Source organism: Paraburkholderia sprentiae WSM5005, assembly GCF_001865575.2.
GTDB classification, from domain to species: Bacteria; Pseudomonadota; Gammaproteobacteria; order Burkholderiales; family Burkholderiaceae; genus Paraburkholderia; species Paraburkholderia sprentiae.
Map to the genome: position 1 here is coordinate 3453525 of NZ_CP017561.2, position 57199 is coordinate 3510723.

General features: G+C 65.2%; 55 protein-coding genes (2 of these 55 only partly in view). 16 read left to right on the top strand and 39 right to left on the bottom strand.

Translation table 11 applies throughout. The annotated features are described in order from the left end of the window. The 11 genes from flgK to BJG93_RS15905 form a co-directional block, all read right to left on the bottom strand. Positions 1 to 1459, bottom strand: the 5' portion of a protein-coding gene (flgK, locus tag BJG93_RS15855) for a flagellar hook-associated protein FlgK (protein WP_027199179.1). The gene continues 536 nt to the left of window position 1, outside the view; the window shows 1459 of its 1995 coding nt (coding positions 1-1459); the start codon lies at positions 1457 to 1459; the stop codon falls past the left edge of the window. Positions 1460 to 1588: 129 nt separating this feature from the next. Beyond that, the gene (locus tag BJG93_RS15860) at positions 1589 to 2362 is read right to left on the bottom strand and encodes a flagellar brake protein (protein WP_174566112.1); all 774 of its coding nucleotides are present in this window, start codon (positions 2360 to 2362) and stop codon (positions 1589 to 1591) included. Between the two features lie 252 nt (positions 2363 to 2614). Beyond that, on the bottom strand, positions 2615 to 3619 hold the full coding sequence (gene flgJ / locus BJG93_RS15865; protein ID WP_027199181.1) for a flagellar assembly peptidoglycan hydrolase FlgJ: 1005 nt from the start codon (positions 3617 to 3619) through the stop codon (positions 2615 to 2617). A gap of 12 nt (positions 3620 to 3631) precedes the next feature. Further along, positions 3632 to 4801 carry a flagellar basal body P-ring protein FlgI gene (locus BJG93_RS15870; protein WP_034479732.1) on the bottom strand — a complete coding sequence of 390 codons (1170 nt, stop codon included), beginning with the start codon at positions 4799 to 4801 and terminating at the stop codon, positions 3632 to 3634. Between the two features lie 2 nt (positions 4802 to 4803). Then, positions 4804 to 5502, bottom strand: a complete 699-nt coding sequence (flgH, locus tag BJG93_RS15875) for a flagellar basal body L-ring protein FlgH (RefSeq protein ID WP_027199183.1) — start codon at positions 5500 to 5502, stop codon at positions 4804 to 4806. A gap of 29 nt (positions 5503 to 5531) precedes the next feature. Then, entirely contained in the window at positions 5532 to 6320 is a 789-nt protein-coding gene (gene flgG / locus BJG93_RS15880; protein ID WP_027199184.1) for a flagellar basal-body rod protein FlgG, read from the bottom strand. A gap of 53 nt (positions 6321 to 6373) precedes the next feature. Then, complete coding sequence (gene flgF / locus BJG93_RS15885; RefSeq protein WP_027199185.1) at positions 6374 to 7132, bottom strand: flagellar basal-body rod protein FlgF; 759 nt, start codon at positions 7130 to 7132, stop codon at positions 6374 to 6376. 17 nt (positions 7133 to 7149) lie between these two features. After that, positions 7150 to 8664: a flagellar hook protein FlgE gene (locus tag BJG93_RS15890; RefSeq protein ID WP_027199186.1), complete on the bottom strand. Its 1515-nt coding sequence runs from the start codon at positions 8662 to 8664 to the stop codon at positions 7150 to 7152. Positions 8665 to 8707: 43 nt separating this feature from the next. Then, positions 8708 to 9430 carry a flagellar hook assembly protein FlgD gene (locus tag BJG93_RS15895; RefSeq protein WP_027199187.1) on the bottom strand — a complete coding sequence of 241 codons (723 nt, stop codon included), beginning with the start codon at positions 9428 to 9430 and terminating at the stop codon, positions 8708 to 8710. Positions 9431 to 9440: 10 nt separating this feature from the next. Next, positions 9441 to 9866, bottom strand: a complete 426-nt coding sequence (gene flgC / locus BJG93_RS15900; protein ID WP_027199188.1) for a flagellar basal body rod protein FlgC — start codon at positions 9864 to 9866, stop codon at positions 9441 to 9443. 128 nt (positions 9867 to 9994) lie between these two features. Beyond that, positions 9995 to 10492: a flagellar basal body rod protein FlgB gene (locus BJG93_RS15905; protein ID WP_027199189.1), complete on the bottom strand. Its 498-nt coding sequence runs from the start codon at positions 10490 to 10492 to the stop codon at positions 9995 to 9997. 216 nt (positions 10493 to 10708) lie between these two features. On the opposite strand from BJG93_RS15905, the gene flgA reads away from it, so the two are divergent. The 5 genes from flgA to BJG93_RS15930 all read left to right on the top strand — a co-directional run bounded on the left by flgA (position 10709) and on the right by BJG93_RS15930 (position 14067). Continuing rightward, positions 10709 to 12121, top strand: a complete 1413-nt coding sequence (flgA, locus tag BJG93_RS15910) for a flagellar basal body P-ring formation chaperone FlgA (protein ID WP_027199190.1) — start codon at positions 10709 to 10711, stop codon at positions 12119 to 12121. Between the two features lie 177 nt (positions 12122 to 12298). Next, complete coding sequence (flgM, locus tag BJG93_RS15915) at positions 12299 to 12658, top strand: flagellar biosynthesis anti-sigma factor FlgM (RefSeq protein WP_027199191.1); 360 nt, start codon at positions 12299 to 12301, stop codon at positions 12656 to 12658. A 94-nt stretch (positions 12659 to 12752) separates the two neighbouring features. Further along, positions 12753 to 13199 carry a flagella synthesis protein FlgN gene (locus tag BJG93_RS15920; protein WP_027199192.1) on the top strand — a complete coding sequence of 149 codons (447 nt, stop codon included), beginning with the start codon at positions 12753 to 12755 and terminating at the stop codon, positions 13197 to 13199. 278 nt (positions 13200 to 13477) lie between these two features. After that, complete coding sequence (locus tag BJG93_RS15925) at positions 13478 to 13660, top strand: type II toxin-antitoxin system HicA family toxin (protein WP_027199193.1); 183 nt, start codon at positions 13478 to 13480, stop codon at positions 13658 to 13660. Further along, on the top strand, positions 13657 to 14067 hold the full coding sequence (locus BJG93_RS15930; protein ID WP_027199194.1) for a type II toxin-antitoxin system HicB family antitoxin: 411 nt from the start codon (positions 13657 to 13659) through the stop codon (positions 14065 to 14067). The genes BJG93_RS15925 and BJG93_RS15930 overlap by 4 nt, the downstream gene beginning before the upstream one ends. 91 nt (positions 14068 to 14158) lie before the next feature. Here BJG93_RS15930 and BJG93_RS15935 read toward each other — a convergent pair whose 3' ends face one another. From BJG93_RS15935 to flhD, 22 genes are all read right to left on the bottom strand, one after another. Further along, complete coding sequence (locus BJG93_RS15935; RefSeq protein WP_027199195.1) at positions 14159 to 14893, bottom strand: RNA polymerase sigma factor FliA; 735 nt, start codon at positions 14891 to 14893, stop codon at positions 14159 to 14161. A gap of 30 nt (positions 14894 to 14923) precedes the next feature. Beyond that, positions 14924 to 15793 (bottom strand): MinD/ParA family ATP-binding protein, encoded by an 870-nt coding sequence (locus tag BJG93_RS15940; RefSeq protein WP_027199196.1) that lies wholly within the window; start codon positions 15791 to 15793, stop codon positions 14924 to 14926. Next, entirely contained in the window at positions 15786 to 17807 is a 2022-nt protein-coding gene (gene flhF, locus BJG93_RS15945) for a flagellar biosynthesis protein FlhF (RefSeq protein WP_027199197.1), read from the bottom strand. Before flhF ends, BJG93_RS15940 begins: the two co-directional genes overlap by 8 nt. Before the next feature lie 281 nt (positions 17808 to 18088). Then, a complete protein-coding gene (gene flhA / locus BJG93_RS15950) occupies positions 18089 to 20191 on the bottom strand; it encodes a flagellar biosynthesis protein FlhA (protein WP_027199198.1) in 2103 nt (700 codons plus the stop codon). Continuing rightward, positions 20188 to 21423, bottom strand: coding sequence for a flagellar biosynthesis protein FlhB (gene flhB, locus BJG93_RS15955; protein ID WP_027199199.1), 1236 nt, complete (start codon positions 21421 to 21423; stop codon positions 20188 to 20190). Before flhB ends, flhA begins: the two co-directional genes overlap by 4 nt. A gap of 175 nt (positions 21424 to 21598) precedes the next feature. Further along, entirely contained in the window at positions 21599 to 22918 is a 1320-nt protein-coding gene (locus BJG93_RS15960) for a DUF3443 domain-containing protein (protein ID WP_027199200.1), read from the bottom strand. Positions 22919 to 22932: 14 nt separating this feature from the next. Next, positions 22933 to 23481 carry a DUF2844 domain-containing protein gene (locus BJG93_RS15965; RefSeq protein ID WP_027199201.1) on the bottom strand — a complete coding sequence of 183 codons (549 nt, stop codon included), beginning with the start codon at positions 23479 to 23481 and terminating at the stop codon, positions 22933 to 22935. A 339-nt stretch (positions 23482 to 23820) separates the two neighbouring features. Next, on the bottom strand, positions 23821 to 25203 hold the full coding sequence (locus BJG93_RS15970) for a DUF3443 family protein (RefSeq protein WP_034479737.1): 1383 nt from the start codon (positions 25201 to 25203) through the stop codon (positions 23821 to 23823). A gap of 14 nt (positions 25204 to 25217) precedes the next feature. Then, positions 25218 to 25691 (bottom strand): DUF2844 domain-containing protein, encoded by a 474-nt coding sequence (locus tag BJG93_RS15975; RefSeq protein ID WP_027199203.1) that lies wholly within the window; start codon positions 25689 to 25691, stop codon positions 25218 to 25220. Positions 25692 to 25989: 298 nt separating this feature from the next. Next, positions 25990 to 26700 carry a protein phosphatase CheZ gene (cheZ, locus tag BJG93_RS15980; RefSeq protein WP_027199204.1) on the bottom strand — a complete coding sequence of 237 codons (711 nt, stop codon included), beginning with the start codon at positions 26698 to 26700 and terminating at the stop codon, positions 25990 to 25992. A gap of 1 nt (position 26701) precedes the next feature. After that, positions 26702 to 27097 (bottom strand): chemotaxis response regulator CheY, encoded by a 396-nt coding sequence (gene cheY, locus BJG93_RS15985; protein ID WP_027199205.1) that lies wholly within the window; start codon positions 27095 to 27097, stop codon positions 26702 to 26704. 61 nt (positions 27098 to 27158) lie between these two features. Beyond that, entirely contained in the window at positions 27159 to 28247 is a 1089-nt protein-coding gene (locus tag BJG93_RS15990) for a protein-glutamate methylesterase/protein-glutamine glutaminase (RefSeq protein WP_027199206.1), read from the bottom strand. Positions 28248 to 28252: 5 nt separating this feature from the next. Continuing rightward, positions 28253 to 28966, bottom strand: coding sequence for a chemoreceptor glutamine deamidase CheD (cheD, locus tag BJG93_RS15995; protein WP_027199207.1), 714 nt, complete (start codon positions 28964 to 28966; stop codon positions 28253 to 28255). Continuing rightward, on the bottom strand, positions 28963 to 29925 hold the full coding sequence (locus BJG93_RS16000; protein WP_027199208.1) for a CheR family methyltransferase: 963 nt from the start codon (positions 29923 to 29925) through the stop codon (positions 28963 to 28965). The genes cheD and BJG93_RS16000 overlap by 4 nt, the downstream gene beginning before the upstream one ends. 204 nt (positions 29926 to 30129) lie before the next feature. Continuing rightward, entirely contained in the window at positions 30130 to 31989 is a 1860-nt protein-coding gene (locus BJG93_RS16005; protein ID WP_027199209.1) for a methyl-accepting chemotaxis protein, read from the bottom strand. Between the two features lie 34 nt (positions 31990 to 32023). Then, complete coding sequence (locus BJG93_RS16010; RefSeq protein ID WP_027199210.1) at positions 32024 to 32557, bottom strand: chemotaxis protein CheW; 534 nt, start codon at positions 32555 to 32557, stop codon at positions 32024 to 32026. Between the two features lie 78 nt (positions 32558 to 32635). Further along, the gene (cheA, locus tag BJG93_RS16015; RefSeq protein ID WP_071336573.1) at positions 32636 to 34981 is read right to left on the bottom strand and encodes a chemotaxis protein CheA; all 2346 of its coding nucleotides are present in this window, start codon (positions 34979 to 34981) and stop codon (positions 32636 to 32638) included. Positions 34982 to 35075: 94 nt separating this feature from the next. Then, positions 35076 to 35453, bottom strand: coding sequence for a response regulator (locus BJG93_RS16020; RefSeq protein ID WP_027199211.1), 378 nt, complete (start codon positions 35451 to 35453; stop codon positions 35076 to 35078). 83 nt (positions 35454 to 35536) lie between these two features. Continuing rightward, positions 35537 to 36544: a flagellar motor protein MotB gene (gene motB, locus BJG93_RS16025; RefSeq protein ID WP_027199212.1), complete on the bottom strand. Its 1008-nt coding sequence runs from the start codon at positions 36542 to 36544 to the stop codon at positions 35537 to 35539. A gap of 21 nt (positions 36545 to 36565) precedes the next feature. Further along, complete coding sequence (motA, locus tag BJG93_RS16030; RefSeq protein WP_027199213.1) at positions 36566 to 37426, bottom strand: flagellar motor stator protein MotA; 861 nt, start codon at positions 37424 to 37426, stop codon at positions 36566 to 36568. Between the two features lie 136 nt (positions 37427 to 37562). Then, positions 37563 to 38213, bottom strand: coding sequence for a flagellar transcriptional regulator FlhC (gene flhC / locus BJG93_RS16035; RefSeq protein WP_027199214.1), 651 nt, complete (start codon positions 38211 to 38213; stop codon positions 37563 to 37565). Then, positions 38213 to 38533 (bottom strand): flagellar transcriptional regulator FlhD, encoded by a 321-nt coding sequence (gene flhD / locus BJG93_RS16040; protein ID WP_027199215.1) that lies wholly within the window; start codon positions 38531 to 38533, stop codon positions 38213 to 38215. Before flhD ends, flhC begins: the two co-directional genes overlap by 1 nt. Before the next feature lie 720 nt (positions 38534 to 39253). Here flhD and BJG93_RS16045 point away from each other — a divergent pair. Then, positions 39254 to 40318, top strand: a complete 1065-nt coding sequence (locus BJG93_RS16045) for a glycosyltransferase family 4 protein (RefSeq protein WP_027199216.1) — start codon at positions 39254 to 39256, stop codon at positions 40316 to 40318. 297 nt (positions 40319 to 40615) lie between these two features. Here BJG93_RS16045 and BJG93_RS16050 read toward each other — a convergent pair whose 3' ends face one another. Continuing rightward, complete coding sequence (locus tag BJG93_RS16050) at positions 40616 to 40918, bottom strand: H-NS histone family protein (RefSeq protein ID WP_027199217.1); 303 nt, start codon at positions 40916 to 40918, stop codon at positions 40616 to 40618. Positions 40919 to 41202: 284 nt separating this feature from the next. On the opposite strand from BJG93_RS16050, the gene aqpZ reads away from it, so the two are divergent. The 3 genes from aqpZ (at position 41203) to BJG93_RS16065 (ending at position 43465) form a co-directional block, all read left to right on the top strand. Further along, on the top strand, positions 41203 to 41943 hold the full coding sequence (gene aqpZ / locus BJG93_RS16055) for an aquaporin Z (protein WP_027199218.1): 741 nt from the start codon (positions 41203 to 41205) through the stop codon (positions 41941 to 41943). 172 nt (positions 41944 to 42115) lie between these two features. After that, positions 42116 to 42883 (top strand): hypothetical protein, encoded by a 768-nt coding sequence (locus BJG93_RS16060; protein ID WP_027199219.1) that lies wholly within the window; start codon positions 42116 to 42118, stop codon positions 42881 to 42883. A gap of 288 nt (positions 42884 to 43171) precedes the next feature. Continuing rightward, a complete protein-coding gene (locus BJG93_RS16065) occupies positions 43172 to 43465 on the top strand; it encodes a PXPV repeat protein (protein ID WP_027199220.1) in 294 nt (97 codons plus the stop codon). A gap of 101 nt (positions 43466 to 43566) precedes the next feature. Here BJG93_RS16065 and BJG93_RS16070 read toward each other — a convergent pair whose 3' ends face one another. Together BJG93_RS16070 and BJG93_RS16075 are read right to left on the bottom strand one after the other, a co-directional pair. Then, positions 43567 to 44388, bottom strand: a complete 822-nt coding sequence (locus BJG93_RS16070) for a Cof-type HAD-IIB family hydrolase (protein ID WP_027199221.1) — start codon at positions 44386 to 44388, stop codon at positions 43567 to 43569. Between the two features lie 56 nt (positions 44389 to 44444). Then, positions 44445 to 45326 (bottom strand): BadF/BadG/BcrA/BcrD ATPase family protein, encoded by an 882-nt coding sequence (locus BJG93_RS16075; RefSeq protein WP_027199222.1) that lies wholly within the window; start codon positions 45324 to 45326, stop codon positions 44445 to 44447. Between the two features lie 140 nt (positions 45327 to 45466). Here BJG93_RS16075 and BJG93_RS16080 point away from each other — a divergent pair, with 140 nt between their 5' ends. Both BJG93_RS16080 and BJG93_RS16085 read left to right on the top strand, forming a co-directional pair. Then, the gene (locus BJG93_RS16080) at positions 45467 to 46063 is read left to right on the top strand and encodes a DNA-3-methyladenine glycosylase I (RefSeq protein ID WP_027199223.1); all 597 of its coding nucleotides are present in this window, start codon (positions 45467 to 45469) and stop codon (positions 46061 to 46063) included. A 158-nt stretch (positions 46064 to 46221) separates the two neighbouring features. After that, positions 46222 to 46647, top strand: coding sequence for a hypothetical protein (locus BJG93_RS16085; protein WP_027199224.1), 426 nt, complete (start codon positions 46222 to 46224; stop codon positions 46645 to 46647). Positions 46648 to 46747: 100 nt separating this feature from the next. On the opposite strand, the gene rpsU is transcribed toward BJG93_RS16085, so the two are convergent. Then, on the bottom strand, positions 46748 to 46960 hold the full coding sequence (gene rpsU / locus BJG93_RS16090; RefSeq protein ID WP_006050883.1) for a 30S ribosomal protein S21: 213 nt from the start codon (positions 46958 to 46960) through the stop codon (positions 46748 to 46750). Between the two features lie 421 nt (positions 46961 to 47381). After that, positions 47382 to 48323: an aldo/keto reductase gene (locus tag BJG93_RS16095; protein ID WP_027199225.1), complete on the bottom strand. Its 942-nt coding sequence runs from the start codon at positions 48321 to 48323 to the stop codon at positions 47382 to 47384. 269 nt (positions 48324 to 48592) lie between these two features. On the opposite strand from BJG93_RS16095, the gene BJG93_RS16100 reads away from it, so the two are divergent. From BJG93_RS16100 to BJG93_RS16120, 5 genes are all read left to right on the top strand, one after another. Further along, positions 48593 to 50044, top strand: coding sequence for a flagellin N-terminal helical domain-containing protein (locus BJG93_RS16100; protein WP_027199226.1), 1452 nt, complete (start codon positions 48593 to 48595; stop codon positions 50042 to 50044). A 188-nt stretch (positions 50045 to 50232) separates the two neighbouring features. After that, positions 50233 to 51777 (top strand): flagellar filament capping protein FliD, encoded by a 1545-nt coding sequence (gene fliD, locus BJG93_RS16105; RefSeq protein ID WP_027199227.1) that lies wholly within the window; start codon positions 50233 to 50235, stop codon positions 51775 to 51777. 17 nt (positions 51778 to 51794) lie between these two features. Next, positions 51795 to 52115 carry a flagellar protein FliT gene (locus BJG93_RS16110; protein WP_034479744.1) on the top strand — a complete coding sequence of 107 codons (321 nt, stop codon included), beginning with the start codon at positions 51795 to 51797 and terminating at the stop codon, positions 52113 to 52115. Positions 52116 to 52430: 315 nt separating this feature from the next. Then, positions 52431 to 55361 carry an O-linked N-acetylglucosamine transferase family protein gene (locus BJG93_RS16115; RefSeq protein WP_051374446.1) on the top strand — a complete coding sequence of 977 codons (2931 nt, stop codon included), beginning with the start codon at positions 52431 to 52433 and terminating at the stop codon, positions 55359 to 55361. Positions 55362 to 55401: 40 nt separating this feature from the next. After that, a complete protein-coding gene (locus tag BJG93_RS16120; protein ID WP_027199229.1) occupies positions 55402 to 56088 on the top strand; it encodes a glycosyltransferase family 2 protein in 687 nt (228 codons plus the stop codon). A 99-nt stretch (positions 56089 to 56187) separates the two neighbouring features. Here BJG93_RS16120 and BJG93_RS16125 read toward each other — a convergent pair whose 3' ends face one another. Beyond that, positions 56188 to 57199 carry the end of a class I SAM-dependent methyltransferase gene (locus tag BJG93_RS16125; protein WP_027199230.1) on the bottom strand. 1016 nt of this gene lie beyond the right edge of the window, so the window shows 1012 of its 2028 coding nt (coding positions 1017-2028); the start codon falls outside the window, past its right edge; its stop codon occupies positions 56188 to 56190.

A 57199-nucleotide genomic window follows, 5' to 3' on the forward strand; every position in this document is an offset into this window, starting at 1 on the left:
CGATCGGGAAGCCGGTGAGGCCGGTGCCCGCGGTGTAGGTGATCGTCGATGCACTGGTCGGCGCGCTGTAGCCGGCCGATACCGTGCCCTGCGTGATCGTCGCGCTGCCGGTGTTCGACGTCGAGGCCGACGCGAGCACCGGTGCCGCCGCCGCGATCGCCGAGGGCGACGTGGTGGTCAGCGCGAAGCCGTCCAGCGCGCCCCGGGTCGGCTCGACCGAGAACGAGTCGCCCGCCTTCATCGTGCCGCTCGCGACCGAGAACTGCAGGCCGCCGATCGGGTTGTTCAGGTTCGCCGCCGAACCGACGATGCTGCCGGTCTCGTTGTCGGTCAGCGTGTAGGCGCTGCCGTTGTACGACAGCGTGTAATCGCTCGTGGTCGGCTGGGCCGCGTTGGCGAACGACGCGCCGAGCGTCGCATTGCCGCTGTTCTGCGGGTTCGCGTACACGGTCGGCGAGCCGACGGTGAACAACGCGCCGCCCGCGGTGCCGTTCAGCGTGAGGCCGAGCTCGTTCTGCGCGTTGACCTGCGCGGCGAAGCTGGTCGCGATCGCGCCAAGTTGCGCCTCGGCAGGATCGAGCGTTTGCGAGCGGAATTGCAGCAGGCCGCCAAGCGTGCCGCCGGATACGCTCGTGTCCGATAGTGTCTGCGGGGTCGGCGCGGGCTTCGCACCAGCCTGGCCGAGATACTGGACCGACAGCTCGCTCGGATCGCTCGTCGACGTCGCCGTGCCGAGGTTGAAGCTGTTGCCGGCCAGCACGAGCGGCTGTCCGTTCGACATGAACAGGCTGTAGTTGCCGTTGTCCTGCACGACCGACACGCCGACCAGCTGCGACAGGTTCGACACCGCCTGGTCGCGCTCGTCGAGCAACTGGTTCGGCGGCTGGCCCTGGCTGCTCGCCTGCTTGATCTGCGTGTTGAGCGACGCGATCTGCGCGGTATAGGTGTTGATCTGCGTGGCCGTGTCGCTCAGCTGCGTGTTGACGCTCGAGCGCAACTGGTCGTACTGCTGGCCCGCCGCGTTGATCTGGTTCGCGAGCGTCTGCGCGTCGCTGATCGCGGTCTGCCGCGTCGACACGCTCGATGCGCTGTTGGCGACGTTCTGCAGGCCCGTGAAATAGCCGCTGATCGCGCTCGCAATGCCCGAGGTCGGACTGCCGACCAGGTTATTGAGCTCGGTGATCATCGTGTTGTACGCGGTGAGCGCGCTGCTCGACGACTGCGCGTTGTTCAGCTCGGTCGTCAGGTACTGGCTGTACGAGCGCTGCACGGTGTCGGTGGAGACGCCCATCGGCAGGTAGCCGGAGCCGGTGTAGCTGCCGCTCGTCTCCGAGTACACCGGGGTTTCCACCGTATAGCCGGGTGTCGACGCGTTGCTGATGTTCTCACCAGTGGTCGTCAAACCCCATTGGGCCGCGTTGAGTCCGCTAAGGCCGATAGTCAACAGATTGCTGGACATGCGTCATCCTGAAGGGCGGCGTCGCAGACATGCCACCGCGTTAGTGGAACATCCTCTTTAACGGCCCGCCGCGCGAAAAATTGAGGGCCATTCCACTTCGTTTGCGGCCCGCCCGTGGTGCCTTGCCGCTCAGCGCGCCAGCGAGCGGCGCTTCATTTCGAGCTGCGTGATCAGCCGCTGCAGCGTGTTTTCCGCGCTGCCCGGGAGCGTCAGGAAACGGAAGCCGAGCTGATAGCGTTGCGTGCCGTTCGGCAGCGCGAGCGAGCGATGCGACACGAGTTGCAGATCGAGCGACAAACGGCCCAGCGCGCCGAGCGTGAGCTCGCAGTCCGTCAGGCGCGCGCCCATCGGCAATTCGCCGACGCGCTGGTCGGTCGTGTGCATGCCGACACCGCCGAGCGACAGGTCGTGCACCTCGAAGCGGAACGTGTCGCCCTCGGGCAGGCGGCCGCTACACATGAATGGATCGAGAATCGGCGCGGGGACGCGGAAATACTCGCGCCGCTGCACGTAGAACAACACCTCGGGGAACTCGGCCTCGAACGCCGGCAGTCCCTCGAAGCGCGTCTCGCGCGGCGTCGGGGTCGTGAACTCGACGCGCACGCCGTCGGGCGACGCGTGGAACTGGCAGCGCGGCGCGTTGAGCAGCCCCGCGTTCAGATCGGAGAGCGCGCCCCAATCGAAGGTGAAAGTTCGTTCGCGCACGTCGACGTCGAGCAGCCGCGTGACGAGTTGCCCACCCGCATATTCGACGGTGAGGAAGTCGCCGCGATTGACGAGATTGCGCAACTGCACGCCGATTTCCAGCGGATTGCGGCGGCCGAAGTCGGGAACGCTCTCGTTTTGCGGGACGTGCGGCTGACCGTTCGTGTCAGTCTGGCCGTTCGACTGGTTCATATCCATGGGCTTGCCGGTAAGCATGTTCTTGCGGGCGCGTGCCAAGGTCTCGCCATCGACTCTGAGGGTCGTCGTGCAAAGCCGCAACACACGCGTTCGACCGGAACATACAGCGCTATTCCGGTATCGGGTCTAACTCGTTAGCGGCAGCATCCAGCAAAAATTTAGGGGCTTGAATTAAATATTCGCCGGAAATCGCCCGCAAACGTTAAAACCGGGTCCGCTCGAACGCCGCGTCGTCGCGGGCAAAATTCTCGATCAGCCCATTTTCTGCATGATCGACATCAGCTTTTTTGCGTAATGCGGATCGGTCGCATAACCGGCGCGCTGCATGCCGGTCGCAAAACCGTTTACGTCGTGCGACGAATTGATCACCTGCGCATAACGCGGATTGTTCTTCAACAGGCTCGCGTAATCAGTCATCGCTTCCTCGTACGAGCCGTACGAGCGGAATTTCTCGACCGTGCGATGGGGCTTGCCGTTCACGTATTCGGTCGTGACCGTCGACACGGTCTTGCCGGTCCAGTCGTTGCCCGCCTTGATGCCGAACACGTTGTGGCTGGTCGAGCCGTCGGCCTTCTTGATCTCGCTCTTGCCCCAACCCGATTCGAGCGCGGCCTGACCGATGATGAAGCGCGCCGGAATGCCGGTCGCCGCGCTCGCGGCCTGCGCCGGCGCCGCGAGCTTGTCGACGAACGCGTCGACTTTCGGCGAACTGCCGTCGCCGCGCACCGGCGGCGTCAGCGCGCTATTGGCCGAGTAGGCCCGGCCGAGCGCGAGCTGGCCGTTTGCCTGGGCGTTGCCGTAGGCGCGCGCGAGCGCGTTGAGCGCTGCGCTCTGGCCTGCGTCGCCGCCGCTACCGCCGCCGAGCGCGTTGGCCATGCCGGCGAGACCACCGGCCGCGCCCGCGCCGTTCGCACCGCCCACCTGCATGCCCTGGTTACGCATCAGCTGCTTGAGCATCGCGTCGGCCACGCCGATGCCCTTCTTCGATAGCTGCTGCGCCATCTGCTGATCCATCATCGATGTGAAGGTCGCGGTGTCGTGCGAATCGAACGGACCGTCCTGCGGCGTCGCGTCGCGCATGCTCTTGAGCATCATCTGCGTGAACACCGCGTCGAACTGCTGCGCGGCCATCTTCATGCCGGCTTGCGGCGAGGCCTTCGCCTGTGCGCTCAGCGCGCCGAAGCCCTGCACGTCGAGCGCGAACCGGCTGGTCAGATCGTTGGCGGAGTTGACGCTATTGGTCGTATCCGAATTCATCGGGCGTGCTCCTTAGATAATTTCCAGGTCGGCGCGCAACGCACCGGCTGCTTTCATGGCCTGCAGGATCGACATCAGATCCGCGGGCGTCGCGCCGAGCGCGTTGAGCCCCTTCACCACATCGGCGAGATTGGCACCGGCGTTCACGAGTTTCAGCGCGCCGTTGTCCTGCTTCATCTGGATCTGCGACTGCTGCGCGGCCACGGTGCGGCCGTTCGAGAACGCGCCCGGCTGGCTCACCACCGGCTGGGTATTGATCACGACCGACAGATTGCCGTGTGCGACCGCGCAGTTCTGCAGCGTGACCATCTGGTTCATCACGATCGAGCCGGTGCGGGCGTTCAGGATCACCTTCGCGGCGGCCTGCGCGGGCCGCACTTCGAGGTTCTGCAATTGCGCCATGAACGAGACCTGCTGCTGCGGATCGGCCGGCGCGCGCAGTTGGACCGTGCGGCCGTCGAGCGCCGTCGCGGTGCCGCTGCCGAACGCATTGTCGATGGCCGCGACGACGCGCTGCGTGGTGTCGTAGTCCATGTCGTTCAGGTCGAGCTGCATCGTGCCCGCCTGCGACACCGCGGTCGGCACCGAGCGCTCGACGATCGCGCCGCTGGTGATGCGCCCGGCGGCCAGCTGGTTGACCTGCACCCTGCTGCCGTTCGCGCTCGCTCCCGCGCCGCCGACTGCGACGTTGCCCTGGCCGAGCGCATACACCTGGCCGTCGGCGCCCTTCAGCGGCGTGAGCAGCAGCGTGCCGCCGCGCAGGCTCTTCGCATTGCCGAGCGACGATACCGTGACGTCGATCGCTTCGCCCGGCCGCGCGAACGGCGGCAGCACCGCGGTCACCATCACGGCGGCGACGTTCTTCAGCTGGATGTTCGACAGCGACGACTGCGAGTTGCTCGAGCCCGCCGCCTGGTTGTTGATCGAGATGCCGAGGTTCGCGAGCATGTTCGCGAGCGTCTGGGTCGTAAACGGCGTCTGCGTGGTCTGGTCGCCGGTGCCGTCGAGGCCGACCACGAGGCCGTAGCCGATCAGCGGGTTGTCGCGCACGCCCTGGATCTGCGCGAGATCCTTCAGGCGCTCGGCGTGCGCGGGCGTCGCGGCCGGCAGCGCCGCGCAGGCGAGCGCGACGAACATGAGTGCGCGGCCCGCGCGCGACAGCCTGTTGAAGACGATCGCCATGATCACCACGGTGCCACGTTGAGGAAGAACCGCTGCAGCCAGCCCATGTTCTCCGCCTCGTCTATGTAACCCTTCGCGGAGTATTCGATTTTCGCGTCGGCGACCTGGGTCGAGTACACCGCGTTGAGACTCGAAATCGTGTTGGGATTCACGACACCGGAAAAGCGCACGAATTCATTGCCCTGATTGATCAGCATCTGTTTCTCACCGCTCACGATCAGGTTGCCGTTCGCCTGCACGCCGGTCACGGTCACGGTGATCGTGCCGTTGAACGTATTCGACGCGTTCGCGCCGCCGGTCCCGGCAAAACCGTTGGTGCCGGTCGCGCTCAGGTTGGCCTTGCCGAACAGGCCGCCGAGAAAGCCCGCGGTCGGCACGTTGAAGTTGGTGTTGCCGTTGCGGTTCGCATTCGCGCCCGATGACTTCGTCGCGTTGATGTTCTCGGCGATCACGATCGTGATGATGTCGCCCACATTGCGCGGCCGCTGGTCTTCGAACAACGGACGGCCCGCGTAGCCCGGGTTGTAGATCGAGCCCGGCGCCTGCGCCTGCGGCGGTATCGGCGGCAGCGCGGTCATCGGCTGCTGCGTGATCGGTTGCTTCGGCACGAGTCCGCAGCCGCCGAGCGCGGCGAGCAGCGCGAGCTGCACGAGCGCCTCGGCCGTACGCGAATGCACCGGAGTGCGAGTGGAGTGCGCCATCTTCGTTGACCGCCTTAAATTTCCCGTCCTCAAACCTGCATCTGGCTCAAGGTCTGCAGCATCTGGTCGGAGGTCGTCACGGCCTTGCTGTTGATTTCATACGCGCGCTGCGTCTGGATCATGTTCACCAGTTCCTGCACGACGTTGACGTTCGACGCTTCCACGTAACCCTGGTTGAGCGTGCCCGAGCCGTTCAGGCCCGGTTGCGCCACGTTCGGCGCGCCCGACGACGCCGTCTCCGCGAACAGGTTTTCGCCCTTCGCGTCGAGTCCGGCCGGGTTGATGAAAGTTGCGACCTGCATCGAGCCGAGCTGCTGCGTATTGCTCGAGCCGGACACGGTGATCGACACCACGCCGTCGCTGCCGATCGTCAGCGAGGTTGCATTGGTCGGGATCGTGATCGCCGGAATCACCTGGTAGCCGCTCGACGTGACGAGCTGACCCTGCGCGTTGGTCTGGAACGAGCCATCGCGCGTGTAGGCAGTCGTGCCGTCGGGCATCTGCACCTGGAAGAACCCGGCGCCGTTGATCGCGACGTCCTTTGAGTTGCCGGTCTGCTGCAGGTTGCCCTGCGTGTACAGGCGCTCGGTCGCGACCTGCTGCACGCCGGTGCCGAGCTGGATGCCCGACGGCAACTCGGTTTGCTGCGTCGAGTTCGCGCCCGGCTGGCGGATGGTCTGGTACAGCAGATCTTCGAATACCGCGCGCGAGCCCTTGAAGCCGTTGGTGCTGACGTTCGCGAGGTTGTTCGAGATCACGTCCATCTGCGCCTGTTGCGCATTCATGCCGGTGGCGGCGATATAGAGTGAGCGGTTCACGTGTGGTTCTCCAGTGTCGGCGCGCGCCTCGTCGCGCGCACCGTGGCAATCCGTTAGCTGAAGCTGAGCAGCTGGTTGGCGGACTGATCGTTTTTGTCGGCGTTTTCCAGCAACTGTGTCTGCATCTGGAACTGGCGCGCGTTGGTGATCATCGAGACCATCGCGCTGACCGGATTCACGTTGCTGCCTTCGAGCGACGCCGGCGCGAGCGTCACGGTCGGATCGGCGTCGGCGGGGTTGCCGTCGGCGGTGCGAAACAGACCGTCATCGCCGCGCGTGAGCGACTGCGGATCGGGATTGACGAGCTTCAGTTGATCGACGGTGACGACAGCGGTGGGCGGATCGCCCGGCGTCAGCGCGGACACCGTGCCGTCCTTGCCGATCGTGATCTGCGCGCCCGGCGGGACCGCTACCGGCCCGCCGTTGCCGAGCACGACCTGATTGGTCGCATTCACGAGCTGGCCGTTTTCGTCGATGTGCAGATTGCCTGCGCGCGTGTAGGCCTCGTTGCCGTCGGCGGTCTGCACCGACAGCCAGCCCGGCCCCTGAATCGCGACGTCGAGCGGATTACCCGTCTGCTGGATCGGCCCCGGCGTGTAGTCGGCGCCCGGTGTCGAGGACAGCACGAACGTGCGGGTCGTGTCGTCGTTGATCGAGCTGCCGTCGCCGAACGACATCGGCACGGCGCGGTAGGTTTCGAGCTGCGCGCGAAAGCCCGTGGTCGACGCGTTCGCGAGGTTGTTCGCGACGATCGCCTGCTGTTCCAGCGCCTGCGCGCTGCCCGACATCGCGGTGTAGATCAGCCGATCCATGAAGAGGTCCCGTTGGCTTACAGGTTGATCAGGGTCTGGTCGACGGCCTGCTGGGTCTTGATCGTCTGCGCGTTCGCCTGATAGTTGCGCTGCGCGGTGATCAGGTTGACCAGCTCGCTCGTCAGATCGACGTTCGAGTTCTCGACCGCGCCGCCTTGCAGCACGCCGTGATTGGTCGAGCCGGGCGTGGAAATCTGCGCGACGCCCGAAGCCGCCGTCTGGCCGTACTCGTTATTGCCGAGGTCGACGAGGCCGTTCTCGTTCGAGAAGTTCGCGAGCACGATCTGGCCGAGCGCCGCGGTCTGGCCGTTCGAGTAGTTGCCGGTCAGCGTGCCGTCGGCACCGACCGTGAAGCTCGTCAGCTGGCCCGCCGCGTAGCCGTCGGTCGACAGGCTGTTCACGCCGTCCTTGCCGCCGTACTGCGTGGTGCCGGCCACGTTCAGCGTGACGTTCTGCGGCGTGCTCGAACCGTCGGTGTTCGGCAGCGACATGGTGAACGCGCCAAGGGTCGCGGTCGCGAGGCCGGTCGTCGCGTCGATCGTGCTGACCAGCGTGCCCGACGAATTGAAGTTCGCCGTGCCGATCAGCGTCGCGGTGCCGGTCGACGGGCCCGCGTACACGTTCCATGTGCCCGAGCCCGTCTTCGCGAAGTACATGTTGACCGTCTGCGAGCCGCCGAGCGTGTCGTAGACGGTTGTGCTCGTCGAATAGTTGTAGGTCGACGAGCTGTTCTGGTTGAACGTGGTCGGGTTCTGCGTGATCGTGTAGCTGTCGTTGACCGCCGGCGCGCCGCTGAACGTAATGCTCTCGCCGTTGCCCAGCGTGATCGCGGTGCCGGCCGTGTAGTTCTGCGACGCGGTGGTCGTGCCGAGTGTGTTGTCCGTGACCGTGTAGGTGGTCGGGCTCGTGAAGTTGATCGTGTACTTGTCGGTGTTCGTGCCCGCGGCCGCGTTGGTGATCGTCGCGCCGGTCGTATTCAGCGTGCCGGCGTTGGTGCCGCCGGGCGTCGCGGTAGGCGCGCCGAGCATGATGTCGTCCTGCGCGTTCAGGTTCAGGCCCGCGGTGACCGAGGTGGTCGCCTGCGGCGCGATGTTCGCGGTCGGCACCTGCAGCGGCACGGTCTGCGCGGTGTTGATGATGCCCGAGCTATTGGCCGCGTAGCCCATCAGATCGAGGCCCTGCGCGTTCGTGACGAAGCCGTTCTTGTCGAGCTGGAACACGCCGTTGCGCGAATAGGTCAGCGTGCCGTTGTTCGACATCTGAAAGAAGCCGTTGCCGTTGATCGCGACGTTCAGCGCCTGGTTCGTCGTGTTGATCGTGCCTTGCGAGAACTGCTGCTGCACTTCCGACAGCTGCGTGCCGATACCGATCTGCTGGCTCACCGCGGTCGCGACCGAATTGGCGTACATGTCGGCGAATTCGGCGGTGCCGCTCTTGAAACCGACCGTGTTGGCGTTGGCGATGTTGTTGCCGATCACGTCGAGATCGCTCGACGACGCCGACAGACCGCTCAAACCTGTTTGGTAACTCATGACGTACTCCGTATCTGCAAAGTCGTAACGGGATGGATGCGGCTTACAGGATTGCGGCGACGCTGGTCAGGCCGACCGTCGAGCCGTTCGACAGCACGAGGCCCGCCGTGCCGTCGCTCTGCTGGACGACGCTTTGGACGGTCGCGCCGGTGAGCGTTGTGGCCGTCGCCTGCTGGCCGTTGATCGTGCCGGTCGCGGTGATCGTGTACGTGCCGTCGGCGAGCGTATTGCCCGCCGAGTCGGTCGGCGTCCAGCCGACCGGAATCGTGCCGGCCGACTGCTTGCCGAGGTCGATCGTGTTGACGATGGTGCCGGCCGAGTTCTTCACGACGACCTGCAGGTCGCTGACGGAGTTCGCGAGCGTGACGCCGAACTCGGTCGCCTTGCCGCTCGACACGGAGATCGAGTTGCCCGGCGCGAGCACGGTCGAGCCGATCAGCAGCGCGGACTGCGACTGCTGGCCGGCCGCTAGCTGCGTCGACAGCGACGAGAGCGACGTATTGAGCTGGCTGATGCCCTGCACCGTGCTGATCTGGGCCAGCTGCGAGGTCATCTGCGAGCTGTCCATCGGATTGGTCGGGTCCTGGTTCTTCATCTGCGCGACGAGCAGTTGCAGGAAGGTGTTCTGCAGGTCCGCGGGCGAGGTGCCCGACGTGCTGCTCGTCGAGCTGCTCGCGCTCGAGCTGCTGCTTGTGCCGTTCATCGTGTCGAGCAGCGTCTGCGAAACCGTCGCGCCGCTGCTGCCGATCGTGGTGTTGGTGGTCAAGGCTCTCTCCTCAGGTTCCGATCGTGAGCGTTTTCAGCATCAGGGTTTTGGCTGTGTTCAGCGTTTCGACGTTGGCCTGGTACGAGCGCGAGGCCGAGATCATGTTGACCATCTCCTGCACCGGGTCGACGTTGGGTAGCGTCACGTAGCCGTTCGCATCGGCCGCCGGATTGCCGGGTTCGTACGCGGTCTTCATCGGCGACGGGTCGTCGACCACGCCAGTCACCTGCACGCCCCCGACCTGCTGGCCGGAGCCCGAGCGCGCGCCGCCGAGCGGGTTCACCGCGAACACGACCTGCTTGGCCTTGTACGGCTGACCGTCGGGGCCGGTCGTGCTGTCAGCGTTGGCGAGGTTCGACGCCGTCACGTTGAGCCGCTCCGATTGCGCCGACATCGCGGAGCCCGCGACACCAAAAATATTCATCAGGGATGGCATGTTTCCTGACCTCTCCTGCCGGTTCGCACCGGCGTTACGTTAAGTCCCGTAGCGTTCGTGTTCCTGCGTGCTGGCTGCCTGTATTCAGCTGCCATGCGCTCTGCTTGTGTGCGGTGCGGCCGTCCGGCTTACGAGCCCGACGTGATCGCCGACAGCATCGTCTTGATCTGATTTGACACGACCGTCATGCCCGACTCGAAGTGCACCGTGTTGTCGGCGAACTGCACGCGCTCGGTGTCGACGTCGACCGTGTTGCCGTCGAGCGCCGGCTGCTGCGGAATCCGGTATTGCAGGTTGCCGTAGTCGTCGGGGCTGCCGCCCGTCGCCGTCAGCGTGGCCTTGCCGCTCATGTGGCCGGCCTCGGTCGTGTTCATCGACATGCCGCTCGTCACGCCCGCGGGCTGCGTCATCGCGAGCGTCGAGCCGTTCGATGCGCCCTGCCCGGCGCTGCTGCCGCCCGTCTTCTTCAGCGCGCCGGCGAGCGACGACGCGAAGTCGATATCGCGCGCCTTGTAGCCGGGGGTGTCGGCGTTCGCGATATTCGACGACAACAGTTCCTGCCGGTAGGCGCGTACATCCATCGCCTGCCGGCCGAACGCGAATTCGGCATCGAGTTTGTCCAGCATGGGAATCTCCCGAGAACGTTTCCAAGGCCGTCCCGTGTGCGCGTCGTGCGGGACACGCGGCGGATGAAGGCCTTTTTGCATGTGATGCATCTTATGGGCCGCGCGCAAGCGGCAATCGGACGAATAACCGGGAAAGGGGGCTTCTATTCAACGTTTGCGCGAAGGGGGGGCTCACTAGAATGCAAGGCGTACCGATGCATTCGATGGAGACCCGCGATGGACCAGCCCACTAACACCTTGCCGCAGCCTGCGAGCGGCACGAGCGTGGGCGCGCGGGCGGTGCGGCGCGGTTTCGCGCATTGCCTGACGCGGCTGGTCATCAATGTGGCGGTATGGGTGGCGGGCGGCATCGTGTTGCTGCCGGCCACGACCCAGGCGCAGGACGCGGGCGGCCCGATCGTGATTCCAGGGCCCGCCGAGAAGAATCCCGCCGCGCTGAACGATCTCGCGCAACGGATTCAGACGCCGGCGCAGCGCAACGCGTCGGCGGCCTCGCTCGCCGCGGCGACCGCGCAGTCGCTCGGCCGCGCGAGCGTCTCGCGCGACACCGATGCGTTCGGCCGGGCCGCGAGCGCGAACGGTGCGATCGTCATTCCGGGCGCGGCCGAGCCCGCTATCGCCGCGCCGGCAATCATCCGCACCAACTTCAAACCGGACGCCAACGGCGTGGTGACGATTCCGCCGGCGGCCAGCACGGGGGCGTCGGGCGTCGCGCGCGTCAATGTCGAAGCGGGCCCGGCCGCCGGCCTCGCGAATCCGCGCGCGGTCGCGGCCAACGCACCGCAAGGCGACGGTTTCGACAGTCTCGCGTCGCGCGGCGAGCCGCCCCAGTTCGGCGCGAATGGCAAGCTACTCGCGACCGCGCCCAAGCAGACGGCAAATCCCGCGATCGCGAGAATGCCCGTCGCGTCGCCAGCCTCGCGCCAGCCGGCCGTCGCACAGGGAACGCCGCAGCCCGCTACCGCCGCCGCGCCCGTTCAGCCCGCGCCACCCGCGCCACGGCCCGGCCAGCAGGACCCGGAAGCAATTCATGCGACCGCGCTCGCCTTCCTGCAACAGCAGGCCGTCGGCTTGCCCGGCAAGGTCGACATTACGGTGGCGTCCGCGTTTGCGCGCGGCCTCGCCGCGTGCACCTCGCTCGAACCGTTCATGCCGACCGGCGCGCGCCTGTGGGGCCGGCTGACGGTCGGCGTGCGCTGCGCGGGCGAGCGGCCGTGGACCCTCTATCTGCAGGCCCGCATCGCGCTGCATGCGACCTACTACCTCGCCGCCCGCGCGATGGCGCCGGGCGAAGTGCTGACGGCCGCCGATCTCGTCGCGCGTGAAGGCGACCTGACCGGCCTGCCGCAGGCGATCGTCACCGACCCGTCGCAGGCAGTCGGCTCGGTCTCGCTGGTGCGGATCGCGGGCGGCATGCCGCTGCGCCGCGACATGCTGAAGAGCGCGTCGGCGGTGGCGATCGGCCAGACCGTGCGGGTCGTCGCGGCCGGTGACGGTTTCTCGATTTCGTCCGAGGGCAGCGCGATGAATAACGCGTCGCCGGGCCAGCACGTGCGCGTGAAGACCGCGAACGGCCAGATCATCTCCGGCATCGTCAAGGACGGCGGGACGGTGGAGATCCAGATGTGAGCGGGCCGGCGGCAATGAGCACGCTCGAAGCCGCTGCCGCGGCGGCGGTGGCAGCGGACAAACGGGTATTGAAAGGGGCAGATGGCCACCTGGTGGCGGGCTGGGTGTCGAGCGATTGCGCTAAAGTTTTGATCAGTGGTTGCCGTTATCAAGGTCAAATCGTTAGGGAAGCCAATCGTGAAAGTCGATTCCACCACCTCTTCGAATCTGCCATCGTTGAAAGACGCTTTGTCGCGTTCGCAGCAGAACGGCGAAGCCACGCCCGCAGCCAGCGCCACGCAAGGCGCGGCGGGCGCGGCCACGTCGAGCGCGAGCAGCGCGTCGGGCGACACCAGCGTGAGCCTGTCGGGTCTGTCGCAACATCTGCGCAGTCTCGCGGCCTCCGGTTCGGCCGACATCGACACCGCGCACGTCGAATCGATCAAGCAGGCGATCAAGGACGGCACGCTGCAGATCGACTCCGGCAAGATCGCCGACGGCGTGTTGCAGACGGCGCGCGACCTGTTGCAAAACAAAGCCTCGTCGACCGGCAACTGATCGGCATCTCGCCGCGCGGTGCCCTGCCGGGCGGCGTCCGACCAACTCGGTTCGCGCGTGATTCGCGAGCCGGTGTGCGTAGCGAGTTGTTGACATGAAAGACGCCCTGGTTGCTACCCTGATCGAAGAACATTCGACCGTCGAAGCGTTCGCCTCGATCCTCACGCTCGAAACCAAAGCGCTAACGGCGGTCTGGCCGCTGGAGCAATTGCCGCCGATCGTCGAGAAGAAAACCGAGCTCATTGGCGTGCTGGCGAGGCTCGAAGCCGCGCGCGATTCGCATCTGGCCGAACTCGGCTTTCCAGCCGGCTGGTCCGGCATGGAGCTCGCGGCGAGCACCGACGCACGCATCGCGACGCAATGGAAGCTGCTGCAGAAAGCGGCCGAGCGCGCGCGGCGGGTCAACGCCAACAACGGGGAGCTGATCCGCGTGCGGATGGACTACAACCAGCGCGCGCTGAAAGCGCTGCAGGTCAACGTGCCGCGCAAGACGAACCTGTATGGGCCCGATGGGCGGGTTCCGGCTTATTCGGGACTCTGACCGGCGCGCCTGCCCGGCAGCCATATCCAAATGAATGAGAAGGCCCGTCACCGACGGGCCTTCTGCTTTTCCGCTGCCGCTTTTCACGCACTTACCCCTGCACCCCACGCCGCGTTAGCCGTTCGGCTAGCTAGCGCTAGTCCACCCGTCACGCTGAAATGGCGACGTCTGTCGAGTTTTCGCCAGCGTCGCGGCTTCAGCCTGGCCGCACGTCCATCGGCGGTAGCTCGCCTGCTAGCAGGTTTGTGTAATCGTGTGTATGATGGAGGGTGTGATGTATGAACAGTGCCGAGGTCGTCAAATTGATCCAAGCGAATGGTTGGCAGCTCGTCCGCATAGCGGGCAGTCACCATCATTTCAGGCACGCGGGAAAGCCAGGCCTCGTGACTGTCCCGCACCCCAAAAAAGATTTGCCGGCCGGCACCCTGAACAGCATTCTGAAACAGGCGGGGCTCAAATGAAGCATCTGATCTTTCCGATCGCCATCGAACCCGGAGACAACACGCACGCGTTCGGCGTCGTGGTACCCGATATTCCGGGCTGTTACTCCGCGGGCGACACGCTGGAACAAGCGTATGTGAACGCGAAAGAGGCGATCGAATCGCATCTCGACACTTTGCTCGACGAAGGACTGCCCTTGCCCGAACCGCTCACGCTCGGCGAGCATCGGCGCAATCCCGAGTTCGCTGGGTTCACATGGGGTTTCGTGACGACGCGCAATATTCCGGCGTTGAAGAAGGCGGTTCGCATCAACATTTCGCTGCCCGAGGCGCTGGTGCAGGAGATCGACGCCTATGCGCAGGCGCACGGTATGTCGCGCTCGGCTTTTCTGGCGCTCGCCGCCGAGCGCGAGATGGCAGACGCATGAGCAACCCCGGCGGCCGGGTGCGCATCGGCTTCGGCGCACCGCCGCGTCCGAAGGCAGCGCTTGAAAAGCGGCGGGCTGCCGCGCGGTGGCATCAGTTGGTTTCGGCGTTCGCCCAGGCCATTTCGCGCAGCCGGGTGCGCAAGCGTGCCACGGCCTGGCTATGCAGCTGGCACACGCGCGATTCGCTCACTTCCATGACCGCGCCGATCTCGCGCAGATTCATGCCGCGCTCGTAGTACAGCGACATCAGCAGCTTCTCGCGCTCCGGCAGCCGGTCGATCGCTTCGACGAGCGCGGAGCGCAGGCTGTCATCGAGCAGCGCCGAGAGCGGATCTGAATGATCGACGCAGTAGCGGTCCAGAAAAGGTTCGTCGTCGGCGGAGCGGTCAAAGTCTTCGTAGTAGATCAGCTGGCTGCCGTGCAAGTCCTGCAGCATCGACTGATATTCGTCGAGCGGCATCTGCAGATGCTCGGCGACCTCCGCCTCGCTCGCCGAGCGACCGAGGTTCTGCTCAACCTTGTGCACCGCGGTTTCCACTTCGCGCGACGTGCGCCGCAGGCTGCGCGGCAGCCAGTCGTTGCTGCGCAGCTCGTCGAGCATCGCGCCGCGAATCCGTTGGCTGGCATAGGTCTCGAACTGTGCGCCCTGGTCTTCCTTGTAGCGGCCGGCGGCATCCAGCAAGCCGATCATGCCGGCCTGGATCAGGTCGTCGAGATCGACGCTCGCCGGCATTTTCGCGACAAGCTGCAAGCCGAGTCGACGCACGAGCGGTGCGTACTTCGCCAGAACTTCGGCCTGTGAAATCTTTCCCTGAGCGTTGTACATCGTGCTCCCCTTGTCCTTCGTACTCGCCTCTTAAGCGTGCTGCGCGGACGGTTGGTCGGCGTGCTGCGCCGCTGTAACCGTCGCAGGCGCCCGCCAGGGCGTTTGCGACGACATCGCTGGCCGCATCGGCCAGTACTGCAATTCGGCGGCGAGATGGCGGAAGTCGCGCGCGGCTGGTGTCGACGGAAACGCATCGACCACACAGCGCGACAACTCGAGCGCCCGCGCGATGCGCACGTCGGCCGCAACGCAGCCGGCGTTTTCCAACGCGACGGTCAGGTAACGGCCGGCCACGCCGGCCAGATTCGTGAACGCGGCTTGCGCTTCGTTGGCGCTTTGCACCTGATTCGCGAGCACGCGCAACTGCGCGATCGCGTGCGCGTAATGCAAACGCTTGATGCACGCGTATGCGTCGGTGATCGCCTCGCCCGACACACGCGCGACGATCATCACGTCGTGCGCCTGCTTCGCGAGCGGCGACAGATGCCCTTCGTCGTCGAGCTGCGCGTCGATCAGCACGATGTCGGCCGAGCCGCCGAGCAGCACACTGAACTCGGTCTCCGTGTGGCCCTCGCGGTTGCTGCGCGAGGCGGACAGCACCGAAAAGCCGAGCGCGTGACGCGCCGCGGCGAAATCGACTGGCGTCTCGCCGCGCATCACCGCCGCGAAGTCGCCGGCGCCGCGCGAGCCGCCAAGCATCGCGCTCACCGATTGCGCACTGACGCATTCGTCGATCACGAGCACGTCCTTGCCCTGCTGCGCGAGCGCCGCCGCGAGATTGACCGCCACGGTCGTATTACCCACGCCCGCCGACGCTCCCGCCAACGCGATCACGCGCGCACCGCCCCGAGCGAGCAGCCGCCGCAACCCTTCGGCTTGATCCGAAACGAATTTATCCAAAGCGAACCTCGTGCAGCTCGGCCGTCGAACGTGCGGACAGCGAGGACAGCAAAGCGGGGATGTCGTCGTCGTGCGGCACGAACGGCGAGTTGTCGCGCGGAATGCAGAAGGTGCTCTTGATCAGGAATTTCTTCGTCGCGACGTACAGGTTCTCCGGCACCTTCTGTCCAGTCGATACGTAGTGCACCGGCAGCTTGTAGCGGATCACCGTATCGAGCACGCCGCCCAGGTTGGTCGCTTCGTCGAGCTTGGTCAGAATGCAACCGGCGAGCGGCTGCTGATCCGGCGCGCGCTGATACGCCTGCACGACTTCGTTCAACGTGTCGCCGTGGCTCGTCGCGTTGAGCAGCAGCAGACGCTGCACCGGCTGGCCGGCGCGGCACAGCATCGCGATCTGGTCGGACACGAGGCGGTCGCGCTGGCTCATGCCGATCGTGTCGATCAGCACGATGTGCTTGTTGCGCAGCTCGGAAAGCGCGAGTTGCAGATCGGCGCTGTCCTTCACTGCGTGCACCGAGACGCCGAGAATCTTGCCGAAGATACGCAGCTGTTCATGTCCGCCGATGCGGTAGCTGTCCGTCGTCAGCAGCGCTACCTTGCTCGCCCCGAAGCGCATCACGCAGCGCGCGGCGAGCTTCGCCGTGGTGGTCGTCTTGCCGACGCCGGTCGGACCCATCAGCGCGAACACGCCGCCGCGCTCCATCAGCGCGTCCTCGTCCTCCATGACCGGCAGGTTCGATTCGAGCACCGAGCGCACCCAGTCCATGCCGCCGTCCATCGTGTCGATGTCGTCGGGCAGGTTGTCGACCATCATCTGCACGAGCTGCGCGGAAAAGCCGGCGGCGAACAGATGCTTGGTGAGCGCGGCGCCGCCGGGATTGCGGCGCTGTCGATCGCCCCACAGCAGTCCCGCGAAGTGCTCTTCCATCATGTCGCGCATCGACGACAGCTCGCTCATCACGGTGTCCTTGACGACCTGCTCCATGCGCCCCTTGATCGCTTCGGCGACGGCGGCCGGCGTGCGGCTTTCGTCGCTGGCCGACGGCATGGGCGCGAGCTTCTGCGCGGTGCGGCGCGCAGCGACTTCGGCGGCTTCGCGCGCCCAGTCGGGCGTATCGATCACCGGCGGCACGGCTATTGGCCGCGCGTCGACCGCGCTGCCGAGGCCTTTGGCGGTCGCGACGGCGGGCGTCATCGCGGCGGGACGCGCGCTGTATTCGCCGCGTTGTTGCTGCTGCTCGGCCGCGATGCGGCGCGCGTGATCGATGAGCCACGGATTCGACTCGGCCATCGTGCGTGGCACGGCGGCTTCGCTCGGTGCGACAGCCGGCGCTACCGGCACGCCCGCAGCTTTCAGCGGATCTGCGCCGAGGTCTTTCGACAGGCGCGCGGCCGCGGCGCGGGCGCTCGCGCCGGAGGGCGTGGCCGAAGCGGCGGAAGTGCCGGCCGGTGCGTTGAACGATGTGACTGCGTTAGATGCCGGCTGGCTCGCGCCGGGCGCCGTTGCCGGGCCGGGTGCCGAGTGCGTCGACGCATAAGCATTGGCGGCGGCCAACGGCGCTTCCTTCGCGGACCGGTTGACCGCGTGGCTCACCGCCGGGTCGAACGCCGTCGGGTTCGCGGACCCGGCCATGAAATCCCCAGCCGCGTTCGCCGGAAAATTCGCCGGCTCGATCATTGGCATCGCTTCAGCACCCGCTTCCGGGCTCGCGCCGAACACCGACGAAAACACGTCCGGCATTGCGCTCGCGTACGGATTCATCGGCGCCGCGGACGAGCCGCGAGGCGCGAGCATCGATGCCGCACCGGAGCCCGCGCCGACGGCCGCAGCCTGGGCGCCTTCACGCGCTTTCGGCGTGATCGCGGCGAGGTCGCTATCGGCGAGCGCGACGATTTCGACGCTGCCGTCGTCCATCGTGCGATTCGACAGCACGACCGCATCGGGGCCCAGTGCTTCGCGAACGAGACGCAACGCATCGCGACTGGTAGCACCGACAAATTTACGAATGTTCAAACTGGACCCCCGATGAGATATACGGACTGACGGACCGGCAATACACCGCTTCCCATTGCAATCAATTATTGCGAAAGGCGTCGGCCGACGATCGATGGATAAAGACCGTTAAAGACGGGCAATTCGCACGATGGGCGCACGGCAGACACACCGATCGACGAGGCCGGCAAACGCGTATCAGCGATGCGACGGGTGCCGGGATCAGAAGCGCAAACGCAAACCGGCGCCCCACTGGAGCGCCGGTTCGCGTGATGTCGACAGCTGCAAGCGAGCGGGCTTGGTCAGCCTTGCGCGCCGATCAGATTCATCACCTTGACGTTGCGCGTATCGGGCACTTCCGCATACGACAGCACCTTCAGCTGCGGCAGGCTGCGGCGCAGGAAGCGAGCGAGCATCGGTCGCAACGCGTGCTGCACGAGCAGCACCGGAGCGAGGCCAAGGTTCTGCTGACGCGTCATCGCCTTCTGCGTTTCGTTGAGCAGCGTGTTCGCGAGACCCGGCTCGAGGCCCGGGTTCGGTCCGGTCGAGAGCGCCTGCGACAGCACCCGTTCGAGGTTCGCGTCGAGGCCCATCACCTGCATGTCGGCGGTGCCGGGGAACCACTGCTGCGTGATCGCGCGACCCAGCGCGAGCCGCACGGCGGCGGTGAGGTCGTGCGGGTCGGTGATCTTGGCCGCGTGCTCGGCGAGCGCTTCGAGGATCGTGCGCAGGTCGCGGATCGGCACGCCTTCTTCGAGGAGGTTCTGCAGCACCTTTTGCAGCGTGGTGAGCGGCAGCAGCTTCGGCACCAGATCGTCGACGAGCGATGCCGTGTCCTTCTGCATCCTCTCGAGCAGCTCCTGCACCTCACGCCGGCCGAGCAGCTCGGACGCATGCGTGACGACGAGGTGATTCAGGTGCGTTGCGACCACCGTGCTCGAATCGACGACCGTGTAGCCGTACACCTGCGCCTGTTCGCGCAGGTTCGTATCGATCCAGATCGCGGGCAGGCCGAAGGCCGGATCCTGGGTCGGCGTGCCCGGCAGCGCGGCCGAGACCTGGCCCGGGTTGATCGCGAGCCACTGGCCCGGATAGGCCTCGCCCGCGCCGATCTCGACGCCCTTTAACGCGATCCGATAACCGTTTGGCCGCAATTCGAGGTTGTCGCGGATATGAATGACCGGCGGCAAGAAGCCGATTTCCTGCGCGAATTTCTTGCGGATGCTCTTGATTCGCTTGAGCAGTTCGCCGTCGGAATTTTTGTCGACGAGCGGAATCAGCCGGTACCCGACTTCCAGGCCGAGCGTGTCGACCATCGTCACGTCGTCCCAGCTCGCCTCGGCGTTTTCGAGGGGCGCCAGCGCGGCCGGCGCGACGTCGACGAGCGCCGGCGCGTTCTTGCGCGCCTCGGCGCGCTTCTTCATCGTGCGGCCGAGCTGGATCAAGCCGCCGCCGAGAATCAGGAACGCGAAGTGCGGCATGCCCGGAATCAGGCCCATCAGCACGAGAATGCAGCCGGTGATCATCAGCACCCGCGGGTTCGTGAACAGCTGCCCGGTCAGCTGCGTGCCGATGTCTTCGTTGGTCGCGACGCGCGACACGATCACGCCGGCCGCCGTCGAGATCACCAGCGACGGAATCTGCGCGACGAGGCCGTCGCCGATCGTCAGCAGCGTGTAGTTCTTGCCCGCCGCTGCAAAACTCATGTCGTGCTGGACCATCCCGACGATCAGCCCGCCGATGATGTTGATCACCATGATCAGCAGACCGGCGATGGCATCGCCGCGCACGAACTTGCTGGCGCCGTCCATCGAGCCGTAGAACTCGGCTTCCTGCGAGACTTCCGCGCGACGCTTGCGGGCCTGCTCTTCGTTGATGAGACCCGCGTTCAGATCGGCGTCGATCGCCATCTGCTTGCCGGGCATCGCGTCGAGCGTAAAGCGCGCGGACACTTCGGCAATGCGCCCCGCGCCCTTCGTGATCACCATGAAGTTGATGACCATCAGGATGATGAAGACGACGATACCGACCGCGAAATTGCCGCCCACGAGGAAGTGGCCGAACGACTCGATCACCTGACCGGCCGCGTCGGGACCGGTATGGCCTTCGAGCAGCACAACCCGCGTCGACGCGACGTTCAGCGACAGCCGCAGCAGCGTCGAGAACAGCAGCACGCTCGGAAACGCGGCGAAGTCGAGCGGCTTCATCGTGTACATGCTGACGAGCAGCACCATCACCGACAGCGCGATGTTGAACGTGAACAGCAGATCCAGCAGGAACGGCGGCAACGGCAGAATCATCATGCCGAGGATCATGCAGATCAGCACCGGCCCGGCGAGGGCGCGCAGGTTGGTGCTGCTCAGCGCATCCGGCCGTCGGGCGAGGAAACCGGCGCGAACGTTCATGCGGAGGCTCCGTTATCGTCGTTGCTCGTGTTGGTGTTGGCGTTGGCGGCGGCCGGGTTCAGCGTGTCGGCCGCTTCGTCCGCGGCGTCCTCGTCCGACACGCTGCCCTTGTCGAGTTCGGGCGGCACATCCAGTTCGGTCGGCGCGACCGGCACGTCGCCGCCTTCGGCCTTGAAGCGGCGCAGCTGATAGACCCACGCGAGCACTTCCGCGACCGCGCCATATAGCGGCCCCGGAATCTCGCGATTGAGATCGACGTTGTGATAGAGCGCCCGCGCGAGCGGCGGGGCTTCGAGCAGCGGCACGTTGTTTTCGGCGGCGATCTCGCGAATCCGCGCGGCCACGAGGTTCACGCCCTTCGCGACCACCTTCGGCGCGCGCATCTCGCCGTCCGTGTATTGCAGCGCGACCGCGAAGTGCGTCGGGTTCGTCACGACCACGTCGGCCTTCGGCACCTGGGCCATCATGCGGCGCCGCGCGATCGCGCGCTGCTGCTGGCGAATCTTGCCCTTGATGTGCGGATCGCCTTCGCTCTCGCGATGCTCACGCTTGACTTCTTCCTTCGTCATGCGCAGCTTCTTGCTGAACGTCCACAGCTGGTACGGCACGTCGAGCGCGGCCACCGCGAACATGCCGGCCACCGTCATGCCGCAGCACACCGCGATCAGGTGTACGGAGTTGGCGAGTGCGAGGTTGAGCGGCTGCGTCGCGAGCGCGAGGAATTGCTCATGGCGATTCCAGATCGCCGTGCCGCCGATCAGTCCCACGACCAGCGTCTTCGCGAGCGACATGCCGAGCTGGATCGGCCCGTTGATCGAAAACATCCGGCCGAGACCCTCGATCGGGTTGAGCCGGCTGAACTTGGGCTCGAACCCTTTCGCCGACAGCTGCCAGCCGCCCAGCGCCATCGGCGCGAGCAGCGCGGCAAGTCCGGTGAAGCCGAGGATCGGCATGAGCGCGTAGAGTCCTTCGCGGCCCGCGGCGCCCGCACCGATCAGCATGCGGTTGGTGTCGAACGCGCCGGCGTGGTTGAACGTCAGCGACGCACGCAGCATGTTCTGCAAATGCTCGCCGATGCTGCCCGACATGCCCCACACGCCGTAGAACCCGGCCGCGAGCAGCGCGAAGGTCGACAGCTCCCGCGAACGCGCGATCTGCCCCTCCTCGCGCGCCTTCTGCAGGCGCCGAGGGGTGGCGGATTCGGTTTTTTCGAGGTCGCTGTCCTCTGCCACGAAGCTCTCCAGTCGGCCGAGGCACGGCGCCTCTTTCCAGTGAGAGCGATTATTCCTGCTCGGCGCAAGCGCCGATCGGCGGATAAGGGCGGAGAAACGGGGGCATTTCGACGGATGAGCGGACGGCTCGCGCGCGTGTCACGCAAGCCGTCCGCAATCCGATCGACGTGCGGCTTCAGAAGCCGACGTAGGGCGCGGGACCGCCGCTCGCGGTCTGATCGAGGTGGTAGTACACATGGCGGCCGTAAAAGAACGGCAGACCGAGGTCGAAGCTGGCGCTGCCGCCGATCTGCCCGGCGAGGTTGTTGAACGCGAAGTTGCTGCCGGTGGCGAACAGCGTCTGCGCACTCAGGATGCCGATGCTCGCGTCCGCCGACACTTTGTTCAGCCCCACCAACGTGACCGTGCGAGTCTGTGCCGACGACGGGCAATAGAAGCCCGCGAATTGGCTGCCGCACAGCGCGAGCGTGCTATCGCCGAAGAAATACGCGTTCGAGCCGGAATCGAGGAACGCCTGGACGGTCGTGCCGTTGAAGGTGCTGTTGTTGAGGTCGCCAAATGGGTCGGTCGTGAAGACCTGCGACGCGGCAAGCGCGTTGTTCCCCTGTGTGCCGATGCCGAACACCAGCGTGCCGGTCGCCGACGCCTGTCCTGTGTTCGACACCGGCGCCATTTGCACGATCACGCCGTTGTTGTCGAGCGGAAACTTCGCGACCGGATTCGTCACCTGCTGATCTGTCGTGACTTGAGTGCGTGCGCACGACGTACCGCCAGGGCAGGCGAAGTAGTTGCTGTAGGTCCCCGCCTTGGTCGGGTCCGCGCACGTCGCGCCGCAATCGTTCAGCGCGGTGCCGATGCCGAGAATGCCATTGGCGCCGAGATCGCTAGCCGTGTTCTGCGCCGCGCCATTGCCGCAGCCGGGCGTGGGCGCCGTGCTCACGTTGTCGCCGATGGTCTGGATCGGGATGGCGGTCGTCGTCGTTTCGCTGCCGATCGTCACGGTCGCGGTGCGCACGCTGCCCCACGTGAAGCCGTCCGCGAAGGTTGCGCATTCGGCTAGTTTGGCACCGCCGTTGCCGGACGTGCTGACCGGCAGCGCGCCGAGCAAGGTCGAATTCAGCGCCGAGCTGACCACGCGCAAGCCGAACGAGCCGGTGTCGACCTGGATGTTGCCGATCGTCTGGCAGTTAGTGGTCGAGCCTGGCGCACAGATCGTCACGCTGACGGTCGGGATGTTGATGACACCGGAAACGCCGCGGCCGACCGTGATCGGCACGGTGTTCGACGCGTTGGCGGAGATCGGCTGCTGGGTCGGGCTGGCAGGCAGCGAACCGCCGTTCAGCCCGTTCGACGAGTTGCTGCCACTGCTGGAGCTGGCGTTGCTATCGCCACTGTCGCCGCCTCCGCCGCAGGCGACGAGCGTCGCCGTGAGCAGCACGGCAAGCGCGGCCTGCATCCAGCCTTTGATGTTCGCGGTCGTGAGCATGGTTCGCATCGTGGTCCTCGCCGTTACTGGATGTCGGAACCGCTGACGCCGGCCGGCAGCTCGGAGGGCAGCCATGCGACGCCGCTGAACGCGCCCATATGGCCGCCCGAGCGCACCACGAGCCCGCTGTCGTCGACGGCAACCGGTCCGCGCGCATTGCCGCGCGCGGCGCGAACGGCCTTCACGCCGGCGACGTACTGCGGAAAATAACTGCCGAGCAGATCACTGAGATCGGGCATTTGCGGGCCGTGCCACGAAATGCCGAATACCGCGCCGCTCGCGCTCAGATATTCGCGCACCACGGTGCCGTTGCCGAACGTGGTCTCGCGTACCGTGTAGGAAGCGGATGCGGAGGCTGTGGAAGAGGCCGCGCTCGCTTGCGACCGCATGACACTTTGCGTCGCGCCGCTGGCGGGCTGCACCACGCGGGACGACACCGAGGCGTCGGACGGCGGCGTAAGCGGCGCGCTGCCCAGCGCCGCATGGGCGGACTGCGCGGCCGTCAGGGCCAATAACGAACACGGCAACACGAGCGCCGTGACTCTCCCGGCGCGACCAATACGACTCCACATAACGATGCTCCTCCCGAGCCGCGGCACGCTTCACCGATTGCGCGAACCGGCCGCTTGTAGGCAAATGATACGGCACCGCCGCGGCCGCGACGCTGAGGGGTCCGCCTCACCGGGCGACCGCCCGCCGTTGCGCGGCGGGGTGCCGTACCGCTTCGACCTCGTAGTATGCCTGCGGATTCTTTCAGCCGGCGCAAGGCGCGCGCGCCCGGCTTACCGGCTATTACTAGCAGGAAACGGTACGGAAGAGTGGTATTCGGCGCGCATTGAACGCGTGTTTGGCGCGAATCGCGGAGAAACCATCAGCCCGGCACGCTTGCCGGGCCGAATCGAATCGGTCGATCAGAAGCCCACATACGGCGACTGGCCGCCGCTGGCGGTGTTGTCGATGCCGTAGTACACGGCACGGCCGTAGAAGAACGGCAAACCGAGATTGAAGCTGCCGCCACCCGGCGCGGCGAGATCGTTGAACGCGTAGGCGGTGCTGTTGCCGAACAGCGTCGTCGCGCTCACGACGTCGATGCTCGCGCTCGCCGATACCTTGTCGATTCCGACCAGCGTGAGCGAGCGGGTCTGCGCGGTGGGCGGACAATAGTAGCCGCCACACTGGGCGAGCGAGCTATCGCTGAACAGGTAGGCGGTCGTTCCCGAATCGATGAGCGCCGGCACCGTCCTGCCGTTGAACACACTGTTGTTCAGGTTGCCGTACGGGTCGGTCTTGAAGACGTGCGATGCGGCGAGCGGGTTGTCCGACTGCGTGCCGATCCCGAACACCAGTGTGCCGGTCGCCGTGGCAGCGCCGGTGTTTGCCACCGGTGCCATCCGGACGATCACACCGTTGTTGTCCACCGGGAAGTGCGCGACCGGATTGGCCACTTGCTGCGCGAGCGGCGCCGCCGTGCGGGTGCAGGACGTCCCGCCCGGGCACGCGAAGTAGTTGCTGTAGTTCGCGGCGGTGGCGGCGTTCGCGCAGGTTGCGCCGCAATCGACAGGCGCGGTGCCGACGCCGAGAATGCCGTTCTCGTGAAGCGTGGCGACCGTGTTTTGCGGCGAGCCGCCATCATTGCTGCAGCCAGGCCCGGGCACCGTGCTCGCGCTCTTGTCGCCGATGATCTGCATCGGGATGCTGGTCGTGGTCATCTCGCCGCCGACCGTGATGGTGGCGGTGCGCACCGTGCCCCACGTGTAGCTGTCAGCGCCGAACTCCGCGCACTCGGCAAGCTGCGCGCCGCTGCTGCCTATCGTGCTGACCGGCAGCGCCTTCAGCAACGACGGGTTCAGCACCGAACTGACCACCCGCAATCCAAACGAGCCGGTATCGAGCAGGATGTTGTCGATGGTCTGGCAGTGGGCGGCGGAGCCGGGCGCGCAAATCGTCACGCTGATCATCGGCGTGTTGATGGCGCCGCTCACCCCATGGCTGACCGTGATCGGCACCGTGTTCACGGCAGTCGTAACCGTTGGCGGCTGGCTCGGGCTGGTGGGCGGCGAACCGTTGTTCAGCGCGCTCGGCGAATTGCCGCTCGCGCTTGAACCAGGACTGGCGAGCGGCGGCGAACCGCTGTTCTGCGCGCCCGGCGAGTTGCGGCTGGCGTTGGAACTGGCGGCGGAGGGGCCGGAATCGCCTCCTCCTCCGCCGCAGGCGGCGAGCGTCGCCACGAGCATCGTGGCCAAAGCGCTCCGCATCCAACCGATGACCGTCGCAGGCTTGTGCAGGTTTCGCATCGTCGTCCTCGCCGTCATTCGATGTCGGAACCGCTGACGCCCACGGGTAGCGCGGGTGTCAGCCACACCTGACCGCTAAGCGCGCCCATATGGCCGCCCGAGCGCGCGACCAGACCGTTCCGCTCGACAGCGACAGGACCGCGTCCGCCGCCGCGCGCCGCCTTGGCGGCCTGCGCGCCGGCAATGTACTGCGGGAAATAGCTGCCGAGCAGATCGCTCAGATCGGGCATTCGCGGACCATGCCACGCGACGCCGAAGACCGCGCCTCGGGCATCGAGATATTCGCGGATCACGGTACCGTTGGCGAGCGCGGTCTCACGCACGGTGTAGGACGAAGTAGCGCGGGAAGCGATGCGGGAAGAAACCGACGCATCGAGGGGCGGCGTTATCGGTGCGCCGCCGAGTTCCGCATAAGCGGACCGAGCGGCCAATAAGGCCAATGAAACCAGCGCCGTAACTTTCCCGGCGCGACGGACACGACTCCACATGACGAGGCTCCTCTCCGACTGCGGCCGCGGTCCACGCATCGCGCAAACCCGCTGCCGACTGGCAGACGATCGCCGCATCAACGGGAAAGGCGCGCGATTTTCGTGCCCCTCGCCCTGCGGCGCGTCCTGGAAATAGGCATTAGAGCTAAAGCCGCGCAGATTTCTGTGACGTTTTGTCAACCAGAGAGATATCCCGCCGTTGCCTCGCGGGGAGCCCCCTCACCGGGCAAGCACCCGGTGTCGTTTCGGCCGGAGAAAGCCGGGCCGCTTTCGCGGCCTGTAGCATGCCTGGTCCGCCTCAGAAGCCGAGGCTTGCAAGCAGGTCATCGACCTGCGATTGATCCTGCACCACGTCCGTCTTGCCTTCCGGATTGATCTGCGGGCCGTTGAGCAGATGCTCCGGGCTGCCCGTCGACGACACCTCGGCCGCGAGCGCCGCTGCGTTCGCCGCGAACTGTTCGCGCCGTTCGAGCGCGATGTTCTCGACCAGCACGCCGAGCAATTGCTGCTCGATCAGATAGACGACGTCGGTGATCTTCTTGATCACCTGGCCGGTCAGGTCCTGGAAGTCCTGCGCGAGCATGATCTCCATCAGCTGCGAGTTGGTCGCGCCGGTCGCCTCGGGCACGCCGCGCAGAAAGCTGCGGGTGTCGTTCATCAGCGCGCGCACTTCCTCGCGCTCGATCGGCGCCGCGTACCACTGTTCCCAGCGCGCGTCGAGCGTGCCCGCGTCTTTCTGCAACTGCTCCTGGATCGGCTTCGCGACGTCGATCGCCGACAGCACGCGCTCGGCGGCCTGCTCGGTCATGTTGGCGATGTACTTCAGGCGATCGCGTGCATCGGGCACGGCTTCGGCCGCCCGCTCGACATGCTTGTCGAGCCCGAGCTCGCGCATCGAATCGCGCAGCGTGCGCGTCAGTTGTCCGATGCGCGCGAGGATGCGGTCCGACGTGAAGTCGCCGCTGTCGTGGCCCGTTTCGGCGCCAGGCGTTTGGGTCGGCGGCGTCACATCAGCTCCCGGCTTTCGCCATCTTCTCGAGGATCTTGTTGAGCTTCTCGTCGAGCGTCGCGGCCGTGAACGGCTTGACGACGTAACCGCTCGCGCCGGCCTGCGCCGCCGCGATGATGTTTTCCTTCTTCGACTCGGCCGTCACCATCAGCACCGGCAAGTGCGTCAGGTTCGCGTCGGCGCGGATTTCCTTCAGCATCGCGAGACCATCGAGGTTCGGCATGTTCCAGTCCGAGATCACGAACTCGTAGCTGCCGCTGCGCAGACGCGCGAGACCGGCCGCGCCGTCTTCCGCTTCGTCGACGTTCGCGTAGCCCAGTTCCTTCAGCAGGTTGCGGACGATCCGGCGCATCGTCGGAAAATCGTCAACCACCAGAATCTTCATTCCCTTATCCATTTCTTTCCCTTTGCTTGATCCATGTAGCGGCGTTCGACCGCCTCACTCCGTCCGGCACGCATCATACCCGTTGAACGCGGTCACCCATCGACGTCAAACGCGCCATCACGCGCCGGCTCATGTCCGGCAGCGCGGCGATTTCGTCGGCCGCGCCGAGCGCGATCGCCTCACGCGGCATGCCGAACACGATGCAACTCGCTTCGTCCTGCGCCAGCGTGTATGCACCGGCCTTTTTCATCTCCAGCAGACCGGCCGCACCGTCGCGCCCCATGCCGGTCAGAATCACGCCGATCGCGTTCTTGCCCGCATGCTGCGCGGCCGAACGGAACAGCACATCGACCGACGGACGATGCCGGTTCACCGGCGGGTCGTCGGACAGATGCGCAATGTAGTTGGCGCCGCTCCTCGCGAGCAACAGATGCGCGTGGCCCGGCGCGATATACGCGTGGCCCGGCAGCACACGCTCGCCGTGCTCTGCTTCTTTAACGGTAATCCGGCACAAACCATTGAGGCGTTGCGCGAAAGATTTCGTAAAACCCGGCGGCATGTGCTGCGCGATCAGCACCGCGGGCGCATCGGGCGGCAGCGGCACCAGCACTTCGCGGATCGCTTCGGTGCCGCCCGTCGATGCGCCGACGATGATCAGCTTCTCGGTACTCAGCAGCGGGTTGTTGAAAAGCGGCGCGGCGCCGAGCGGCGCATGCGCGGCCTGGGTGGCCGCATGCTGCGCGGGCGCCGCCTGGCGCACGCGCGCGCGGGCTGCCGCGCGAACCTTGTCGGCGAGCTTTTCCGCGTAGTCGAGCATGCCGTCGCGAATGCCGACCTTCGGCTTGGTCACGAAGTCGACCGCGCCGAGTTCGAGTGCGCGCAGCGTGATCTCGTTGCCGCGCTCGGTCAGCGACGACACCATCACGACCGGCATCGGCCGCAGGCGCATCAGCTTCTCGAGAAAGTCGAGGCCGTCCATGCGCGGCATTTCGACATCGAGCGTCAACACATCCGGGTTGTGCTGCTTGATGAGCTCGCGCGCGACGAGCGGGTCGGGCGCCGTCGCCACCACCGTCATGTCCGGCTGGCCATTGATGATCTCGGTCATCAGGCTGCGGATCAGCGCCGAATCGTCGACACACAATACCTTGATCTTTTGCACAGCGCTCACGCCTCCTCTGTGGTTCTGGCGTTGTTGGAATGAGTCGGGCGCGGGCTTGCGCCGAACAGTTCGATCCTCGGCCGCGCGGCGGCCGGCTTCGCGAACAGCTCGACCCGCTTGCGCGCCGCGGCGAGCCGCTCGGCGCGCGCTTCGGCGCTTTGCTGCACGAGCGCCTGCTCGCGCTCGGCGACGCCCGCTTCCTGTTGCAAGCGCAATTTCTTCACCATCACCTGACCGGTGCGCGGCATGAATGCGACCTTGCGCGGATGCGAGCCCTGCAGGTCCTCGGCGACGATGCGGATTTTTTCGGTGGCCAGATAGCGGCGCACGAACTCCGAGTTGCGATCGCCGATGTTCATCGTGGTCATGCCCGCGAGCACCGCGCCGCCACCGAACACCTTGGCCTCGAAGCGCTCGCGCCGCCCGCCCGCCTTGATCAGTTCATTGATCAGCACTTCCATCGCGTACGCACCGTAGCGCATCGAGTCCGATGCGGCCTGCACGACGTCGGCGCCGTCGTCCGGCAGCATGAAGTGATTCATGCCGCCGATGCCCGCGGTGCGGTCCTGGATGCAGGCCGCGACACACGAGCCAAGCACCGTCACGAGCACCATGTCTTCGCTCGTCGTGTAGAACTCGTTGGGCAACAGCTTCACGCCGGGGCGCTGAAAGTGGTTGTCGTAGTACAGGTTCGAAGCGATCGGCAGCGTGCTGCTCATGCGGCCACCCCGCTCGATTGATGCGCGTCATGCGCGTTAGCGCGCGACGGCCCGCGAGCGCCGCCCGCGTCGCGCGTCAGTTCGTAGACGGTCTGGCCGCGCAACCTGAACGCCTGCGTCACGTACGTGAAGTTTTCCGAATGGCCGGCGAACAGCAGACCGCCCGACTTCATCAGCGGCTCGAAGCGCGCGAGCACCTGCGCCTGCGTCGGCTTGTCGAAATAGATCATCACGTTGCGGCAGAAGATCGCGTCGAACTGCGTGCGCAACTGGTAATCGCGATCGGTCAGGTTCAGCTGCTCGAAGCGCACGAGCGCGCGCACTTCAGGACGCACCTTGACCATCCCTGCATGCGCGCCCGTGCCCTTCAGAAAGAAGCGCTTGAGCCGCTCGGGCGACAGGTGCTTGACCTGATCGAACTGGTAGACGCCGGCCTCGGCCTTCGCGAGCACCTGGGTGTCGATGTCGGTCGCGAGCACCGACGCCTGGCGAGCGCCGCTCTCGCCGAGCGCTTCGATCAGCGTCATCGCGATCGAGTACGGCTCCTCGCCCGTCGATGCCGCCGAGCACCACACGGACACAGGTTGCGGGCGTCGCGGCACGAACTCGGCGAGGATCGGAAAGTGATGGGCTTCGCGGAAAAACGCGGTCAGGTTGGTGGTCAGCGCATTCGTGAACGCTTCCCACTCGGCTGGATCGTTTTCCGCTTCGAGCAGATCGAGATACTGGCGAAACGTATCGATGCCGCGCGCACGCAAGCGGCGCGCGAGGCGGCTATACGCCATGTCGCGCTTGTGGTCCGACAGCGAAATGCCCGCCGCGCGATGAATCAGATCGCGGATGCGGGCGAAATCCGCCGTCGTGAATTCGAAATCGCGTCCCGTCTCGACGGACCTGGCGGGCTCTGTGCGGTCAGGTGCCGCCCGGATCGGGCGTTGGGGTGCGCGCGTTGCCATCATGAAAATTCCTGTCTGCGATATGAGCCGTCACGCTCGCCGCCCAGCCGGACTGCCTGGGGGCTAGGAATTGTCTTCGCGGGGTCGCGCCCTCCCGCGAATACCATCGACATACGGCCGGCTCGCGACACGCGTGATGCGCGTGCTTCGATGCTTCGCCCATCCGCGGGCGCGATGCCGGTTGACCCCATGTCACTCTGCCGTTGCCTAAAACGTTTCCCAGTCCGCGTCCGAGCTTGCCTTCGCCGTGCTCGCCGCAGCGGTGCGCGTGGGTGTGTCGGTCGTGACGCGAGCCGCGGCCGCGGCGGGCCTTGGCTTCAATGCGGGTTCGACGCGTGCCGCTGCGTCGTGTTGTTGGGTCGGAGCCGCCGCGGTTGCCACGGTCGCCTTCGTTGCATGGCTGGCGCCGGCCGGGTTCGCCTGAGCCGCCGCGCTCGCCGCTTGCGGTGCGGCTTTGGCGGCCTGCGCGGAAGTCCGCGCACGCGTCGCTGGGGCGCTCTGACGCGCCGGCGTACCGGACACCTTCCAGCCGCCGAGCACCTCCTGCAACTGCCGCGTCTGATCTTCGAGCGACGCCGCCGCGGCGGCCGCCTGTTCGACCAGCGCCGCGTTCTGCTGCGTGACCGAATCCATTTGCACGACCGCGCGATTGACCTGCTCGATGCCGCCGGATTGCTCTTCGGACGCCGCGCTGATCTCGCCCATGATGTCGGTCACGCGACGCACCGCCTGCACGATTTCGTCCATCGTCGTGCCGGCGCGGCCGACCAGTTCGGAGCCGCTCTTCACCTTGCCGGCCGAATCGCCGATCAGCTCCTTGATCTCCTTGGCGGCGCTCGCGCTGCGCTGCGCGAGGCTGCGCACTTCGCCCGCCACCACCGCGAAGCCGCGGCCCTGCTCGCCGGCGCGCGCGGCTTCGACCGCCGCGTTCAGCGCAAGGATGTTGGTCTGGAACGCGATGCCTTCGATCACGCCGATGATGTCGACGATCTTGTTCGAACTGGTCGCGATCTCCTGCATCGTCGTGACGACCTGGCTCACGACGTCGCCGCCGCGCGTCGCGATGTCCGATGCGTTGACGGCGAGCTGGCTCGCCTGGCGCGCGTTCTCGGTGTTCTGCCGGACCGTGCCGGTCAACTGATCCATGCTCGACGCGGTTTCCTGCAGCGACGCGGCCTGCTGCTCGGTGCGCTGCGACAGGTCGGTGTTGCCCATCGCGATTTCGCGTGCGCCCGTGTCGATCGACTCGGTGCCGCTATGAAGCGCCCGCACCATTGTCGCGAGACTTTCCTGCATCCGCTTGATGCCCGCGAACAGGCGGCCGATTTCGTTGCCGCTGAATACCTCGACCGTACCGGACAGATCGCCGGCGGCGATCCGCTCGAAGCACGCGATCGCGTCGTTGAGCGGCTGCACGATGAGGCTGCGCAGCGCGAAACGGATGCCGAGCACCACCAGCAGCGCGAGCCCCGTGAGCACGCTGATCAGCGTGACCATCAGCGATGCGTTCGACTGCGCGCTCGTCTGCTGCTCGGCCACGCTCTGCTGCAGCGCCTTGACGACCGCGGCGGCGGCCGCGTCGTAGGCGATGAACATCGGGCTGATCTTGGTATCCGCGACCGCGTGATACGCATCGAGATTGTTCGCGTTCAACGCGGCGAATTCGACGTCGACGCCGTCGTGCATCACCGTCGTCCGTTTCGCGACCACATCGTCGAGCAAGGCCTGCTCGACGCCGTGCTTCGGCGCGTCGAGATACGTCTGCCAGCTCTGGTTGCCCTTGCCGAGCAGCTCCTGCGCGCGATCGAGCACCTTCTTCGCCTCGTCCGCCTTGCCGGCGGCCGTCAGCGTGTTGAAACGATCGATCGCGATGCGCGAGCGCAGCAGATACGCCGACGCATCGTCGAGCGCATGAATCGCAACCAGTTCGCCGCCCGCGATGTGATCGAGCGAGCCGCTCGCGCGATTCAGCGCGGTGAGCCCGAGTGCGCCGACCACCACGGTCAGCGTCACGAGAAGAATCCCCACCAGCGTCAGCGATGTGCGGATCGACCACCTGCTCAGCATGTTGATGCTCCTTGTGTTCCGTTACTGCCTGCGCTCAGACGCCGAGCGTCTCCATCAACGACATCTCCGAGCTGGTCATCAGCTTCTCGATGTCCATCAGGATCAGCATCCGGCCGTCCACCGTGCCGAGACCGGTCAGGTACTCGGTCGTCAGCGTGGCGCCGAATTCCGGCGCCGGCATGATCTGGTCGACCGCGAGCGTCAGCACGTCCGATACGCCGTCCACGACCATGCCGACCACGCGGTGCGCGACGTTCAGGATGATCACGACGGTCTGATGGTCGTACTCGACGCGGCCCAGGTGGAATTTGATGCGCATATCGACGATCGGCACGATGATGCCGCGCAGGTTGATCACGCCCTTGATGAATTCGGGCGCGTTGGCGATGCGCGTCACGTTGTCGTAGCCGCGGATTTCCTGCACCTTCAGGATGTCGATGCCGTACTCTTCCGCGCCGAGCGTGAAGACGAGGAATTCCTGACCGCCGGCGTCCGCCTGCGCGTCGCGGCGGCCATTGGTACCGCTCGCGTTGGCGACGCTCGAATTGATGGATTGGACTTCTGCCACGTTAGCCCCCAAACGGTTGGGATGAATTGAGTTGAAGTTGTGTTGCGAGGTCTGTCGGTGCCGCGTTTGCTGCGTGCGTTACGCGAGGCTCATCGCCTGCTGAGCCTGCGCATGCCCATGCGCGTGGCGCGTTTCGCGGTTCAGCGCCGCGACGTCCACGATCAGCGCGACGCTGCCGTCGCCCAGAATGGTCGCCGCGGAGATGCCGTGCACCTTGCGGTAATTCGTTTCCAGGTTCTTCACGACCACCTGCTGCTGGCCGACGAGCTCGTCGATCAGCATCGCGAAGCGCCGGCCCTCGGTCTGCATGATCGTGACGATGCCCTGAGTCGGCTCCTGCTTCGCGTCCTGCACGTTGAACACCTCGTGCAACGCGACGAGCGGCAGGTATTCACCGCGCACGCGCACCACGCGCTCGCCGTTGGCGACCGTGTAGATGTCTTCGGCTCGCGGCTGCAGCGACTCCATCACGAAGTTCAGCGGCAGGATGAAGATTTCGTTGCCGACCTTCACCGACATGCCGTCGAGGATCGCGAGCGTGAGCGGCAACACGATGCGCGTGGTGCTGCCCTTGCCCGCGTGCGACGTGATTTCGACGTGGCCGCCCATCGACTGGATGTTGCGCTTCACGACGTCCATGCCGACGCCGCGGCCGGACACGTCCGTGACCTGCTCGGCGGTCGAGAAGCCCGGCAGGAAAATCAGGTTCCAGACTTCCTCGTCGCTCATCGTCTCGCTGACCTGCATGCCCTGCTTGGCCGCCTTCGCGAGAATCTTGTCGCGGCGCAAGCCCGCGCCGTCGTCGCTGACCTCGATGACGATGTTGCCGCCGTGGTGCGCCGCCGACAGCACCAGCTGACCGGTCGAATCCTTGCCCGCCGCGCGCCGCGCCTCGACGGTTTCGATGCCGTGGTCGAGACTGTTGCGCACGAGGTGCGTCAACGGATCGATGATCCGTTCGATGAGGCTCTTGTCGAGTTCGGTCGCCTGACCGAAGGTGACGAGTTCGACCTCCTTGCCGAGTTTCGCCGCGAGGTCGCGCACCAGCCGCGGGAAGCGGCTGAACACGTAATCCATCGGCATCATGCGGATCGACATCACCGCTTCCTGCAGATCGCGCGCGTTGCGCTCGAGTTGCGCCATGCCGTTGAAGAGCCGGTCATGCAGCGCCGGATCGAACGTGCTGGTGGTCTCCGCGAGCATCGCCTGGGTGATCACCAGCTCGCCGACCAGGTTGATCAGCTGATCGACCTTCTCGACGCCGACGCGAATCGAGCTGCCTTCGCCATTGGCCGCCGCGGCGGTCGGACGGCCCGCCTTGCGGTCCTGCTCGGTGGCCGCGGCCGCAGCCGGTTTGGCTGCCGCTTGAGCCGCGGCGGGCGCCGCAGGCTCGACGCTGTTCGCGTGACCGGCCGCGCTGGCGGGCGCGGCGGTGTGGGCCGCCGCGGCCGACGACGCTGCTTGCTCCGCATGCACGTGCGCTGCGGCAGCGGCGGACGCGGCATGCGCTGTTTGCGCCGGTGTCGGAGCGGCAGCGTCGGGCGTTCCAGGTTCGCCCTGCTGCGCGTCGTCCGCCGGCGCGGTGCCGCGGCCGATCGTGATCTGACTTTCGTCGATCACGAAGCAGCACACGGCGATGATGTCGTCGGAGGGTACGTCGCTCGAAAGCCACAGCATCAGATCGCTGCCGCTCTTGAGCTGCCCGACGATATTGCCCAGGTTGCCCAGCTCTTCGGCGAGCAGTTCCTGGTCTTTCTCTCCCACGCCCCGTAGCGTAATTTTCAGATGTGGGCCGGCGCTGTCGGCCGTGCCCGCGGCTTGCCCGGTCTGTGCCGGTTCGCCGTCCGTCCATTCGCCCGCCGCCTGCACCGCCTGTTCGACGACGTGCTCGGGCGGGATACTGCCTGGCTCCCGTACTGCCGTTGTTTGGGTTGCCACTGCCTGCGTTGCCGCCGGCGCGCTCGCGGGCGGTGCGGCTTCGGCGCTCGCCGCCATCGGCGCGGCCGGGGCCTGCGCCGGCGCGCCGCCCATGCGGCTTTCCGCGTGCAGCTGCTCGAGCTTCGCGCAGATCGCGCGCGCCACCGCCGCATCGGGCTCGGCGCTCGCGCGATAGTCCGCGAGCTGCCCGGACAGCACGTCCTTGGTTTCGAGGAACGTGTCGATCATGTCCTTGCGCAGCACCAGCTCGTTGTTGCGCGCGCGATCGAGCAGCGACTCGAGAATGTGGGTCGTCTCGGTGAGCGCGGTGAAGCCGAACGTCGCCGCGCCGCCCTTGATCGAATGCGCGGCGCGAAAGATCGCCGCGAGGTCTTCGGGGTCCGGGTGAGCCACGTCGAGATTGAGCAGTAACTGCTCCATCTGCGCGAGCAGTTCGTCCGCTTCGTCGAAGAACGTCTGATAGAACTGTGTGATGTCGAGTGTCATGCCTGGTTCACCGAGAGTGCCTGTCTGGTCTGAGCTGCCGTGCAGGCGCGTCGAGAGCTATCTGTACTGTGTCTAAAAGTGTCGATGGCGCGTGTCAGGCCGGGTCCGGGTCGGCCAGCGCCGCCACCAGCTCGGTCAGCATGTCCGGGTCGAGCGGCTTTTCGATCCAGCCGGTTGCCCCCGCCGCGCGCGCCGCCTCTTTGAAGGGTTCGCCCGATTCCGTCGTAAGGACGAGGATGGGCGTCGCCTGATAGGCCGGATTTCCGCGCAGCGCGGTGATCAGATCGAGACCGGTCTTGCCCGGCATGTGCTGGTCGGTCAACACGAGATCGAACGCCATCGCGAGCGCGTTTTCGAGCCCTTCGTTGCCGTCCGCCGCGAGCGTGACTTCATAGCCGGCGCCCGTCAGCGTCGCCGCGAGGATCTGCCGCATCGATGCCGAATCGTCGATTGCCAGGATGTGCCTGATCATGAAAACCTCGCTGCGCTTAACACTGGACCGCCGGGCGGTGCGCGCCGGTGAGGCGCGCGCCGCGGCCCGGCGGCCGCCGTCTGTTACTGGGCCGGCGGCGCCGCCGCCGGCAACTTCGGTGCAGCCGTCAGCGGCTGCGCAAGTCTTTGCAGCAGCGGCTTCGAGCCGGCTGCGTCGTCCGACAAGGTCGTCGTCGTCGAGTCGTCGTGATCGAGCGCCTCCTCCGACTTCCTGTTCAACACGATGATGCTGATACGGCGGTTCTCCGGATCGAGCGGGTCCGCCTTGTTCAGGTTCTGCGTCGACGCGAGACCGAGCACGCGCATCACCTTCGCTTCGTCCATGCCGCCGGCGACCAGCTCGCGACGCGACGCGTTGGCGCGGTCGGCCGACAGCTCCCAGTTGCTATAGCCCTTTTCGCCGCCCGCGTACGGCACGGCGTCGGTGTGGCCCTGCACGATGATGCGGTTCGGCACGTCGTTCAGCGTATGGCCGATCTCGCGCAGAATGTCGCGCATGTACGGCTCGACGACGTCGCGCGCGGTCGCGAACATCGGCCGCTTCTGCGAATCGACGATCTCGATGCGCAGGCCGGTCAGCGTCGAGTCGATGCGGATCTGCTGCTTGAACTGGCGCAGCACCGGGTTCGCCTCGATCGCGGCCATCAGCTTGACCTGCAGATCGTGCAGACGCACCTGTTCCCGGCGTTCGAGTTCGCCTTGCAGCTGCTTCACCGAGTCCTCGTCGTTGTGCGACGCGGTGCGCTCGGCGCGGCTGCTGCTGCCGTCGGTCGAACGGGTCACGCCCTGTGCGTCGGTCGAGATGTCGCGCCCGCCGCCCTTCAGGATGCTCGAGTCCTCGGCGCTGCGATCGCCGCCCCACAGCGTGATCTTCAACGGCTGATTGAAGTAGTCGGCGATGCCTTTCAGCTGCACGGTGGAGGCCGAACTCAGCAGCCACATCAGCAGGAAGAACGCCATCATCGCGGTCATGAAGTCCGCGTACGCGAGCTTCCACGCGCCGCCGTGATGACCGGCCTTTTTCGGCGCACTGCGCTTGACGACGATTGCGCGGTCTTTGTCCTTGCTCATCGGTTCGGTTCCGTCGCCCGCTTATTTGGCCTTGACGCGGCGCACGTGCTCTTCGAGCTCGGCGAACGACGGACGCTCGGTCGAGAAGAGCACCTTGCGGCCGAACTCGACCGCGATCGCCGGCGCATAGCCGTTCAGGCTCGCGAGGATCGTCACCTTGATGCACTGGAACATCTTGGTCGACTCGGTCACGCGCTGCTCGGCGACGCTCGCGAGCGGTCCGATCAGCCCGTACGAAAGCAGAATGCCCAGGAAGGTGCCGACCAGCGCCTGCGCGATCATTTCACCGAGCACCGCGGGCGGCTTGTCGGCCGAGGCCATCGTGTGCACGACGCCCATCACCGCGGCGACGATACCGAACGCCGGCATCGCGTCGCCGACCTTGTTGAGCGCGTGCGCGGGTGCCTCGCCTTCCTGGTGGTGCGTCTCGATCTCCTCGTCCATCAGGCTTTCGATCTCGAACGCGTTCATGTTGCCGCCGACCATCAGCCGCAGGTAGTCGGTCAGGAATTCGATGATGTGCTTGTCGGCGAGAATCTTCGGGTACTGCGTGAAGATCGGGCTCTTCGACGGATCGTCGATGTCGGCTTCGAGCGTCAGCGTGCCTTCCTTGCGCGCTTTCGCGAGCAGCACGTACAGGAGCCCCATCAACTCCATGTAGACGTCCTTGTTGTACTTCGCGCCCTTGAACAGGGTCGGGATGACGCGCAGTGTCGCCTTGATCGTCTTCATCCCGTTACCGAGAATGAACGCGCCGAGTCCGGCACCGACGATCATCAGCACTTCAACGGGTTGCAGCAGCGCGCCGAGATGGCCGCCTTCCAGCGCGTAACCGCCGAAAACGGACAACAGCGTCACGAGTGTTCCCACGAAAATCAGCACTGCCGAGCCCTCACAAAAAAGCGACGGTCACCGTCGTTAGTCAGGTTTACGGCACCGAAGCGGAAAACTTTGGGGAAAAAGGCGGTGCGCGATTCCGGTGTAAACCAGAGGCTTGCGCCGCCTCGACGTGTGCCGCTCAGAGTTCGGCGGTGGCGGGAGTGTCGAGCGTGGAGGCGGTGCAGCGGGCCTCGCGAGCCTGTGCGTCGGCCATGTGCGGCGCCGGGAGCGGGATGGCGGCAGCGGATAGTTGCCGCTCCGGCCGCGTTTGTGCCGCCTTCTTTGTCTTGCCGGCGCGCGACGGCGGCTGGCACAGCCCGCAAATGAAGGCGTGCTGGGGATCGTGCGCGTGCGCGACGAAGTGGCCGCCGCAGCGGCGGCACGCGCTCATCTGCAGCATGCCCGAGTCGAAGAAGCGCACCAGCGTCCACGCGCGCGTGAGACTGAGCACCGGCTCGTCGTCGTGCAACTGCACGTGCTCCCGATACAGGCGGTAGCTCTTCACGATCGATTCGATCGCGCGGCAGCCGCCGTGACAGGCCATGAAACGGTAGATGTTGTAGAACAGCGACGAATGAAAGTTTGGCTGCCAGGTCATGAACCAGTCGGTCGAAAACGGCAGCATGCCCTTGGGCGGCGACACCGCTTTCAGTTCCTTGTACAGCTTGATGAGCCGGTCGCGCGACAGACTGGTTTCCGCCTCCAGCAATTGCAGACGCGCGCCCAGTTCGATCAGCTCGATCGCGAGGGTGATTTCCCGGACTTCGAGTACGACGCTCTTGCTGGCCATCAGCCGAGTTGCTCGACCGGCTGGCTCGCCATCAGGATCGCGGAATGAGCCTGCGCGATCGCGCTCGCCTTGTCCTTGTCCGCGAGCGCGGACAGCACCGTGTGATCGTCGAAGCGGAAGCGGCACAGCATCTGGTTGGACGCCGCGAGCTTGACGGTCTGCGCCAACGACAGATTGGCGAGCACGTCGGCCAGCTGGTCCGAAATACCCATGCGGAACATGCCCATCGGCTTGTCTTCGCGCAGCAGACGCTGGGCGAGCAGCAGATAAGACAGATTGACTTCTCTGATCTCATTGAGCATATGGCTAGTCGTGCTCATGATTTCCCCCGTACGTATGCCCGGCTGGTCAGGCCGATTTTTTGCGAAAACGTTTGCTCGAGCGCGCGCGATGAATCCGCGCGAATCGGCTCGTCTCTGGTCTTGCAAGCATTGTCTCGGAAGGGCACGCTGCCGAAAATCGGACAGACACCCCAGCGGGATGACGGATTTCATCCGTCATTTGTGTAGGCGTTTTTCCTACAACGCTGGCTGCGGCGTGCGGCCGACGGTGAGTTATCAGAACTTCACCGCCGCACCGTGAAAGAGGAAAAACAATTATAAGACCTTTCCACTCGTCTGCAATCTAGCTCGTGGGGACGCTGAGCCGGCCCATGCGAACGTCGTGGCCCGCCGCTTGCTACGGTGCATTCCGCCCTCGAGCGTTGAGTTAACTCGTTGAATCGGCGCTTCCCGTGCTGCAGGGCCTGCGATTGGCACTCGGCTCGGCTGTAACGGCCGATGTTTCGCGCTGTAACAACATTAAGCGTTTGAAAAATAACTCGAATTACCGCGGTCGATCTCGATAATGGAGGCTAAGGGATTACCCGATACCGATCTCGGCACACCCTCGGGCGGGGCCAGCCGCGCTCAATCTTCCGTTGGGCATTCGTACATTGCGTCATCCCGCCGTCGTCCGAAGCCCCCGGTGAGTATCAAAAATCTGCATGGGATCGGGGTCAGCGCAACAGCGCTAATTCCGATCTACACAGGAGAAAACGCATGCGAATCGCACAAATCGCGCCGCTCTACGAAGCTGTCCCACCGAAACTCTATGGCGGCACCGAACGTGTCGTATCGTATCTGACCGAAGCGCTGGTCGACCTCGGCCATGACGTCACGCTGTTCGCGAGCGGCGATTCGGTCACGTCCGCCAATCTCGAGGCGTGCTGGCCGCGCGCGCTGCGCCTCGATCCGACGATTCGCGATGCGTTGGCGCCGCACGTGCTGATGATGGAAAAGGTCCGCAAGGTCGCGCACGAGTTCGACGTGCTGCACTTCCATCTCGACTACATGCCGTTCCCCCTGTTCACGACGATGGACACGCCGTTCGTGACCACGCTCCACGGCCGTCTCGATCTGCCGGAATTGCAGCCGGTGTTCGGCGCGTTCTCGCATGTGCCGGTCGTGTCGATTTCGGACTCCCAGCGTCTGCCGTTGCAGCAGGCCAACTGGCTCAGCACGGTTTACCACGGCCTGCCGGACCAGTTGCTGACGCCGCAGCCGCACAAGAAGCCCGAATACCTCGCGTTCCTCGGCCGCATCTGCCCGGAAAAGCGCGTCGATACAGCCATCAAGATCGCCGCGCAAAGCGGTCTGCCGCTGAAGATCGCCGCCAAGGTGGACAAGGTCGACATGGAGTATTTCAAGCGCGAGATCGAGCCGCTGCTGTCGATGGCGCATGTCGAATTCGTCGGTGAGATCAACGAGGCGCAGAAACCCGAGTTTCTGTCGGGCGCCAAGGCACTGCTGTTCCCGATCGACTGGTCCGAGCCGTTCGGCCTCGTGATGATCGAGTCGATGGCTTGCGGCACGCCGGTTATCGCGTTCAACCGTGGCTCGGTGCCGGAGGTGATCGACCACGGCGTGACCGGCTATATCGTCGAGGACGTGCAAGGCGCGGTAGCGGCTTTGCAGCGTCTGGACGAGCTGTCGCGCACTGAGATTCGCGCCCAGTTCGAACGGCGCTTCAGTTCGAAAACGATGGCGCAGAACTATATCGACGGCTATTCGGCGTTGATCGAAACGTCGCGGCGCCCGGTATTGCGTCAGGTCGCGGTCGGCTAGGCACGCTTCGAAACGGCCGGCGCTTTTGCGGCCGGCCGTTGTCGGTGCGCTTTGAAGCCGCGCGGTGAACCGTGGCTTATGACGTCCAATAGCGGACCAATCCGACATCGCAATCGTTTGCTTGAGCGGAAAACGAAGTTTTCGCGCTGCCGGAACCGAAAAAGCCGTCCTGTATGGGCGGCTTTTTTAATACAGCGATGGTTGCGCTTCCACGTCGGATTAGCGCACGACGAATAAGCGAAGCCGCAAAAATCCTTCAGCGCGCTTTCGCCCCTCCTGCATCAGCTCGCGCGGACCTCAGCTCGAGCCAATCAGGAAGCGTTCGCGGTTCTTGCCGACGATCCATTTTGGCGGCTTTCCGCGCCCGCTCCAGGTATTGCCCGACTTCGGATCCTGATATTTCGCCGGCAGCGGCGTCTTTTTGGGCGGGCGGCCGCGCTTGGCGGCGACCGCGAAGCCGAGATCCTGCGCGGTCAGACCGTATTCGGCGATCTTTTGGCGGATGTCGGCGACGACATTGTCGATTTCCGTCCGTCGCGCTTCTTCCGCCTGTGCCTGCAGTTTGGCAATCTGCGCCTTCAGGTCTGCATATTGAGACATTCGGTTCTCCCTCTCTAGAACTCATTCGACCGCAGACTAGCTGCAATTGTAAAAAACCGCAATGGCCACTAATACGGGCTTCGCGAATTTTCCTCCGATAATTATTAAAGCGCGCGAATTGTAAACCCGGCGCTTTATCTCACAATAGTTTATAAATTTCGTCCGAATTGACAATCCTTGACACTTGATTTGGCGCTACCTACCTAGAATTGCGCGTTCAAGGTATGCACTCGTCGTTTTTTCGATGCGTGCTTCTGAAGCCCATTCTTTTTAGGATTCCAAACATGCAGTTGTCAAAGCGCCTCGTGGCCGAACTGTTCGGCACCTTCTGGCTCGTGCTCGGGGGCTGCGGCAGCGCGGTCCTCGCCGCCAACTTCGCCGGGCCGGTTCACGGTCTGGGCATCGGCTTCGTCGGCGTGTCGCTGGCCTTCGGTCTGACCGTGCTGACGATGGCTTTTGCGATCGGCCACATTTCCGGCTGCCACCTGAATCCGGCGGTGAGCGTCGGCCTGACCGTCGCCGGCCGATTTCCGGTGCGCGATCTGCTGCCGTACATCGTCGCGCAGGTGATCGGCGCGGTGCTCGGCGCGTTCGTGCTGTCGCTGATCGCGTCGGGCAAGCCCGGCTTCGACCTGGTCGCGAGCGGCTTCGCGACGAACGGTTACGGCGAGCAATCGCCGGGTCACTACTCGCTGGCCGCGGCCTTCATTTGCGAAGTGGTGATGACCGGCTTCTTCCTGTTCGTGATTCTCGGCGCGACCGACCGGCGCGCGCCGGCCGGTTTCGCGCCGATCGCGATCGGCCTGTGCTTGACGCTGATCCACCTGATTTCGATTCCTGTCACCAACACGTCGGTCAATCCGGCGCGCTCGACGGGCCCGGCGCTATTCGTAGGCGGCGCGGCGATCGATCAACTGTGGCTGTTCTGGGCTGCGCCGATCATCGGTGCGGTGATCGCGGGTGTCGTCTATCCGCTGATCGCCGAGGATCGTAGCAGCGAGGCGCAGACGGTGGCGCTCGACTGACGGCCAGTTCGGCGCGTCGGCCGCCCGATCGTCACCTCGTTAGCATCAATGGGCGCCCCGGCGCCCATTATTCATTGCGACCGCCGATGCGATGGGCAGCCGCGGCGGCCGCGCGCAGAGGGGCACCGCTGCTAGAATCGGGCGACTTCCCAGCCTCGCACAGGTGCTTTCGATGAAGCGTTTCCGCGGATTGCTGCATGGCGTCGCGCTGTCGCTCGGCGGCTTGTGCGCGAGCACGCTGGCGTTGCCGGTGTTGTACGCGGCGCCGAACACGACCACTGTCGCTGCGACCGCGGTCCCCGCGACGGCAACGGCGAGCGGCAATATTGAAACCCTGGTATTCGTTCGACACGGCGAGAAGCCCGCACAAGGCTACGGCCAGCTCGACTGCCCGGGCCTCAACCGTGCGCTCGCGTTGCCGGCCGTGATCGCCGCCAAATTCGGCAAACCCGATGCGATCTACGCGCCGGACCCCGGTCAGCAAAAAGACGACGGCGGTCGACCATACTATTATGTGCGCCCCCTCGCGACGATCGAGCCGACTGCGATTCAATTCCAGATGCCGGTGCAAACGCCGTACGGCTTTGCGCAGATCGATCAGCTCGCCAACACGCTCGTCGACCCCGCCAATCGCGGCAAACTGATCGTCATTGCGTGGGAGCACAGGCTGATCGAGAAGCTATTGCGGGGGATGTTGAGCGCGCATGGCGGCCGTGCGGCCGACGTGCCGAAATGGCACAGCGACGACTTCGACAGCATCTACATCGTGCGACTCGACTGGCAGAACGGCACGCCGCGCGCGAGCTTCAAACACGATCACGAGGGGCTCGACGGCCGGGCGGCCGACTGCCCTTGCGCCGCGTTGCCGGCAGTATCGGCATCTTCCGCGGGGGCGGCCTGTTCCGCGACTGCGGACGCTTCGGCGCATGCGGCGGATTAATCGAGTCATACAGATGTAAGCCGCGATTACGCGCGCGGGCGAGTCAAGCGGCAAGCGTGCGCGACGAGCCGCCTGCCGGCTTCGGTTGACCGGCCGCAAAGCCCCGGTGCGGCGGGACCGCAAGCGAGACAAGGTGGCCGCGCGCAACGTCCGCGCAATCTTTCCTCTCGCCTTCGATGACTTCGACGATGCTTGCAGTCCGTAACATCTGGTCGCAGTCCAGCCGGCCGCGAGCGCATACATTGGTCCTGTGCGACATACCTACGTCGCTTCACAGGAGAGACCAACATGAAACGCATCGTCACTCACTTGCTGGTTGCTGCCGGACTTGCGGCGGGCGCATGCGGTGTCGCGCAGGCGCATACGGATCTGAGCGTGGGCCTATCGCTCGGCGCCCCGGTTTATGCCGCGCCCTCGCGCGTCTATGCGGCGCCGGAGCCGGTGTATTACGGCGGCTGGGATCATCGTTACGAGCGCCGCGACTACTACCGCGACTATCGCCACGATGACCGCGGCTGGGGTCACGACAACCGTCGCTGGGGCCGTGACGATCGCGGCGAGCATCGCGGCTGGCGGGATTGACGAGCGCCAATGGAGTGCACGCCCCGGCTTGGGCGAGCAACCTCAGCGGCCCGCGTCCGCGTGAGTGGATGCGGGCCGCTTTCAATCGCAGTGACTATGATTCAGCACGCCAGTTCGTCGTTCAGCGCGAACAGTTTGCGCAGATGATGCGCAACGCCCGCTTCGAAATTGTTGCCGATGCGCGGAACATGCGGCAGACGCGTGATCAGATCGGGATTGGCGTTGTTCATCATGAATGGATGGCCGGCCGTCTCGAGCAAATCGATATCGTTCATGTTGTCGCCGAACGCAACGCAGTGTGACGCATCCACACCCAGGCGCTCGAGCACGATCTGCAGGGCGCGCCCCTTCGACACATTCGCGGTCATCACTTCCAGGCAATCCGGCAACGAATACGTCACGTACAGTCGCTCGCCGAATTCGCGTTCCAGATTGGCGGCGACCTGCGCGAGATCGGCGGGATCGCCGATATACAGCGCCTTGGCAATGTCGACGCCGTCGTGCTTCGGCAGATCGGTCACTTCGTAGGTGAAGCCGGAGTCCTGGTGGAACGCCAGCAGATGAGGCGCATCGCGGTCGATCAGCCACGCTTCATCGGCAAACAGATTGACGATCACTCGACCATGCGCGCCGGCAATGTCGGGCTGCACGAGACGCTGAACGATCGCTGGCGGCAGGTCGTCGGCGTGGATCACCGTGTTGTCGGGCGCGTGAATGCGCGCGCCGTTCGATGTAATCAGATAGGGATTGATGCCGAGCAGATCGCGGATGCCCGCCACGTCACAGTAATGCCGCCCCGTGGCGATCACGAACTGCAGCCCGTGGCTTTCGAGCTTGCGCACCGTGGCGACCGTGAACGGGTCCACCTGGTGATCGGCGTTGAGCAGTGTGCCATCGAGATCGGTGGCGATGACTTTATACATAGTGAGTCCGGCGGCTGAGCCGTCGAGGCAGCGTCAAAGCGGACATTTTACAGGGCTCATCCAGCCAGCCGCCCCGCCTCGCGCCGCGCCAGCTGCAAGCCACCATGCGCCGAATCCGCCCGCGGCTCGCGCAGACGCGCCTGATACGCGTTCGGCACGTACTCGCGTAACGGCGTACCGAGGCCTCCGCACAACGCGACCGGCAGCATGCCCGTGGCGTCCAGCGCGGCGATCATCTTGCCGATTTCGATGCCGGCCTCGCCGAGCAGCCGCGCCGCGAACGGATGCGCGCGATGCTCGATAGCGATCGGCGCGAGCCGCGCATAGGCGGTCTGATTGGCCGCACACAGCCACACGACGAGACTGTCGCGATCCCGCGCGCCGGTATGCGCGAGCAGCGCATGCACCAGATCGTCGTCGGGCACCCGGCCGTCGAGCGCTTGTTGCGCATGTACGATCAGCCGAAGGCCGAGCCACGCGCCGCTCGCTTCGTCGGCTGATGGAAAGCCGTAGCCGCTGGCCATGCGGAATTCGCCGTCGCTCGCGAGCGAGGCCGCGACGCTGCCGGTGCCGAGGGCGACGATCACGCCGGGCGCGCCGTCGTGCGCGCCGAGCAAGGTCGTGTAGGCGTCGGTTTCGACGGCCAATCCGGCTAACCGCGGCGCCTGCGCGTGAAACTCGGCGAGCCAGTCGCGGTTGTTGACGCCCGCGAGTCCGCAACCGAGCACGCAGCGCGGCCAGTCCAGCGCGACTCCGGCTCGCTCGAACGCTTCGCCGCAGGCGGCCTGAATGGACTGCCATGCGTGTGGGATACCGAGCCCAAGGCCCGATGGGCCGCTTGTCGCCTGCGCCAGTTCGCGGCCCCGCGCATCGCCGAGTACCACGCGCGTGCCGGTGCCGCCGCCGTCGACGCCAATCAGAAAGAAGTCGTGGTTCATCGAATCGAATCCGTTCCGTGGGTGAATAACGCGTAGCGTGGCAGGTCAGTTTGAATCGTGCAATTAGCCGAATGGCCAGCTTGCGGCGCGCACCGCTTCCGCTATGCTGGCGAACGACATGGCCACGCGGGAGCGCGACAGTGACACAACGATGCAACTGGGTATCGAGCGAAGCGCTCGCACAGTACCACGACACCGAGTGGGGCGTACCCTCGCGCGACGATCAGCACCTGTTCGAGATGTTGGTGCTTGAAGGCGCGCAGGCCGGCTTGTCATGGTCGACGATACTCAACAAGCGCGCCGGCTATCGCCGCGCGTTCGCCGATTTCGACATCGACAAGGTCGCGGCCTTCACGTCGAAGCACGTGGATGCGCTCGTCGCCGATGAAAGCATCGTGCGACATCGCGGCAAGATCGAGGCGGCCATCCTGAACGCGCGTGCCGTGCAGCAGATCCAGGCCGAACATGGCTCGCTCGCGAATTTCGTGTGGTCATTCGTCGACGACACGCCGATTCAGAACGAATTGGCTTCGTATAAGCACGCGCCTGCGTCGACGGAAGTATCGGACGCGCTCAGCAAAGCGCTCAAGCGCTACGGCTGCAAATTTGTCGGTTCGACGATCTGCTACGCATTCATGCAGGCGGTCGGCATGGTCAACGATCATGAGACGAGCTGCATGTGCCGAGAGCGATGCGTGTCCTTGGGCAAGAAGGGGCGTCGTCGTAAGGCGGGGTGAGCGAAGGCGTCTGCGGGACGCGCAAAAGCGCGAATTGGAGCCCTTTCAAGCTCGTAGTCGGCCCTTCGTCGGGCGACCCGCGGCGGATACTCGTCGCCATGGGCTCACGCGATGCGCGCTCAGCAAATATCCACCGCCTCGGACGCGGAAGACCAACCATGAAAACACTTAGTTTCCTGACGCATCAGGACATTTACGATCAGTCCGTCACGCATCTGTGCGAGCAGAAGCGCGCCGCGTTGCTGCCGAGGGGCGGCGGCGCCTACCGCGGGTATTGCGGCGGCTGCCCGGTCGGCAACCTGATCAAGCCGCGGGACTATATGACCGCGATGGAAGGTGTGCTGGTGCGCTTCATTGGCAAACCACCGGCCGAAGTGCCCGCTTACATGGATATCGGCGTTGCCGCGCTGAAGAAAGCACTCCTGCGCGCCCGCATCAACGTGTACGACCCTGTGACCGTCGCTTTGCTCAGTTGCCTGCAAAACGTGCACGACATGTTCGGCACGTGGGAATGGCATGACCGGTTGGGCTCGATCGCGCGCGAGTTCGGGCTGTCGGCCGAGCGGCTGAGGAACGCGGCGTAACAACCGCATGCAAAGCAAAAATCGCGCGCCTCAAAAGCAAAACGGCGATGTGGCTTCTTTCGAAGCTCACACCGCCGTTTGGCGTACGTAAAAAGCGTGCTTAGTGCAGCTTTTTCGGCAGCATCTGGCTACGCAGACGCTTGTGCAGGCGCTTAACAGCTGCTGCCTTCTTGCGCTTGCGAGCCGTGGTCGGCTTTTCGTACGACTGGCGCTCACGCAGTTCAGCGATCAGGCCATTTTTTTCGATTGCGCGACGAAAGCGGCGAATGGCCACTTCGAACGGCTCGTTTTCCTTCAGAAGAATCGTCGTCATGTAATTCCTAACTCAATCACTAGATACGGGTTTAATTGCATGGCGGTAACCGCTTAGGGTGACCGCTCACGCGCCGGCTCTCCGGTCGCTCCGATTCGTGGCCAGTAACAGGCAAACGCGAGGCTGATAGACAACCCCGGCCAAACCACGAATGAAGCGAGAGGCAAAGCGGCCACGGAGGCCGGAAATGAGAGGTGGGGAGTTCACCGCGGAACGCGGACAGACATAATGCAAAAGCCGCGTCTGCTGCTGTTTCGCCGACCTTTCATCAATGATGAACACTGACGAAACAGGCAAAGATCTCAATTCACTCCCGATCATATCAGGAAACTCCTCATCCTACCAGGGGTTTACCGATTGCGCCAGGGGCTTTTCCCTCTTGCGAAGCGCGCCGGCGTCGGCGGCCACGGCGTTCGTCGGATCAAGCGCTCGCCTCGTCCAGCTCACGGATATCGTCGGCCGTAAGGGACAGCTGGACGGCCGCGGCCAGGCCCTTCAGCTGCGCGACCGAGGTCGCGCTCGCGATGGGGGCCGTAACGCTCGGCCGCGCGATCAGCCAGGCGAGCGCGATCGCGGCGGGCGTGCTGCCGTGCCGTTGCGCGACGCCGTCGAGCGCGCCGAGAATCCGCAAGCCGCGCCCGTTCAGGTATTTCTCCACCCGGCTGCCGCGCGCCTTGCCGGCCAGATCGGCCTCGCTGCGGTACTTGCCCGACAGGAACCCGCTCGCGAGACTGTAATAGACCACCACGCCGAGATGATGCGCGAGCGCCACCGGCTCGCTGTCGCGCTCGTATTGCGCGCGGTCGTACAGATTGTATTCGGGCTGCAGCAGCTGATATTCGGGCAGCCCATGCCGGCGCGACACGGCGAGCGCCTCCTCGACGCGCGCGCCGCTGTAGTTCGACGCGCCGATCACGCGCACCTTGCCCGCCTCGATCAGCTTCTGATACGCGCCTAGCGTTTCGGCGAGCGGCGTCGAAGTGTCGTCGTCGTGGGAGAAATAGACGTCGATGTAATCCGTTTGCAAGCGGCGCAGCGAGTCTTCGAGCGCGGCCTGGATGTTCGCGGCCGACAGCCCCTTGCGCTGCGGATGCTTGGACACCTTCGTCGCGAGCACGATCTGCTCGCGCTTGCCGCTCCGACGGAACCACTTGCCGAGGATCGTCTCCGACTCGCCGCCCTGATTGCCGGGCACCCAGGCCGAATAGACATCGGCGGTATCGATGAAGTTAAGGCCAGCGTCGACGAACGCGTCGAGGATCGAAAACGACGTTGCCTCGTCGGCGGTCCAGCCAAATACATTGCCACCGAACATCAGCGGCACGACCTGCAATTCGGAACGGCCAATCCTGCGCTTTTGCATGATTTCTCCGGGATCGATAACGGGCGAGCAAACGAGAATACGCCCCCTTTCGATCACCTGCAGCGCATCGCGCCGGTCGGACTGGATGAGGCTCGCGCCCGCCAACCCCGTCGGGCGCGGCAAACAATTAGGTCGCCATGACAGAAAGTTGCTCAAGTTTTTTGGAGACGCGCCGTCATCCTTCACTGAGGCGGCCAGCAATGAACACGTGCTTCCGCCGATGCCACCACTGGCAGGTTTAGGGCTCATGCCTCTACAGGAGAATTTTCATGCTTAGCATCAACAGTAATATCAACTCGCTGACCGCTCAGCAAAACTTGACTGGGTCTGGCAGCGCGCTCTCGCAAGCCATTACCCGCCTGTCGTCGGGCAAGCGCATCAACAGCGCGGCGGACGATGCGGCTGGCCTCGCGATTTCCACGACACTGCAAACCGCGATCAACGGCCTGAACCAGGGCGTTTCGAACGCGAACGACGGCGTGTCGATGGTGCAAACGGCAAGCACCGGTTTGAGCCAGATCACGCAAAGCCTGCAAACGATCCGTTCGCTCGCGAACGAGGCAGCCGGCGGCTCGCTGTCGGCAAGCAACCAGGCAGCACTGCAGCAGGAAGTTGCACAGCAGATCGCTGAAGTGAACCGTCTCGCATCGCAGACGACGTACAACGGCATCAACCTGCTGAACGGCACGGCTGGCCTCATCAACGTCCAGGTCGGCTCGAACGTCGGTCAGACGATCAGCGTGAACCTGAGCCAAGGCGTTTCGGCCGCTTCGCTGGGCGCGGGCCCGGTGCAGGCAGGCAACACGCTCGGCACGATCACCGGCCTCGACCTGAACGCGAACGGCACGGCCAACTCGGCAGGCGGCACGGGCGCAATCACGCAGATCAACATCCTGTCGAACGGCACGGGTGGCTTCACCTTCACCGACCAGAACAACCAGGTGCTGTCGTCGGCGACGTCCAACGCCCTGTTCTCGGTGACGGGTTCGGCAAGCGGCATCTCGACGATCTCTCTGTCTAGCGGCGCGGGTAACGGCCTGCTGCAAAGCAACGAACTGACGTCGATCAACCAGGCCTTCTCGGCCGGCGGTGGCTCCGCTGCGGCGGCGGGTACGGTCCTCGGCGTTTTCTCGGGCCTCAACCTGAACGCGACGAACGGCTCGGCAGCAACCGCGGGCATCTCGAACGCGATCACGTCGATCACCGTCGAATCGAACGGCTCGGGCGGCTTCGAATACGTGGACCAGAACGGCAACCAGCTCTCGAGCACGGCTGCGCAGAACCTGTTCACCAGCTCGTCGACGGGCATCAGCGCCTTCAACGGCGCGCAAACCACGATCGGCTCGACGACGGCAGCTCAGACGGCTGGCTCGTCACTGGCAACGGTCAACACGGACAACGTGCCGACCTCGGTGGCGAACATCAACGTCAGCACGACCGCCGGCGCGAACCTCGCGATGGAATCGGTCGACAACGCTCTCGCGACGATCAACAACATCCAGGCAACGCTGGGTGCAGCGCAGAACCGTCTGACCGGTATCGCGACTTCGCAGCAGGCTGAATCGACCGACCTGTCGAGCGCACATTCGCAGATCACCGACGCTGACTTCGCGCAGGAAACGGCGAACATGAGCAAGGCGCAAGTGTTGCAACAGGCTGGTATCTCGGTGCTGGCACAGGCCAACTCGCAGGCGCAGCAAGTCCTGAAGCTGCTGCAGTAATACCGAAGCAGGTAACGTGGCGCGGACGGGGCGGCAAGCGGCAATACGCGCTGTCCGCGCCACGATGATTCGAACGGGAGGCTCGTCCTCCCGCTGTGCATTGTGAACGGCAGCGCGTAACGCGCTGAATTTCTGGCCGCAGGCAAGTTCCCCCGTCGCGTGGCCGCGACCACGCATGGAGCACTCTCATGTCAACGATTTCCAGCTCGTCGTCCACAATCTCGGCGGCCGCGGCCGCGGCTGCGGCTCAATCCGCTGCCGCATCGGCCCTGCAGCAAGCTGCGCAATCCATCATCGCCGGAGCGACAGGCAACTCGTCGCTCGACGTCTCGTCGCTCGTGACGGCGCTGGTCAACGCCAAGGTGGCCGGCACGACCGCCACGCTCACCGCTCAGGCCACGACCGACAACACGCAGCTTTCGGCTGTCGGCCAGCTTTCGTCGGCGCTATCGAGCCTCCAGATCAGCCTCGCACCGCTAGCGACCGGCGCCTTCCAGTCCGACTTCACGGCGACCGCCAGCGGTAACGGCCTGACAGCCCACGCCGGTTCGGGCGCCGCATCCGGCTCGTACGCGATCGACGTCACGCAGATCGCCCAGGCACAAAGCATGACATCGGGCGCCTTCACGTCGACGCAAGCAGCAGGGCTTGGCACCGGCACACTGACAATTGCCGTCGGCAACAAGTCGATGTCGCTAAATTTGACGTCATCGAATAACAGCCTGAGCTCGATCGCCGCGGCAATCAACGGCTCGAGCCAGAACCCCGGCGTTTCGGCGACCATCGTGACCGGCTCCGATGGCTCTCACCTCGTGCTCGGCTCGACGACGACGGGCGCGTCCAGCATGATCAACGTGAGCGTTAGCAACCTGGCCAACGACAACGGACTGTCGAGCCTCGGCGTCACCTCGGCCGCGGGCACGGGCGCGAGCGGTGCCTCGACGATCACGTCGGCCGGCACGCTCGCATGGAACCAGACAACCGCCGCGCAAGACGCCCAGTTCACGCTGAACGGCACCAAGGCGACCAGCTCGAGCAACTCGGTGACCACCGTGCTCGCCGGCGTGACCATGAATCTGAGTTCCGCCTCCGTCGGCACGACGCAGACCCTGACCATCGCATCCGATACCACGAGCCAGATCAGCGACGTCCAATCGTTCGTGAGCTCCTATAACTCGCTCGTCAGCACGATGAACTCGCTATCGACGTTCACCTCGAGCGCGGCGGCAGGCTCGCAAGGCGGCCCGCTGCTGGGCGATTCGATGCTCCAGACGATTCGCTCGACCTTGGGCAACCTGCTGGGCACGAGCGTCTCCGGCTCGGGGGTGACAGCGTCGCTGGCGTCTATCGGCGTCACGCTGAATGCGGACGGCACGCTGTCGGTCGATACGCCGACGCTTACGAGCGCGGTGCAGAACAACCCGACGCAAGTCGGTACGCTGTTCAATTCGACCAACGGCATCGCCAAGCAGATGAACACCGACATTTCGACGTTCACGAAGACCGGTGGCATCATCGACATTCGCACCAGCGCATTGACCGCCGACCTGAACAGCGTGACGACGCAGTCGAGTTCGCTCACCGCGTACGAAGCGCTACTCACGTCGCAATACACGGCTCAGTTCACCGCCCTGAATACGTTGATGGCAACCACCAACAGCAACTCGCAGTATCTGACGCAGCTTTTCGGCGGCACGAATAGCCAGGGCGCGCTGTCCCAAAACTCAGCGTAATCCTCCGGGAGAATCTCGTGACTCAAGAGCGACATGCCGCACAGCAGACCGAGCTCGTCGAACAGGTGCTCGAACTGACGCAGAAGATCGCGCTCGCCGCGAGCCTTGCCGACTGGCCCAAGGCTGCCGGTCTCGCGCAGGAGCGCTCGCCGCTCCTGATGTCGATCGACGCCGAGCAAACTCCGGCGACACTGCACCTGATCCGGCGCATTCAGGCACTCGACGCGACCTTGCTCGACAACGCCCGCGAATCGCGCGATGAACTGGAGGCGGAGTACCGGACTGCCATCCATTCCAGCAAGTCGGTCCGTCAGTATCACCAGATCGCGCAACTGTAGTCCAAGACGGCGAAGGCGTGGACGCCGCATGGCATCCACGCGAAATCAAGCCGCATCGAAAGTATGACCGTTGTTCCCAGCCCGCTCCGCGCGGGCTTTTTTTCGCCCGCACAACGCCGGCGCGACGGTTGGTCACGAACAGCAAGGAAATCCCGCCTTTACTCGGCCAATCAGTTGACTCACGTCTGGATAGACTGATCCGACATGCCAGTTTGGGCAAGGCGCGCCTACGCCCCATCCGCGACGATTCCCATCAGGCAGATCATGAAGGGCTTCGCCGTGCGATGCCTGCAATCGACGTACACAAGGGCACACATGACTACCGAAGCCGACCTGCAACAGGCCCTGAGCCATCATCAGGCACAACGGTTCCCCGAAGCGGAGCAGCTTTACCGCTCGATCCTGCTGGCCGATCCGGCTCACCCCGATGCCAATCACAATCTCGGCATTCTGGCGCTGCAGTTGCAGCAGGCCGCAGCCAGCCTTCCTTATCTGAAAGCCGCCGTCACGGCCGCGCCGCATTCGCCGCAGTATTGGCACGTCTATGCCGAAGCACTGACGATGGCCGACCGACCCGGCGAGGCGGAACGGATCCGGGCAGAGGCCCGCCAGCACGGCATCGACCTCAACGGGGACACGGGGGCACCGGGCGGCAACGTGCCCGCGGCCGACGATTTGGCCAATCTCGCCGGCGAATTCGTCGCGACGATAGAAACGCTTCGGGATAAAGGCCTGCACGACAGCGCGGAGGCACTGGCGCGCCAGATGATCGCGACTCTGCCCACCCACGGATACGGGTGGAAAACACTCGCCTTCGCACACCTGCGGCGCGGCGACCTGCACGGCGCGCTGGCACCGCTCGAACGCGCTACCGCGTTACTGCCGCTCGACGCAGAAGTACGTCAGCATCTGGACGCGGCGCGCGCGATGCGCGACGCGCTCGCACTCGACGCCGGCGGCGACTACGAACAGGCGGGAAAGCTCTACCAGCGCGTGCTGGCGGCCTATCCCGAGCATCCCGACGCCAATCACCGGTACGGCGTGATCCTGATTCGGCTGCTGCAACCCGAGGCGTCGCTGCCCTACCACGAGCGCGCGATCGGGGCCGCGCCGAACCAGCTTCAATACTGGGCCAACTACCTCGACGGCCTGTTGCAGGCCGACCAGTTGAAGGCCGCCTGGATCGCGCTCGAAATGGCCCAGCAACGCGGTCTGGCGGGCCCTGCCGTCGACAAGCTGATCGGCATCATGACGATGGTGAGCACGCAGCCGATCGCCAAGGTCGCGCCCATGAAGCTGGCCTCGACGCAATCGCAACCGTCCGAGCCGCAAGCCGTCCCCGCGAGCGTCGCCGCGACCGAGCGGCGCCGGATCAGCACCGTCGCGCCGACAGAGCGCGAAGTCAATGCGCTAGCCGGACTCTTTAATTCTGGACGCGTCGAAGAGACGGCGAGAAGCGCCCGCAAAATGACGGAGCGCTTCCCCGATCACGGGTTCGGCTGGAAGGTGCTGGCCGTCGCTCTGCACCGACTCACCCAGTACGACGAAGCGTTGAAGTACGCGCGGATCGCGCACGACCTGTGGCCGAACGACGAAGACACGCTGCAGGTATTGGGCAGCATCCTCGCATCGAAGGGATTGCACGCCGAGGCCGAAGCGATGTGCCGGCGCCTGATCGAACTCAACCCGAAGCGCGCGGAAGGGCTCCGCGTGCTAAGCATCATCCTCCAGGAGACCGGCCGGCTCGACGAAGCCGAGCAGTTCGCGCGACGCTCGATGGAGCTCGATCCAAGCTCGAGCTTCACGCCCAACTCGCTCGGTGTCACGCTGATGCAACAGGGGCGTCTGTCCGACGCCATTATCGAGTTCCGGCGCGCGCTCGCGATCGATCCGAACTTCGAGCTGGCCTACAACAACCTCCTGTTCTGCATGACGCACAACGAGGCCATCGCGCCGGACGAGTTGTTCGCCGAGCACCGCCGCTTCGCCGCGCATTTCGAAGCGCCGCTGAAGCCGAACTGGCCACGTCACGAGAACACGCGCGACCCCGAACGCACGCTGCGCATCGGTTTCATCTCGGGCGACTTTTGCCGCCACGCGGTCGCGAGCTTTCTGGAGCCGGTCGCGGCGCACCTGGCGCGCGATCCGAAGCTGTCGCTGTATGCGTATTCGAACACCTACCTCGACGATGGCACGACCGCTTCGCTGCGCAAAATCTTCGGCCATTGGCGCCATGTCGTCGGCGTGAGCGACGACGCGATCGCCGAAATGGTCCGCGCCGACGGCATCGACATCCTGATCGATCTCGCAGGGCATACCGCGCATAACCGGCTGGCGACGCTCGCGCGCAAGCCGGCGCCCGTCCAGGCCTGCTGGATCGGCTACCCGGGCACGACCGGGCTCGATGCCGTCGACTATTTCATCGCCGACCGGCTCTGGGTGCCGTCCGACAAGTTCCGCAGCCAGTTCTGCGAGAAGATCGCCTATCTGCCGGCGGTGGCGCCATTCGTCGCCGACCCGCTATGTCCGCCGGTCAATGCGCTGCCCGCCCTGCACAAGGGCTATGTGACCTTCGGCAGCTTCAATCGGATGGACAAGCTGCGCCCCGACGTCGTGGCGCTGTGGTCGCGGCTGATGCATGCCGTTCCGAACTCGCGCATGGTGATCGGCGCAATGCCGCGCGACGGCAGCCTCGGCAAGCTGCCCGAGTGGTTTGCCGAAGAAGGCATTGCGCGGGACCGCCTCGATTTCATGGCGCGTGCGAGCGTGCCTGTTTATCTCCAGCAGCATCACCGCGTCGACTTCTGCCTCGATAGCTTCCCGTTCTCCGGTTTGACCACCGCCCTGCATTCGCTGTGGATGGGCGTTCCGACCTTGACGCTGCCAGGCGAGACGGTGCCCGGCCGCAGCGGCCTGACCGCGATGACCCACGTGGGCCTCGCCGATTTCGTCGCGCGTGACAAGAACGATTTCGTGCGCAAGGGCGTCGCGCTGGCGTCGGATCTCGATGCTCTGGCGGCACTGCGCGCCGGCATGCGCGAGCGTTGCGCGCAGTCGCCGGTGTTTCGTCCGGAAGTGGTGGCCGCGACCGTCACGCAGGCGCTGCGCGTCATGTGGCAGCGCTGGTGCGACGGCCTGCCGGCGGAATCGTTCGACGTGCCGGCGTCGACGAATCCGCTCGCCGCGCAACCGGCGTCGACACGCCCCAACGTCGCACCCGTCGACATGCGGCTGGTCCGCAGCTAGACGCGATACCTGAGCTCCCCCGAACAACCGTGTTTGAACTATGAAGCCCATCCGATTCGTCTGCGGGACGCGCCGCAACCCGCAGGAGTTCTCGAACGAGACGGCGCTCGGCCGCTCGCTGAAGCTCTACAACCATCTACAGCATGCGCAGCTGCATCTGTTCGACCAAAACGCACGCGGTCTGTCCACGATCTACAACGAGGCGATCGACTACGCCGCGCACCATCCCGCGATTCTCGTGTTCGCCCACGACGACGTCTGGCTGCAAGACTTCTTCTGGACCGAGCGCGTCCTCGAGGGGCTCGCGCGCTTCGACGTCATCGGGCTTGCCGGCAACACCCGCCGCGTGCCGCGTCAGCCGTCGTGGGCGTTCGTGTCGCCCGAGTTCAAATGGGACGAGCCGCGCTTTCTGAGCGGAACGGTCGGTCACGGCAAGGGTTTCCCTTGCGACATCGTGTCCACGTTTGGTCCGTCCGGTGTCGAGGTCAAGCTGCTCGACGGGCTCATGCTGATCGCCGATAGCGCGAAGCTGATCGAAGCCGGCCTGCGCTTCGACGACCAGTTCGCGTTTCACTTCTACGATATGGACTTCTGCCGGCAGGCCGAACTCAAGGGCGTGCGCATGGGCACGTGGCCGCTTTCGGTCGTGCACGAAAGTGGCGGCGCTTTTGGGTCGGGCGGTTGGCGCGAGGGCTATGAGCGGTATTTGCGCAAGTACGGCGAGTAACAGTGGCGGCCCGTGCGGCCGCCACTGATTCCAGCAAGGTCGCCCCGCTGCCGATGCTCCCCGCTCGAACGGCGTCGCACCGTCGGCGGGGTTTCGCGCTCAGGCTTTTTCGAGCAGAAGATAGAACTGGATCGTGCAAAGCTCGAGCAGTTCGTCGCGCGTCACGTTCTTGAGCGTCATCCGGTCGAGCTCGATGTTGATCGGTGCCGTCATGTCCTGGTGCTGCTGCCAGAACTTCAGGAGTCCGCCGTCGAGCGAATTGCGCGTCTGAATCACGCGATAACCGGTCTCTTCGCAGAACCTGATCATCTCCTTGCGGGTGAAAAACCGGATGTGCGTCACGTCGAGCAGCCCGGCCTCCGCGTAGGTCCAGTTACCCTTGCTGAGGCCGTCCATCAAGCCGAGATGGCGAGTGTTGGGGATGCTGAGAACGAGCTGCCCGCTCGGCGACATGTACTCACGCAGTTTGACCATCACACCCCACGGGTTGTACATGTGCTCGAGCACGTCCGCGAGCAGGACCGCGTCCAGCGTGCCGGGCGCTAGACCCTCATGCGCCAGGTCGAAATCCTCGAAACGGCCAACCAGCACGTTATCGAGCTTCTGGCGAGCGAGTTCCGCGGCGTGGCGATTCATTTCGATACCCCACGCGCGACTGCCGGGAAACCGCTCCTTCACGAGCGCGGCGTTGTTGCCGGCCGCGCAGCCAATGTCCAGGATCACCGAAGGCGTGTTCGTGAACATCTGGGCGAGATCGCTCCGGCCGTTCGCGTGGTAGGTCCCGCTCAACGGTGCCGACTCGGCATCCAGATATTGCTGCCAGACGTACCGCTTCACTCGCCGCGGCAAGCTTATCGCCATCGTCGCCATGAGTTCGGCAACCCGCGCCGCCGCCGATCCATCTTCGGCCGCGTTGTAGTGAGCAGCGCGGTGGCCCATGATCTCGATCACCTCGCGCCGGGCCGCCTGGTCCGTCAACATCCGGTGCATGATGCCTGCCAGATCCGCAGCCTCGACCTCGAGAATGCCCGACTCCGCTTCGAACGACGGACCCATGACGATGCCGGTTGCGTTCAGCAGGTTGATGACCGGCGTGCGCGCAAGCATGCCT

Bases quoted from the DNA above. Each gene is read 5' to 3' on its own strand.
- BJG93_RS16050 (WP_027199217.1), bottom strand. From the start codon at position 40,918: ATGTCTCAATATGCAGACCTGAAGGCGCAGATTGCCAAACTGCAGGCA.
- BJG93_RS16045 (WP_027199216.1), top strand. From the start codon at position 39,254: ATGCGAATCGCACAAATCGCGCCGCTCTACGAAGCTGTCCCACCGAAA.
- flhC (WP_027199214.1), bottom strand. From the start codon at position 38,213: ATGGCCAGCAAGAGCGTCGTACTCGAAGTCCGGGAAATCACCCTCGCG.
- BJG93_RS15890 (WP_027199186.1), bottom strand. From the start codon at position 8,664: ATGAGTTACCAAACAGGTTTGAGCGGTCTGTCGGCGTCGTCGAGCGAT.
- BJG93_RS16120 (WP_027199229.1), top strand. From the start codon at position 55,402: ATGAAGCCCATCCGATTCGTCTGCGGGACGCGCCGCAACCCGCAGGAG.
- BJG93_RS15970 (WP_034479737.1), bottom strand. From the start codon at position 25,203: ATGCGAAACCTGCACAAGCCTGCGACGGTCATCGGTTGGATGCGGAGC.
- flgF (WP_027199185.1), bottom strand. From the start codon at position 7,132: ATGGATCGGCTGATCTACACCGCGATGTCGGGCAGCGCGCAGGCGCTG.
- cheY (WP_027199205.1), bottom strand. From the start codon at position 27,097: ATGGATAAGGGAATGAAGATTCTGGTGGTTGACGATTTTCCGACGATG.
- rpsU (WP_006050883.1), bottom strand. From the start codon at position 46,960: ATGACGACGATTCTTCTGAAGGAAAACGAGCCGTTCGAAGTGGCCATT.
- BJG93_RS16095 (WP_027199225.1), bottom strand. From the start codon at position 48,323: ATGCAAAAGCGCAGGATTGGCCGTTCCGAATTGCAGGTCGTGCCGCTG.
- BJG93_RS16065 (WP_027199220.1), top strand. From the start codon at position 43,172: ATGAAACGCATCGTCACTCACTTGCTGGTTGCTGCCGGACTTGCGGCG.
- flgA (WP_027199190.1), top strand. From the start codon at position 10,709: ATGGACCAGCCCACTAACACCTTGCCGCAGCCTGCGAGCGGCACGAGC.
- BJG93_RS15870 (WP_034479732.1), bottom strand. From the start codon at position 4,801: ATGGCGATCGTCTTCAACAGGCTGTCGCGCGCGGGCCGCGCACTCATG.
- cheD (WP_027199207.1), bottom strand. From the start codon at position 28,966: ATGAGCAGCACGCTGCCGATCGCTTCGAACCTGTACTACGACAACCAC.
- BJG93_RS16075 (WP_027199222.1), bottom strand. From the start codon at position 45,326: ATGAACCACGACTTCTTTCTGATTGGCGTCGACGGCGGCGGCACCGGC.
- BJG93_RS16020 (WP_027199211.1), bottom strand. From the start codon at position 35,453: ATGATCAGGCACATCCTGGCAATCGACGATTCGGCATCGATGCGGCAG.
- BJG93_RS15860 (WP_174566112.1), bottom strand. From the start codon at position 2,362: ATGGATATGAACCAGTCGAACGGCCAGACTGACACGAACGGTCAGCCG.
- BJG93_RS16115 (WP_051374446.1), top strand. From the start codon at position 52,431: ATGACTACCGAAGCCGACCTGCAACAGGCCCTGAGCCATCATCAGGCA.
- flgC (WP_027199188.1), bottom strand. From the start codon at position 9,866: ATGCCATCCCTGATGAATATTTTTGGTGTCGCGGGCTCCGCGATGTCG.
- cheA (WP_071336573.1), bottom strand. From the start codon at position 34,981: ATGACACTCGACATCACACAGTTCTATCAGACGTTCTTCGACGAAGCG.
- BJG93_RS15935 (WP_027199195.1), bottom strand. From the start codon at position 14,893: ATGTACAACGCTCAGGGAAAGATTTCACAGGCCGAAGTTCTGGCGAAG.
- BJG93_RS16100 (WP_027199226.1), top strand. From the start codon at position 48,593: ATGCTTAGCATCAACAGTAATATCAACTCGCTGACCGCTCAGCAAAAC.
- motB (WP_027199212.1), bottom strand. From the start codon at position 36,544: ATGAGCAAGGACAAAGACCGCGCAATCGTCGTCAAGCGCAGTGCGCCG.
- flgJ (WP_027199181.1), bottom strand. From the start codon at position 3,619: ATGAATTCGGATACGACCAATAGCGTCAACTCCGCCAACGATCTGACC.
- BJG93_RS16000 (WP_027199208.1), bottom strand. From the start codon at position 29,925: ATGATGGCAACGCGCGCACCCCAACGCCCGATCCGGGCGGCACCTGAC.
- BJG93_RS15925 (WP_027199193.1), top strand. From the start codon at position 13,478: ATGAACAGTGCCGAGGTCGTCAAATTGATCCAAGCGAATGGTTGGCAG.
- flhD (WP_027199215.1), bottom strand. From the start codon at position 38,533: ATGAGCACGACTAGCCATATGCTCAATGAGATCAGAGAAGTCAATCTG.
- BJG93_RS16070 (WP_027199221.1), bottom strand. From the start codon at position 44,388: ATGTATAAAGTCATCGCCACCGATCTCGATGGCACACTGCTCAACGCC.
- aqpZ (WP_027199218.1), top strand. From the start codon at position 41,203: ATGCAGTTGTCAAAGCGCCTCGTGGCCGAACTGTTCGGCACCTTCTGG.
- BJG93_RS16060 (WP_027199219.1), top strand. From the start codon at position 42,116: ATGAAGCGTTTCCGCGGATTGCTGCATGGCGTCGCGCTGTCGCTCGGC.
- flhA (WP_027199198.1), bottom strand. From the start codon at position 20,191: ATGAACGTTCGCGCCGGTTTCCTCGCCCGACGGCCGGATGCGCTGAGC.
- BJG93_RS15905 (WP_027199189.1), bottom strand. From the start codon at position 10,492: ATGCTGGACAAACTCGATGCCGAATTCGCGTTCGGCCGGCAGGCGATG.
- BJG93_RS16085 (WP_027199224.1), top strand. From the start codon at position 46,222: ATGAAAACACTTAGTTTCCTGACGCATCAGGACATTTACGATCAGTCC.
- BJG93_RS15930 (WP_027199194.1), top strand. From the start codon at position 13,657: ATGAAGCATCTGATCTTTCCGATCGCCATCGAACCCGGAGACAACACG.
- BJG93_RS16005 (WP_027199209.1), bottom strand. From the start codon at position 31,989: ATGCTGAGCAGGTGGTCGATCCGCACATCGCTGACGCTGGTGGGGATT.
- BJG93_RS15920 (WP_027199192.1), top strand. From the start codon at position 12,753: ATGAAAGACGCCCTGGTTGCTACCCTGATCGAAGAACATTCGACCGTC.
- flgH (WP_027199183.1), bottom strand. From the start codon at position 5,502: ATGGCGCACTCCACTCGCACTCCGGTGCATTCGCGTACGGCCGAGGCG.
- BJG93_RS15965 (WP_027199201.1), bottom strand. From the start codon at position 23,481: ATGTGGAGTCGTATTGGTCGCGCCGGGAGAGTCACGGCGCTCGTGTTG.
- BJG93_RS15975 (WP_027199203.1), bottom strand. From the start codon at position 25,691: ATGTGGAGTCGTGTCCGTCGCGCCGGGAAAGTTACGGCGCTGGTTTCA.
- BJG93_RS15960 (WP_027199200.1), bottom strand. From the start codon at position 22,918: ATGCGAACCATGCTCACGACCGCGAACATCAAAGGCTGGATGCAGGCC.
- fliD (WP_027199227.1), top strand. From the start codon at position 50,233: ATGTCAACGATTTCCAGCTCGTCGTCCACAATCTCGGCGGCCGCGGCC.